At 63.9% G+C, this 52213-nt stretch carries 47 protein-coding genes (1 of these 47 only partly in view); 24 read left to right on the plus strand and 23 right to left on the minus strand.

The genetic code is table 11. The annotated features are described in order from the left end of the window. From FJ941_RS05985 to leuS, 4 genes are all read right to left on the minus strand, one after another. Window positions 1-1095, minus strand: the 5' end (the start) of a protein-coding gene (locus tag FJ941_RS05985; protein ID WP_140503882.1) for a DNA translocase FtsK. 1452 nt of this gene lie to the left of the window's left edge; the window shows 1095 of its 2547 coding nt (coding positions 1-1095); its start codon is at window positions 1093-1095; the stop codon falls past the left edge of the window. Between the two features lie 64 nt (window positions 1096-1159). Further along, window positions 1160-1291: a hypothetical protein gene (locus tag FJ941_RS29650; RefSeq protein WP_281405560.1), complete on the minus strand. Its 132-nt coding sequence runs from the start codon at window positions 1289-1291 to the stop codon at window positions 1160-1162. Between the two features lie 59 nt (window positions 1292-1350). Further along, on the minus strand, window positions 1351-1929 hold the full coding sequence (lptE, locus tag FJ941_RS05990) for an LPS assembly lipoprotein LptE (RefSeq protein ID WP_140503883.1): 579 nt from the start codon (window positions 1927-1929) through the stop codon (window positions 1351-1353). Then, on the minus strand, window positions 1916-4540 hold the full coding sequence (gene leuS, locus FJ941_RS05995; protein WP_140503885.1) for a leucine--tRNA ligase: 2625 nt from the start codon (window positions 4538-4540) through the stop codon (window positions 1916-1918). The genes lptE and leuS overlap by 14 nt, the downstream gene beginning before the upstream one ends. 152 nt (window positions 4541-4692) lie before the next feature. On the opposite strand from leuS, the gene FJ941_RS06000 reads away from it, so the two are divergent. Both FJ941_RS06000 and FJ941_RS06005 read left to right on the plus strand, forming a co-directional pair. Beyond that, window positions 4693-5355, plus strand: coding sequence for a YggS family pyridoxal phosphate-dependent enzyme (locus FJ941_RS06000; RefSeq protein WP_140503886.1), 663 nt, complete (start codon window positions 4693-4695; stop codon window positions 5353-5355). Window positions 5356-5457: 102 nt separating this feature from the next. Beyond that, on the plus strand, window positions 5458-6507 hold the full coding sequence (locus FJ941_RS06005; protein WP_140503888.1) for an aldo/keto reductase: 1050 nt from the start codon (window positions 5458-5460) through the stop codon (window positions 6505-6507). A gap of 60 nt (window positions 6508-6567) precedes the next feature. Here the strand turns inward: FJ941_RS06005 and FJ941_RS06010 are convergent, their stop codons facing one another. Beyond that, complete coding sequence (locus FJ941_RS06010) at window positions 6568-7473, minus strand: LysR family transcriptional regulator (protein ID WP_140503890.1); 906 nt, start codon at window positions 7471-7473, stop codon at window positions 6568-6570. A gap of 118 nt (window positions 7474-7591) precedes the next feature. Here FJ941_RS06010 and FJ941_RS06015 point away from each other — a divergent pair, with 118 nt between their 5' ends. After that, window positions 7592-8773, plus strand: coding sequence for an MFS transporter (locus FJ941_RS06015; protein ID WP_140503892.1), 1182 nt, complete (start codon window positions 7592-7594; stop codon window positions 8771-8773). 55 nt (window positions 8774-8828) lie between these two features. Continuing rightward, entirely contained in the window at window positions 8829-9863 is a 1035-nt protein-coding gene (locus FJ941_RS06020) for an aldo/keto reductase (RefSeq protein WP_140503893.1), read from the plus strand. Window positions 9864-10180: 317 nt separating this feature from the next. Here FJ941_RS06020 and FJ941_RS06025 read toward each other — a convergent pair whose 3' ends face one another. Beyond that, on the minus strand, window positions 10181-10453 hold the full coding sequence (locus tag FJ941_RS06025; protein ID WP_140503972.1) for an usg protein: 273 nt from the start codon (window positions 10451-10453) through the stop codon (window positions 10181-10183). 306 nt (window positions 10454-10759) lie between these two features. On the opposite strand from FJ941_RS06025, the gene acs reads away from it, so the two are divergent. After that, the gene (gene acs / locus FJ941_RS06030; protein ID WP_140503895.1) at window positions 10760-12715 is read left to right on the plus strand and encodes an acetate--CoA ligase; all 1956 of its coding nucleotides are present in this window, start codon (window positions 10760-10762) and stop codon (window positions 12713-12715) included. Beyond that, window positions 12715-13461, plus strand: coding sequence for an MOSC domain-containing protein (locus FJ941_RS06035; RefSeq protein WP_140503897.1), 747 nt, complete (start codon window positions 12715-12717; stop codon window positions 13459-13461). Before acs ends, FJ941_RS06035 begins: the two co-directional genes overlap by 1 nt. 14 nt (window positions 13462-13475) lie before the next feature. On the opposite strand, the gene FJ941_RS06040 is transcribed toward FJ941_RS06035, so the two are convergent. The 4 genes from FJ941_RS06040 to FJ941_RS06050 all read right to left on the minus strand — a co-directional run bounded on the left by FJ941_RS06040 (window position 13476) and on the right by FJ941_RS06050 (window position 17795). Further along, entirely contained in the window at window positions 13476-14744 is a 1269-nt protein-coding gene (locus FJ941_RS06040; protein WP_140503898.1) for a cyclopropane-fatty-acyl-phospholipid synthase family protein, read from the minus strand. Between the two features lie 363 nt (window positions 14745-15107). Next, window positions 15108-15509 (minus strand): VWA domain-containing protein, encoded by a 402-nt coding sequence (locus FJ941_RS29740; protein ID WP_348640737.1) that lies wholly within the window; start codon window positions 15507-15509, stop codon window positions 15108-15110. Further along, window positions 15416-16372 (minus strand): pilus assembly protein, encoded by a 957-nt coding sequence (locus FJ941_RS06045; RefSeq protein ID WP_348640738.1) that lies wholly within the window; start codon window positions 16370-16372, stop codon window positions 15416-15418. Before FJ941_RS06045 ends, FJ941_RS29740 begins: the two co-directional genes overlap by 94 nt. A gap of 553 nt (window positions 16373-16925) precedes the next feature. Next, window positions 16926-17795, minus strand: coding sequence for a transglutaminase family protein (locus tag FJ941_RS06050; protein WP_140503900.1), 870 nt, complete (start codon window positions 17793-17795; stop codon window positions 16926-16928). Window positions 17796-17966: 171 nt separating this feature from the next. On the opposite strand from FJ941_RS06050, the gene FJ941_RS06055 reads away from it, so the two are divergent. Further along, the gene (locus FJ941_RS06055) at window positions 17967-18632 is read left to right on the plus strand and encodes an HAD-IA family hydrolase (RefSeq protein ID WP_140503902.1); all 666 of its coding nucleotides are present in this window, start codon (window positions 17967-17969) and stop codon (window positions 18630-18632) included. Between the two features lie 156 nt (window positions 18633-18788). Here the strand turns inward: FJ941_RS06055 and FJ941_RS06060 are convergent, their stop codons facing one another. After that, a complete protein-coding gene (locus FJ941_RS06060) occupies window positions 18789-19010 on the minus strand; it encodes a DUF1674 domain-containing protein (protein ID WP_027145146.1) in 222 nt (73 codons plus the stop codon). A gap of 105 nt (window positions 19011-19115) precedes the next feature. Between FJ941_RS06060 and htpX the strand changes: the two genes are divergently transcribed. From htpX to FJ941_RS06075, 3 genes are all read left to right on the plus strand, one after another. Next, complete coding sequence (gene htpX / locus FJ941_RS06065) at window positions 19116-20135, plus strand: zinc metalloprotease HtpX (protein WP_140503903.1); 1020 nt, start codon at window positions 19116-19118, stop codon at window positions 20133-20135. Beyond that, a complete protein-coding gene (locus FJ941_RS06070) occupies window positions 20132-21523 on the plus strand; it encodes an RsmB/NOP family class I SAM-dependent RNA methyltransferase (protein WP_181169722.1) in 1392 nt (463 codons plus the stop codon). The genes htpX and FJ941_RS06070 overlap by 4 nt, the downstream gene beginning before the upstream one ends. 140 nt (window positions 21524-21663) lie before the next feature. Then, the gene (locus FJ941_RS06075) at window positions 21664-23388 is read left to right on the plus strand and encodes a heparinase II/III family protein (RefSeq protein ID WP_140503905.1); all 1725 of its coding nucleotides are present in this window, start codon (window positions 21664-21666) and stop codon (window positions 23386-23388) included. A 21-nt stretch (window positions 23389-23409) separates the two neighbouring features. Here the strand turns inward: FJ941_RS06075 and FJ941_RS06080 are convergent, their stop codons facing one another. Then, complete coding sequence (locus FJ941_RS06080; RefSeq protein WP_140503907.1) at window positions 23410-23718, minus strand: antibiotic biosynthesis monooxygenase; 309 nt, start codon at window positions 23716-23718, stop codon at window positions 23410-23412. A gap of 149 nt (window positions 23719-23867) precedes the next feature. On the opposite strand from FJ941_RS06080, the gene purH reads away from it, so the two are divergent. Then, window positions 23868-25484, plus strand: coding sequence for a bifunctional phosphoribosylaminoimidazolecarboxamide formyltransferase/IMP cyclohydrolase (gene purH, locus FJ941_RS06085; protein WP_140503909.1), 1617 nt, complete (start codon window positions 23868-23870; stop codon window positions 25482-25484). 48 nt (window positions 25485-25532) lie between these two features. Here purH and FJ941_RS06090 read toward each other — a convergent pair whose 3' ends face one another. Continuing rightward, window positions 25533-26909: an MFS transporter gene (locus FJ941_RS06090; protein WP_140503911.1), complete on the minus strand. Its 1377-nt coding sequence runs from the start codon at window positions 26907-26909 to the stop codon at window positions 25533-25535. A gap of 85 nt (window positions 26910-26994) precedes the next feature. Beyond that, window positions 26995-31782, minus strand: a complete 4788-nt coding sequence (locus tag FJ941_RS06095; RefSeq protein WP_140503913.1) for an NAD-glutamate dehydrogenase — start codon at window positions 31780-31782, stop codon at window positions 26995-26997. 137 nt (window positions 31783-31919) lie between these two features. Between FJ941_RS06095 and FJ941_RS06100 the strand changes: the two genes are divergently transcribed. The 3 genes from FJ941_RS06100 to FJ941_RS06110 all read left to right on the plus strand — a co-directional run bounded on the left by FJ941_RS06100 (window position 31920) and on the right by FJ941_RS06110 (window position 34964). Beyond that, a complete protein-coding gene (locus FJ941_RS06100) occupies window positions 31920-32483 on the plus strand; it encodes a peroxidase-related enzyme (protein WP_140503915.1) in 564 nt (187 codons plus the stop codon). A gap of 138 nt (window positions 32484-32621) precedes the next feature. Continuing rightward, entirely contained in the window at window positions 32622-34442 is a 1821-nt protein-coding gene (locus tag FJ941_RS06105) for an aromatic amino acid ammonia-lyase (RefSeq protein WP_140503917.1), read from the plus strand. A 195-nt stretch (window positions 34443-34637) separates the two neighbouring features. Next, window positions 34638-34964 (plus strand): hypothetical protein, encoded by a 327-nt coding sequence (locus tag FJ941_RS06110; protein WP_027145156.1) that lies wholly within the window; start codon window positions 34638-34640, stop codon window positions 34962-34964. Window positions 34965-35095: 131 nt separating this feature from the next. Here the strand turns inward: FJ941_RS06110 and FJ941_RS06115 are convergent, their stop codons facing one another. Next, entirely contained in the window at window positions 35096-35710 is a 615-nt protein-coding gene (locus FJ941_RS06115; protein ID WP_140503919.1) for a LysE family translocator, read from the minus strand. A gap of 433 nt (window positions 35711-36143) precedes the next feature. Between FJ941_RS06115 and FJ941_RS06125 the strand changes: the two genes are divergently transcribed. Continuing rightward, entirely contained in the window at window positions 36144-36770 is a 627-nt protein-coding gene (locus FJ941_RS06125; protein WP_140503922.1) for a DUF1062 domain-containing protein, read from the plus strand. Between the two features lie 57 nt (window positions 36771-36827). Here FJ941_RS06125 and typA read toward each other — a convergent pair whose 3' ends face one another. Further along, window positions 36828-38657, minus strand: a complete 1830-nt coding sequence (gene typA, locus FJ941_RS06130; protein ID WP_027145159.1) for a translational GTPase TypA — start codon at window positions 38655-38657, stop codon at window positions 36828-36830. A gap of 198 nt (window positions 38658-38855) precedes the next feature. Here typA and FJ941_RS06135 point away from each other — a divergent pair, with 198 nt between their 5' ends. Continuing rightward, the gene (locus FJ941_RS06135; RefSeq protein WP_140503924.1) at window positions 38856-39137 is read left to right on the plus strand and encodes a hypothetical protein; all 282 of its coding nucleotides are present in this window, start codon (window positions 38856-38858) and stop codon (window positions 39135-39137) included. A 169-nt stretch (window positions 39138-39306) separates the two neighbouring features. On the opposite strand, the gene FJ941_RS06140 is transcribed toward FJ941_RS06135, so the two are convergent. After that, window positions 39307-40590: an MFS transporter gene (locus FJ941_RS06140; protein WP_181169723.1), complete on the minus strand. Its 1284-nt coding sequence runs from the start codon at window positions 40588-40590 to the stop codon at window positions 39307-39309. Between the two features lie 73 nt (window positions 40591-40663). On the opposite strand from FJ941_RS06140, the gene FJ941_RS06145 reads away from it, so the two are divergent. Further along, window positions 40664-41281, plus strand: a complete 618-nt coding sequence (locus FJ941_RS06145; protein ID WP_140503928.1) for a TetR/AcrR family transcriptional regulator — start codon at window positions 40664-40666, stop codon at window positions 41279-41281. Window positions 41282-41325: 44 nt separating this feature from the next. Continuing rightward, window positions 41326-41919, plus strand: a complete 594-nt coding sequence (locus FJ941_RS06150; RefSeq protein WP_140503930.1) for a hypothetical protein — start codon at window positions 41326-41328, stop codon at window positions 41917-41919. Between the two features lie 59 nt (window positions 41920-41978). On the opposite strand, the gene ppa is transcribed toward FJ941_RS06150, so the two are convergent. The 6 genes from ppa to FJ941_RS06180 form a co-directional block, all read right to left on the minus strand. After that, a complete protein-coding gene (ppa, locus tag FJ941_RS06155) occupies window positions 41979-42512 on the minus strand; it encodes an inorganic diphosphatase (RefSeq protein WP_140503932.1) in 534 nt (177 codons plus the stop codon). A gap of 189 nt (window positions 42513-42701) precedes the next feature. After that, window positions 42702-43208, minus strand: a complete 507-nt coding sequence (locus tag FJ941_RS06160) for a GNAT family N-acetyltransferase (RefSeq protein WP_140503934.1) — start codon at window positions 43206-43208, stop codon at window positions 42702-42704. A gap of 144 nt (window positions 43209-43352) precedes the next feature. After that, the gene (locus tag FJ941_RS06165; protein WP_140503936.1) at window positions 43353-43991 is read right to left on the minus strand and encodes a TPM domain-containing protein; all 639 of its coding nucleotides are present in this window, start codon (window positions 43989-43991) and stop codon (window positions 43353-43355) included. A gap of 9 nt (window positions 43992-44000) precedes the next feature. Beyond that, on the minus strand, window positions 44001-44885 hold the full coding sequence (locus FJ941_RS06170; RefSeq protein ID WP_181169726.1) for a YgcG family protein: 885 nt from the start codon (window positions 44883-44885) through the stop codon (window positions 44001-44003). Between the two features lie 10 nt (window positions 44886-44895). After that, on the minus strand, window positions 44896-45699 hold the full coding sequence (locus FJ941_RS06175; protein WP_246673703.1) for a YgcG family protein: 804 nt from the start codon (window positions 45697-45699) through the stop codon (window positions 44896-44898). 309 nt (window positions 45700-46008) lie between these two features. Continuing rightward, window positions 46009-46647: a LemA family protein gene (locus FJ941_RS06180; RefSeq protein ID WP_140503942.1), complete on the minus strand. Its 639-nt coding sequence runs from the start codon at window positions 46645-46647 to the stop codon at window positions 46009-46011. A 162-nt stretch (window positions 46648-46809) separates the two neighbouring features. Here FJ941_RS06180 and FJ941_RS06185 point away from each other — a divergent pair, with 162 nt between their 5' ends. From FJ941_RS06185 to FJ941_RS06210, 6 genes are all read left to right on the plus strand, one after another. After that, window positions 46810-47061: a hypothetical protein gene (locus FJ941_RS06185; RefSeq protein ID WP_140503944.1), complete on the plus strand. Its 252-nt coding sequence runs from the start codon at window positions 46810-46812 to the stop codon at window positions 47059-47061. A gap of 12 nt (window positions 47062-47073) precedes the next feature. Further along, on the plus strand, window positions 47074-47958 hold the full coding sequence (gene pdxY / locus FJ941_RS06190; RefSeq protein ID WP_140503946.1) for a pyridoxal kinase PdxY: 885 nt from the start codon (window positions 47074-47076) through the stop codon (window positions 47956-47958). Further along, window positions 47955-48746 (plus strand): DUF429 domain-containing protein, encoded by a 792-nt coding sequence (locus FJ941_RS06195; protein WP_140503948.1) that lies wholly within the window; start codon window positions 47955-47957, stop codon window positions 48744-48746. The genes pdxY and FJ941_RS06195 overlap by 4 nt, the downstream gene beginning before the upstream one ends. 146 nt (window positions 48747-48892) lie before the next feature. Continuing rightward, window positions 48893-49537: a carbonic anhydrase gene (locus FJ941_RS06200; RefSeq protein WP_027144539.1), complete on the plus strand. Its 645-nt coding sequence runs from the start codon at window positions 48893-48895 to the stop codon at window positions 49535-49537. Further along, the gene (locus FJ941_RS06205; protein ID WP_027144540.1) at window positions 49534-49968 is read left to right on the plus strand and encodes a nuclear transport factor 2 family protein; all 435 of its coding nucleotides are present in this window, start codon (window positions 49534-49536) and stop codon (window positions 49966-49968) included. The genes FJ941_RS06200 and FJ941_RS06205 overlap by 4 nt, the downstream gene beginning before the upstream one ends. A gap of 90 nt (window positions 49969-50058) precedes the next feature. Further along, the gene (locus tag FJ941_RS06210) at window positions 50059-52113 is read left to right on the plus strand and encodes a M3 family metallopeptidase (RefSeq protein ID WP_140503949.1); all 2055 of its coding nucleotides are present in this window, start codon (window positions 50059-50061) and stop codon (window positions 52111-52113) included. Window positions 52114-52213 lie beyond the last annotated feature (100 nt).

The raw sequence follows: 52213 nt of genomic DNA on the forward strand, positions 1-52213 counted from the left end.
CAGGAGATCGGCATTCTGCTCGAGCCGCTCCTGCGACATGTAGAAGCCCTGCCCTTCCGGCGGCTGCTGCAGCAGTTCCTCCGAGGGAAGCTCGTAGCTTTCGCCCGTCACCGGCCGCGCAACCTTGCCAGCCATGGGCAGCGACGGCCCGCGCACGGTGGCAACGGTTTCCTCCATGCGCTGCACAAGTGGGGCGGCGCTGCTTGCGGCAGATGCCACCACTGCCGTCGTCCGGCCCTGCCGGACAGCCCTGCCCGCCGGAACGGGCGGCTCGACCAAGGCCTTGTTGGAGTTGGCCGGAAAGACGTCCGGCAGTGCGGACGAGGCCTGGCCCGGAAGGCATTCGATGACACGGAACAAGGTGGTGACATCGGCCACGGCGGACGCGGAGATGTCGGCCCGCGCCGCGGCGACCGGCGCTGCCGCGACCGGTACACGCGAAACCGGGCTGACTGAGCGGGGCGGCGACGTCACGTCAACCAGAAGCGGAGCCAAGCCCTCGAAGAAGGCGTGATTCGAAAGATAGGGCCGCCGGGCTTTTTCAGCGGTGGCTGTTCTGACCGGCGCGCCATTCACGACAACGGGCGCCGGGCGCGTGGCCGCTCGTGCCGTTGCGGGCATCTTCGGAGCCGTCGGCTGAACACCTTGCGACGTCTCGCCGCCGCGCGCCGGCTGAGCGTACGCGGCCGGTGACGGTTCGCGACGCATGACGGCGCCAGGCCCGACCTGCTGCGTCGGGGGCGCCTGCGGACCGCCCTGCGCGGCAACCACGTCATGAGGTTGGCGATGCTTGGGTTCATAGTCCGGCGTGCGTGTAAAACGCACATTGGGCGCAAGGAAAAAATACTCTTGCCAGGCGGGGCTTTCGGTGTCGCCCTGCGGGAAAGCATTGTCCGCCGCGGGTTTCCCATTCGGCTCGACGGAGGGTCTGCGGTCGTCGCCGGGATCGGCTACCCGTCCGGACTGGCCCGCATGGGAAGCACCGGATTGGCTGACATCCACCTTGCCGCGCGGGCCGCCGGAGCGCTCCCTTTCGGGGTCATCGGGCGAAGCTGTGTGCAATGAATTGACCCGAGAAAAACGCCTGGCTTCCATGCTCAAGACTCACTGTGGAACGTCTGCTGAGCAATAGGGAGCGAGTGGTTAACAGTTGCTTCCGTCAGTGCCGTTGGAGCGAGCGAAAAATATCTTTCGCGGCGATGCCGAACGATACGGATTCGAGCGCTGGATCGTATTCGACGATCATCCACATATGCGGGCCGAGCATGTGCAAGCGCCGGCCCTTGGCCATCGGGAAACAGCCGGGGGCACCAGGATCGAGAGGACGTCTTTTGTGAACGAAGAGTGGCGCTAGCTGGCTGCCTTGCCGTGTCGGGCCAGATCCTGCGCGATTGACAGTTGCAGGGCCTCGGCCAGTTCGCGCGCGGCACGGTTCTCGGCGTCGATCTGCGCCCGGTAGGAGGCAAATTCCTGACGCGGCCTGTCGAAGGACGAGGTGATCGCCCGTCTGCCGACCGCGATCACCGCGCCGGTTTTCGCATCGGTCAGCGTGTAGCCGGCGGTCAGCGTCACCGAACCGGCGGTCGGCTCGTCTTGATCGGTTCCAACCTGGACGAGTGCCGAGGATTCAACGGCTTCGGTCACGCCGAGATCGAGCGAATAAAGCGCCGAAGCCGGTTCGCCGGCACCGCGCCCGAACCCAAAGATCAGATTGTTGCGCACCTGCTGGGCATAACGCGTCCGGACCGGCTTGACGGCGATCGACGCCAGCTCGGCATTGGCTGTGGAGCCGGTCGACAGCGGCGCGCTCGAATAGAGCGGCCGCACCTGACAGGCCGAGACGAGCGCAAGCGAGCCGACAAGACCGGCAAGCGCGATGCGGCGCAGCAAACGGCTCAACTCTGTCTTTTCCCGATCAGGCAACGACATTGACGATCCTCTGCGGCACGATGATCACCTTGCGCGGAGCCTTGCCTTCAAGTGCCTTCTGCACGAAGTCGAGAGCCAAGACCGCTTTTTCGACCGCACCTTGGTCCGCGTCGCGGGCAATTGTCAAATCCCCCCGCTTCTTACCGTTGACCTGTACCGGATAGGTGACTTCATTGTCGACGACCAGCGCCGGATCGAAGACCGGCCACGGCCGTTCGGCCACCAGATCGCTGCCGCCCAGCGTCTCCCAGCACTCTTCGGCAAGGTGCGGCATGACAGGCGCGATCAGGTGCACCATGATCTCGACGGCCTCGCGGCAGGCGTTTTTCAGCGCCGGATCGGCCTTGGCTTCCGCCACCTCGTTGAGCGGGGTGGTCAGCGCGTTGGCCAGTTCATAGATGCGGGCGATGGCACGGTTGAAGGCGAGCTTCTCGATGTCTTCGCCGACCGCCTTCAGGATCTTGTGCGCGGCCTTGGAAACCGCTCCGGCCTCGCCGTCATTGACCGCCTTGGGTGTGACCCCTGCCAGCGTCTCGGCCGCCGTCGACACCAGGCGCCAGATGCGCTGCATGAAACGATGTGCGCCGGCGGCACCTTCGTCGGTCCACTCGACATCGCGTTCGGGCGGTGAATCCGACAGCATGAACCAGCGCGCCGTGTCGGCGCCGTAGCCATCGGTAATGTCTTCCGGGCTCACCGTGTTCTTTTTCGACTTCGACATCTTCTCGAGCGGGCCGATGGTGACCGCCTCGCCCGTGGCGATGTCGATGGCGCGGCGCTTGCCATCGACTTCCTCCAGACGCACTTCGGTCGGCGCCAGCCAGCGGCCATTCGATGCCGAGCCGACACGGTAGGTTTCGTGCACCACCATGCCTTGCGTGAACAGGCCCTTGAACGGCTCGGCCAGGTCGACATGGCCGGTCTCGCGCATGGCGCGGGTGAAGAAGCGCGAATAGAGCAGATGCAGGATCGCATGCTCGATACCGCCAATATACTGATCGACGGCCAGCCACTCGTTCGCTGCTCTGGGATCGGTCGGCTCATGGGCCCAGGGCGCCGTGAAGCGGGCGAAGTACCAGGACGAATCGACGAACGTGTCCATCGTGTCGGTTTCGCGCCGCGCGTCCTTGCCGCATTGCGGGCACTTCACATGCCGCCATGTCGGGTGACGGTCGAGCGGATTGCCTGGCCGGTCGAAATCGACGTCGTCCGGCAGCTTGACCGGTAGGTCGGCCTTCGGCACCGGCACCACGCCGCAATCCTCGCAATGGATCATCGGGATCGGGCAGCCCCAGTAGCGCTGGCGCGAAATGCCCCAGTCGCGCAGGCGGAAATTCACCTTGCGCTCGGCCATCGGCCGGTTGCCGATCGTCTTCTGTTCCAGCAGGTTCGCGACCTCGTCGAAAGCCCGGTCCGGCTTCATGCCGTCGAGGAAGCGCGAATTGATCATCGCGCCATCGTCGACATAGGCCTCGTCGATGATCTGGAAAGCCGACGGGTTCTCGCCGTCCGGCATCACCACCGGTACCACCGGCAGGCCGTATTTGTTGGCGAAGTCGAGGTCGCGCTGGTCATGCGCCGGGCAGCCGAAGATGGCGCCGGTGCCGTATTCCATCAGCACGAAATTGGCGACATAGACCGGCAGCGTCCAGGTATCGTCGAAGGGATGGACGACGCGGATACCGGTGTCGAAGCCCTTCTTCTCGGCCGTCTCGAGAGACGCCACCGAAGTGCCCATATGGCGCACTTCATCGATGAACTTCGCCAGCGCCGGATTGGTCTCCGCGGCCTTCTTGGCCAGCAGGTGATCAGCGGCGATCGCCATGAACGAGGCGCCGAAAATGGTGTCGGGCCGCGTCGTGTAGACCTCCAACTCATGCTCGCCGGCAATTTCCGAGGCCAGCGGCCAGCGGATCAGCAAGCCTTCCGAACGGCCGATCCAGTTCTGCTGCATCAGCTTCACTTTTTCGGGCCATTCGTCGAGGCCGTCCAATGAATCCAGCAGGTCCTGCGCGAAGTCGGTGATCTTGAAGAACCATTGCGTCAGCTCGCGCTGTTCGACCAGCGCGCCGGAGCGCCAGCCGCGCCCGTCGATGACCTGCTCGTTGGCGAGCACCGTCATGTCCTCCGGGTCCCAGTTGACCTTGGAAGATTTGCGCGTCACCAGCCCCTTCGCGACGAAGTCGAGGAACAGCATCTGCTGGCGGTGGTAATAATCGACGTCGCAGGTGGCGAATTCGCGCGCCCAGTCCAGCGACAGGCCCATCACCTTGAGCTGCTCGCGCATGGTGGCGATGTTCTGGTAGGTCCACTCCTTGGGATGGACCTTGTTCTGCATGGCCGCGTTCTCGGCCGGCATGCCGAAGGCGTCCCAGCCCATCGGATGCAGCACGTTGAAGCCCTTGGCCCGCTTGTAGCGCGCCACCACGTCGCCCATCGTATAATTGCGGGTATGGCCGATATGGATGCGCCCCGACGGATAGGGGAACATCTCCAGCACGTAGTATTTCGGGCGCGGATCGTCATTGTGCGCTTCGAAAAGCTTCTTTTCGGCCCAGACCTTCTGCCATTTGGGTTCTGACGCGCGCGGATTGTATCGTTCGGTTGCCATGGGACGTTTTTCACTTAAAAGCATGCGAACTGCGGGCAAGAGCCCGGCAGTTCACGAAATGTGGTCCGGGTGTTCACCATGGTTTGGCAAACCCGTCAACCATATGGGCGTCGCGGCTGACAAAAACGCGAGTCAAACAGCGGGATTTGCATATGGGCGACACCGTTCAGCAGTTTTTCGCGGTCAAGGCGAAGATCGCCGCCGCCGAGCAGGAGGCCGGTCGTGAAGCCGGCGCGGTGACGCTGGTGGCGGTCTCCAAGACCTTCGACGCCCTCGATATCCAGCCGGTGATCGAGGCCGGCCAACGCGTCTTCGGCGAGAACCGCGTCCAGGAAGCACAAGGCAAATGGCCAGCGCTGAAGAAGGCTTTCCCCGATATCGAACTACACCTGATCGGCCCGCTGCAGTCGAACAAGGCGAGGGAGGCGGTGGCGCTGTTCGACGTCATCGAGACCATCGACCGCGACAAGATCGCCGCCGAGCTCGCCAAGGAAATTGCCAGGCAAGGCCGTGCGCCAAAGCTCTATGTCCAGGTGAATACCGGTTCCGAACCGCAGAAAGCCGGCATCGAACCGCGCGAGGCGGTCGCCTTCGTCAAGCGCTGCCGGGAAGTTCATGGCCTCGCCATCGAAGGCCTTATGTGTATTCCGCCGGCGGACGAGAATCCCGGCCCGCATTTCGCACTGCTGGAAAAAATGGCGAGAGAGGCCGGCGCCGCCAAACTGTCGATGGGCATGTCCGGCGACTACGAGACCGCGATCGTCTTCGGTGCCACCAGCGTCCGCGTGGGTTCGGCGATCTTCGGCAACCGGTAGTCGCTTAGGCCAGCCCGGCTAGTTCATTGCCCCAGCGCTTGAAACGAAACGTACCGTTCCTATTTGTCCCGATGTCACCACACATCCTCTTGGAGCCTCACGATGCGTTATAATCAGCTTGGAAACACCGGGCTTTTCGTCTCCGAACTTTGCCTCGGCACCATGACCTTCGGCGCCGCCGGCCAGAACGCCCAATGGGGCCTGATCGCCAGCCTCGACCAGAAGGGCGTCAACGAAATCGTCGGCCGCTCGATCGCCGCCGGCGTCAACTTCTTCGACACGGCCGACGTCTATTCCGTCGGCGAGTCCGAACGCCTTCTCGGCCAGTCGCTTAGAGATCTCCGTGTTGCCAGGTCGAACGTGGTCATCGCCACCAAGGTCCATGCCGCCATGGGCGACGGGCCGAACCAGCGCGGCTCGTCGCGCGGCCACATCATGGATTCGGTCGATGCCAGCCTCGAACGGCTGCAGCTCGACCACATCGATCTATATCAGTTGCACGGCACCGACGCGGTGACGCCGATCGACGAGACGCTGCGGGCACTCGATGATCTCGTCACTAGTGGCAAGGTCCGCTATGTCGGCGTGTCCAACTGGCAGGCCTGGCGCATCGCCAAGGCGCTCGGCATCGCCGACCGCAAGGGTTTTGCCCGTTTCGAGACCATCCAGTCCTATTATTCGATCGCCGGCCGCGACCTCGAGCGCGAGATCGTGCCGCTGATCAACGAGGAGAAGCTCGGCCTGATGGTATGGTCGCCGATGGCCGGCGGGCTGCTGTCCGGCAAATATGGCCCCGGCGCGCCGGGCAACGGCGAGGGCCGCCGCGCGTCCTTCAACTTCCCGCCGGTCAACGAGGACCGCGCCTGGGCAGCGGTCGCCGTCATGCGCGAGGTCGCCAAGAAACATGATGTCAGCGTCGCCACCGTGGCGCTCGGCTATGTCCTGGCCAAGCCTTTCGTCATGAGTGTGCTCATCGGCGCCAGCCGCATGGAGCAACTCGAGCAGAACCTCGCCGCCACCAGCCTCAAGCTCGATGCCGACGACCTCGCCAGGCTGGACGAAGTGAGCGCCTTGCCGGCCGAATATCCCGGCTGGATGGTCGAACGCCAGGGCGCCGGCCGTCGTCCGGCGCCTTTCGTCCCGAAGGCATAGCCCTACCGCTGGCAAGCCAGTCTTTTCGACGCCGCGTGTCCCATGGACGCGCGGCTTCGACTACAGCCGGACGGTCTCTGCGAGAAAGTCGAGAAAGGCCCGCACACGTGCAGGCAGGTGTTTGCCCTGACCGACATAGACGGCATGCGTCGGCTCTTCGTCGCCGGGGTTGAAGTCTTCCAGCAGCGGCACCAGCCGGCCGGCGGCGATGTCGGGCTCGACATGCCAGCGCGCCAGCCGCGCAATGCCCGCCCCTGATAGGGCGGACAGCCGCATCGCCTCGCCGTCGCTCACCGTGGCAGAGCCTGCGATCGGGACCATGACCGGTGCGCCGGCCGCGTCGATGAACGGCCAGCCGTCGATGTATCGGACGAAACCGAAGGCAAGCATGTTGTGACGGCCGAGATCGCCGGGCGTCAGCGGCGTGCCGCGCGCTTCGAGATAGGCAGGCGCGGCAACCACCACCATCCGGCTCTGGCCGAGCTTGCGCGCCACCAGCCGTGACTCGCGAAGCGGCCCGGCGCGGATCGCGACATCGGCGCGCTCTTCCAACAGATCGATCACGCTGTCGGTCAGCACAGCCTCGACGAAAATCTCCGGATACCGTGCCAGAAATCGCGGCAGCAGTGCCATTAGCCGGTGTTGGCCAAACGGCACATAGGCATTGACCCTCAGCCGCCCGCGCGGCGCCGCACCCGCCGCCGCTTCCCGCTCGGCGGCATCGAGGTCAGCCAAGACGCGCACGCCGCTGTCGTAGAAGGACGTCCCTTCCGGCGTGAGCTGGAGCTTGCGCGTCGAGCGGCTGACAAGCCGCGCACCAAGCCGTGTTTCGAGCCGCGCGATCAGCTTGCTCACCGCCGACGGTGTCATGCGCAGCCGCCGCGCCGCGGCCGAGAAGCTCCCCGCTTCGACGACGCGTACGAAGACTTCGATCTCGCCGGAGCGGTTGATATCGGGCCTGGCCACCTGTGAATCTATTTCACAGGAAATATGCCTTTGGCAAGTCTGGTTCACAACATGGCGGATCACGATCTTCCGGGCCGGGGCGCGGACTGGGCGTCCTTTGCTGACAGATAGGACCGCCATGCCTCTTGCTCTCTATGCCCTCGCTGCCGGTGCCTTTGGCATCGGTGTCACCGAATTCGTCATCATGGGCCTGCTCATAGATGTCAGTAAGGATCTTGGTGTGTCGATCTCGGCCGCTGGCCAATTGATCTCGGGTTACGCGCTCGGTGTTGTCATCGGTGCACCCCTGTTGACCATCGCCACCGGCAACTGGCCGCGCAAAACCGTGCTGCTGGCGTTGATGGCAATCTTCACGATTGGCAACCTCGCCTGTGCGCTGGCGCCAGATTACTGGACCCTGATCGGTGCCCGTATCATCACCGCCTTTGCCCATGGCACTTTCTTCGGCGTCGGCTCGGTGGTCGCCACTGGCCTGGTCGCGCCCAGCAGGAAAGCTTCGGCGATCGCGCTGATGTTCACTGGGCTCACCATCGCCAACATCCTCGGCGTACCCTTCGGCACCTGGCTCGGCCAGGCCTTTGGCTGGCGCGCGACCTTTTGGGCGGTGACCGCCGTCGGCCTCGCCGCCTTCGCCGTCATCCTGACCCTGGTGCCGCGCGGCCACGCAGCGCTCGAGAAGAGCGATTTGCGCACCGATCTCGCCGTGCTGCGCCGCACGCCCGTCCTGCTCGGCCTCGCCACGACGGTGCTCGGCTATGCCGGCGTCTTCGGCGTCTTTACCTACATCGCCCCGTTGCTCACCGAGATCAGCGGCTTCAGGGAAGCGGCCGTGTCGCCGATCCTGCTCGTCTTCGGCGGCGGTCTCATCGCCGGCAATCTCGCCGGCGGCAAGGTCGCCGATCGCTGGCTGGTGCCGGCGGTGCTCGGCAGCCTCGTGGTGCTGGCGCTGGTGCTTGCCACGATGAGCTTCGCCATCCACAGCCAGGTCATGGCCGTGATCTATGTCGGCCTGCTCGGCGCGGCCGCCTTCGCCACCGTGGCGCCGCTGCAGATGTGGGTGCTGGAGAAGGCGCAAGGCGCCGGCCAAAGCCTGGCCTCATCGTTCAACATCGCCGCCTTCAATCTCGGCAATGCGGCCGGCGCCTGGCTTGGCGGCACGGTCATCGCCCATGGCCTTGGGCTGGGTTCGCTCACCTGGGTCGCCGCCCTGCTGCCGCTGGCGGCACTCGCCGTGGCCGGACTGGCGCTTCGCCTCGATCGTGGCACCACATCAGGCGCGCCTGCCACCGTCCGGTCGTGACATCAGCCGACACCCGAATCGCCTCTCCTCTTCACAAACCACCAGGAGCAAGAAAATGGACTATCGACGTCTCGGCGCATCGGGCCTGAATGTGCCGGCGCTCTCATTCGGCGCCGGAACTTTTGGCGGTTCCGGCCCGCTGTTCGGTGCCTGGGGCAACAGTGACGCCAGCGAAGCGCGGCGCCTCATCGACATCTGCCTCGAGGCCGGCGTCAATTTGTTCGACACCGCCGACGTCTATTCGAACGGCGCCTCGGAGGAGGTGCTCGGCGAAGCGATCAAGGGCCGGCGCGACGCGGTGCTGATCTCGACCAAGACCGCGCTGCCCATGGGCGACGGGCCGGCCGACTTTGGCTCATCGCGCTCGCGGCTGATCAAGTCGGTCGACGCCGCGCTGAAGCGCCTCGGCACCGACTACATCGACCTGCTGCAGCTGCACGCTTTCGATGCCGGCACGCCGATCGAGGAAGTTCTGTCGACGCTGGACGGCCTCGTTCGCTCCGGCAAGCTGCGCTATGTCGGCGTCTCCAACTTCTCCGGCTGGCAAGTGATGAAGTCGCTCGGCCTCGCGGAGATGCACGGCTACCCACGCTATGTCGCGCATCAGGTCTACTATTCGCTGCTCGGCCGCGACTATGAATGGGAGCTGATGCCGCTCGGCCTCGACCAGGGCCTCGGCGCACTGGTGTGGAGCCCGCTCGGCTGGGGCCGCCTGACCGGCAAGATCCGCCGCGGCCAGCCCTTGCCGGAAAAGAGCCGGCTGCACGAGACCGCGAGCTTCGGCCCGCCGGTCGAGGATGAGCATCTCTATCGGGTCATGGATGCGCTCGACGCCGTGGCTGAGGAAACCGGCAGGACGGTTCCGCAGATCGCGATCAACTGGCTGCTGCGGCGCCCGACCGTTTCCTCCGTCATTATCGGCGCCCGCAACGAGGAGCAACTGCGACAGAACCTCGGCGCCGTCGGCTGGACGCTGACGCCGGAGCAGATGAAAAAGCTCGACGCCGCAAGCGAGGTCACCGCGCCCTACCCCTATTTCCCCTATCGGCGTCAGGAAGGCTTTGCCCGGCTGAACCCGCCGGCGGTTTAAACTCGCGATCGTTCATTTGGGCGGCAACGTTCGGGATTGGCCGACGCCTCTCAGTTTCGTCATCCACGGGCGAAGCAGGAGCGAAGCTCCGTCGCGGAGACCCGAGGATCCATGCCGTGACGGCTGTTGAGCAATGCGGCGGATCAGAATTCTGGACCGCTGCAACGTCGAGAGGTCGCGGCATGGATCCTAGGGTCTGCTCTCGTCGCTCCGCTCCTCGCTGCGCCCTAGGATGACGAAGCGATAGGCGTTCCGTCAATCGCCATGCATATCGGCCCGTCAACGCAAGCGAGCCTCAAAGCTTCTGCGCCGGACCCTCAGTGCAGCACGAACTCGCCATCCACCTTGCGCCATTCGTTCGGCGCGATCAGCTTCTGGTGCGTGTAGCTCACCGAATGCAGGGGCCCGTCGAGCTTGGCCTTCCAGAATTCGATGAACCTGATCAGCACCGGAAATGTCGGAGCGATGTCGTAGTCCTGCCAGACGAAGCTCTGCAGGAGATGCGGGTGGTCGGGAAAATGATAAAGAATCTTGGCCGTGGTCAGGCCGTAGCCTTTGAGCATCAGGTCCATTTCCAGATGGTCGCGCATTGCGGTCGCCAAGGTTGATTCTCCTGTCCTCCCAAGCACCAATTGTGCGCGCCGTTACTTAACTGTCTATTGATTTTTCTTGATCGCAGAACGAACTTTTCCCACAAAAACATGCAGTTAGCAGCGAACCGCGTCGAGTGCTGACAGCCTCGGAAAGCGCTCCTGCGGCATCCCGCCACGCGAATCCAACGTCTAATGTTGCCGTCGCGGCGGAACTGGTAATAATGCCGCCGAATTCGCGGCTGCGTGGCCGCGATCCCGCGGGCGTGTCAAGCCCGCGGATTGGTTCGGGAGGAAAGCCAAGAAATGTCCGAGGTTCATGTCCATCGCGTCCAGCCGGCGTGGAAGAAGAACGCGCTGATCGACAATGACACTTACCTCAAATGGTATGCCGACAGCGTGAAGAACCCGGACAAGTTCTGGGGCAAGCACGGCAAGCGGATCGACTGGTTCAAGCCCTTCTCCAAGGTCAAGAACACCTCCTTCGACGGCAAGGTCTCGATCAAGTGGTTCGAGGATGGCCAGACCAACGTCTCGTATAATTGCATCGACCGCCACCTGAAGAAGCGCGGCGACCAGACCGCCATCATCTGGGAAGGCGACAACCCCTACGACGACAGGAAGGTCACCTACAACGAGCTCTACGAGCATGTCTGCCGGCTTGCCAATGTGATGAAGAAGCACGGCGTCAAGAAAGGGGACCGCGTCACCATCTACATGCCGATGATCCCGGAGGCGGCTTACGCGATGCTGGCCTGCACGCGTATCGGCGCCATTCATTCGGTCGTCTTCGGCGGCTTTTCGCCGGATGCCTTGGCCGGCCGCATCGTCGACTGCGAATCGACCTTCGTCATCACTGCCGACGAGGGTCTGCGTGGAGGAAAACCCATTCCTCTGAAGGAGAACACCGACAAGGCGATCGACGTTGCCGCCAAGCACCATGTCAAGGTCAAGACCGTCGTGGTCGTGCGCCGCACGGGCGGCAAGATCGGCTGGGCGCCGGGGCGCGATGTCTGGTATCATGACGAAGTCGCGACGGTGAAGCCTGAGTGCAAGCCGGAGAAGATGAAGGCCGAGGATCCGCTGTTCATCCTCTACACGTCGGGCTCGACCGGCAAGCCCAAAGGCGTGCTGCACACCACCGCCGGCTATCTCGTCTATGTGTCGATGACGCACCAATATGTTTTCGACTATCATGACGGCGACATCTACTGGTGCACCGCCGATGTCGGCTGGGTGACCGGCCACAGCTACATCGTCTATGGACCGCTCGCCAACGGCGCCACCACGCTGATGTTCGAGGGGGTGCCGAACTACCCCTCGCAGTCGCGCTTCTGGGAAGTCATCGACAAGCACAAGGTCAACATCTTCTACACCGCCCCGACAGCGCTGCGCGCGCTGATGGGCGCCGGCGACGCGCATGTCACCAAGACATCGCGAAAATCGCTGCGCGTGCTGGGCTCGGTCGGCGAGCCGATCAACCCGGAAGCCTGGGAGTGGTATTTCAACGTCGTCGGCGACGGCAAGGTGCCGATCGTCGACACATGGTGGCAGACCGAGACCGGCGGCATCCTGATTACGCCGCTGCCGGGCGCTACCGACCTCAAGGCAGGTTCGGCGACACGGCCCTTCTTCGGCGTCCAGCCGCAACTGGTCGACAGCGAGGGCAAGGTGGTGGACGGTGCGGCCGACGGCAACCTCTGCATCACCGATTCCTGGCCGGGCCAGATGCGCACCGTCTATGGCGATCACGACCGTTTCGTGCAGACCTATTTCTCCGCCTACAAGGGAAAATATTTCACGGGTGACGGCTGCCGCCGCGATGCGGACGGCTACTACTGGATCACCGGCCGCGTAGACGACGTCATCAATGTCTCCGGCCACCGCATGGGCACGGCCGAGGTCGAATCGGCTCTGGTCAGTCATGACAAGGTTTCCGAGGCCGCCGTGGTCGGCTATCCCCATGACATCAAGGGCCAGGGCATCTATTGCTATGTCACGCTGATGGCCGGCGAGCAGCCGAGCGAAGAGTTGCGCAAGGAACTCGTCGCCCATGTCCGCAAGGAGATCGGCGCCATCGCGACGCCCGACAAGATCCAGTTCGCGCCCGGCCTGCCCAAGACGCGTTCGGGCAAGATCATGCGCCGCATCCTGCGCAAGATCGCCGAGGACGATTTTTCCGCACTCGGCGATACCTCGACGCTTGCCGATCCGGCCGTGGTCGACGATCTCATCGCCAACCGGCAGAACAAGAAGGGCTGATGCGGGAAGACGCGGCATTGGGCACCGTCACCCAGTTGTGGCGCTATCCGGCGAGTTCGCTCGCCGGCGAGCGCCAGGACGCCATCCTGGTCGGCACCCACAGCATCGAGGGCGACCGTATGTTCGGCCTCGTCGATATCTCGGACAACGAGATCGCCCGGCCCGATCGTGACGCCAAATGGCACAAGGTGCCGAGCATCCGCACCCGGCTGAGCCACGGCGGCGAATTGGAAATCGCCATCCCCGATGGCGACTGGCTCGCCGCACCCAGCGCCGAATGCAACCGCGCCGTGTCGGCCTATCTCGGCTTCGGCGCCTCGATCCGGCCGTTCCGCAGGGAGAATGCGGCAGGCTATGCCGGTCCGCTGACCGCGGAACGCTACCGCAAGGCGCCGATCCATCTCCTGACCACGGCATCGCTGGCGCGGCTGAAGGCACTGCATCCGGAAGGGGCCGCCGATCCGCGCCGCTTCCGCCCCAACATCGTCGTCGACATCGCTCCGGTCGAGGGCTCGTTTCCCGAAACCGAATGGATCGGTCGAAAGCTCGCCATCGGCGACCTGGTCTTGACCATCTCCGAGCCGTGCCGCCGCTGCGGCTTCACCATCATCGCCCAGGACGGTTTCGACAATGATCCAGGGATCCTGCGCAATCTGGCCCGCCACAACGGCCACAATCTCGGCGTCTATTGCACCGTCGACCAGCCTGGCCGTGTCGAGATCGGTGCGCCGATGCGGTTTGTCTGACCTGCCGACCCAGCCTATCGATAAAGGTCCGCCCGGGTCGGTGGCAGGCCGCTCGGGCCTCGCGCGCGTTTGGTGGCGACGGTCTGGAATATCTGCGCCGAGGCGCGTTCGAAGGTGATGGAGCAGCCGCTCAGGTAAAGCAGCCACAGCCGCGCCTTGGCTTCGCCGACCTCGGCGATTGCCTCGCCAAACCGCGCCTGCAGACGCTCGGCCCACAGCCTGCAGGTGCGGGCATAGTGCTCGCGCAAATTCTCGACATCGTAGACGAGGAAGCCGTGCGCTTCGAGATTGCCTAGCGTCATGCCGACCGTATCGAGCTCGCCACCCGGGAAGATGTATTTGATCAGCGCCCTGTATTCCGGCCCCTTGCGCAGGGTCTTCTTGATGTCGCCCTTGCTGCGCCTTGTGATGGCGTGATGCAGATAGATTCCGCCCGGTTTCAGCAGCCGGTGGACAGCGGAGAAGTAGGCCGCATGGTTTGCCAGGCCCAGATGCTCGAACATACCGATGGACGATATCTTGTCGAAGGTGCCGGTGAGCTCTGCGTAGGACTTTATCTCGATGGTGATCTTGTCCTCCAGACCCTCGGCGCGAATGCGCTCGCGGGCTAGTGAGGTCTGGGCTTGCGACAGCGATACGCCGTGTCCGACGACACCATAATTTTTCGCGGCGTGGATCAGCATCGCGCCCCAGCCGCAGCCGATGTCGAGCAATCTTTCACCCGGTTTCAGCCGAAGCTTGCGGCAGATATGGTCGAGCTTGTCGACCTGCGCCTCGTCGATGCCGTTTGCGAAATCCTGGAAATACCCGCAGCTATAGACCATGCGCTCGTCGAGAAAGAGCCCGTAGAAGGCATTCGAGATATCATAGTGATGCTGGATCGCCTCCTTGCTGGAGCCGCTGACGAACGGGTTGCGACCAGCGAGATCAACCCGCGACGTCATCTGCTTTCTCGAAAACAGCACCGCCGGCAAGTCACGCAGAAGCGCCCGTTTCGGCAATGTCTTCAGCTTCGACCGCAGCTTGCCCGTCGAAGGCAGGGCGTAGAAATCGAACAGCGATCCATCCTCGATGTCGACTGCCTTGGAAATCCACATCTCGATAAGGGTCGACAGGGACGGTCGGCGAACGATCTGCCAGACGATGTCGTGGTCGTTGATGACGAGCACGGGGCCGGTGGCGGGGCCGATCCGCTCGCCGGTCCACAGCCTGACCGCGAAGGCGGGCTTCACCGCCTCGACTACCGTTCGAACGATGCGCGCAGCTCTTTCGGTGGCGTCCATACCCTTCCCCGCTGTCGATGGCTCAATCTTGTCCGTTCGGGACCTGGATCGCAAGCCAAAGCATACGGCGCCATCTTCCGGCAAGGATGCCTTTTTCAGCATGGCACTTGTCATTTGCTGCAACGCACCCCATCATGAGGGTGTGTTCAACAAATCGAAAGGAGGTGATCCGATGTCGAGTGATTTCGTTTTCCAGAACGTGGCCTCAGCGGATTGCACTTTCGGGAAGCAGTCTTCCCGTTAAGGCGCGAGATGCGCGGCGGGTGACGTGAACGTCATCGCCATTGAGCCGCGCCATGGACGGAAACACGGAAGGCCGCCGGCTTCGAAAGAAGCGGCGGCCTTTTCCGTTTGGGCTGGGTTCTACTTGGTCAAAGCAAGGGTTTCGATGTTGCGGGCGATTGTCTGAAAGGCCGAATCCAATTCGGCGCCGTCGGCGGCCTGATAGAAGTGCTTGACTGAACCGGTATCGGGGCTGGCACAGTTCTGGAGCGTCGAAGCGGCATTCGTCTTATCGAGTTTGAAGCCGATCGTGAATATCTCTATGCCTTTGTCGCGCATGGCGGCGCAGAGTTTTGTCGCGGCCGTGCGGGTCGTTTCCTTGCCGGCATCGTTATAGACTCCGCCAACGCTGGTCGCGTCGAAATAGGACAGGTTGAATTCGCCGTCTGTCATAAGGATCGCGTACTTGCCAACTTTCTTGGGATCGAATTTGGCTGGCCGCTGAGAGGCATTGAGCACGCCGCCCCAGCTTTCCGACAGCATATACCAGGTCCATTGAACGCCGATGTGGCCGGCAGTACCCCCGAGGCGCCAAGATTCTTGATGACATTCTTGAGCGTGGCGACGTCAGCCGTCAAAGGGACGAGTGCGGCGGCCGGGCAAGCCGCAGTGTTTGTGTTAGCGGCAAAGCTAGACAACAGATAGTCGCGGTTGACCATGCTGGAGCCAGGACCCGCCTCCGAATATTGATCGGTCCCCTTGCGTTCGGTGGCGCAATTGTCCGGGCGCGGGGATGCCGAAGCAGGTTGAGCGCTCGCATTGCCGGGTGCCTGCTTGCGCTGACTGGCATTGGCTTCCACATAGACGCTGCTGGCCGCAAGTTGGCCGGTATTGACCGAATTGGCGTAGGGCACGATGGAGAGGCGAACGCGCGGCTTGTTCGGGTCCTGAGTACCCAGGAAGCTGTCCACCGCATTGGCGGCGGCGGTCCTCAGGTCCTTGATTTTCTGACCGGCCATCGATCCGGTTACATCGAGCATCATCGCCACTTCGATGGTCTTGTCCGAATAAAGCGATGTTGTCGAAGCAGTGACCTGCCTCGCATCGTCCGTGCCGAAAATCGGGAAGAACAGGGCAACATCGACGTGGGCGTCCACCTGGACCGTTTTTGCGATCTTGTCGACGATCAGCCGGTCAAGAACGACTTGGCCGGCCTGCAGAATTCCGGCGGTAGCGTTGGCGTCGAGAAAGGCCTGCACGGATTTGTTTGCGTCGGCCTCCTTGATGGCACCCGTGGTCAGGTCACGTGCCGTCGATGTCACCGCCGCGTCGACGACGCCCTGCAGGCTCGATTTGGCATTGTAGAGCTGCGTGACATTGACCGAGAAGCCCGCGACCAGCGCCAAGACCGAGGCAGCAAAGCCGAACAGGACCGCGAAATTTCCACCGCGATCTCTGGCGAACGCGTGAACAAGACCCCCGTAATTCCGCATCCAACAGCCTCCGCTTGCCTCGGCCTCGTCGCCGCGGACAGGGCAATGCAGGATTCCAGCCGGATGACTCCGCCTCACGCCGGGACACCTTCGGCCAGATATCAAGCTGTTGTTTTTGCTTGCTTTAGACCTTCGTGAAAGTGAACGACTGGTAAACGAAAAACCACGATCCTCGCCGCGTTTACCAGACGCTTACCATGCTCGAGGCGAGGCAATCGCCGAAGTCTTGGCGACGTCTTGTTGCGGCACAGGCCTTCTGTGCCGAAGCGGACCAACTGTCCCAGGGTTGCGAGGCATGGCACAAACCTACAGCATGTCGCGGCGAATGGGATTCGCCCGACCTGCTGTAGGCTTCTGATTTAATGCATGTCGTTGTCCCGGAACCGAGGACACTTCCGGGCGACATGCATTAGCCAACGCGTTGAGATTCAGGTCAGGCCGAACCGAAAATGGCTGACGCCGAGAGCTAGGCCAGCATCTGCGCGCTGGCCGTCCTGTCGATACCGCGGTGGGGTGGATTGAACAGCCTGCCTTGCTGTTCGTAGGTCCATACCTTGAACAAGGTGAGCCGGTGCGGGCCGAAACTGTGCAGCAAGGGAACGTCGGTGGCGTCGCGGCCGCGCGCGATGACGACGCGACCAACCCTGGGCCGGTTATGGCGCGGATCGAACGTGTACCACTTGCCGTCGAGGAACGCTTCCATCCAGGCCGAGAAATCCATCGGCGCCGGATCGGCCGGCACGCCGATGTCGCCGAGATAGCCGTTCACGTAGCGCGCCGGAATGTTCATGCAACGGCAAAGCGTGATGGCCAGATGGGCGAAGTCGCGGCACACCCCGACGCGTTCCTCGTGCGCCTGCGCGGCAGTGCGGGTCGAACGCGCATAGCCATAGCCGAAGGACAGGCGGTTGTGGACATAGTCGACAATCGCCTGCACCCGCGCCCAACCGGACGGAAGATGGCCGAAAAGCTGCCAGGCGAGATTGCTCAGATGATCTGTCTCGCAATAGCGGCTGCCCAGGAGATAGAAGAGCACCTCGTCGGGTAACTCGGCGACCGGCATTTCCCGGGCCAGCGTGTTGACCTCGTCCGTCTCGCCACTGTCCTCGACAACCGCGTCGTAGAGGATGCGAAAGCCGCCGGCGGGCGCGGTGAAACGGCGGCAGGCATTGCCATGCAGGTCGTGATAGAGCCTGGTCGGCACCGATGGCGAGATGAGCACACGTGTCTGCCGCTTGATGTCGGCCCGCCTGTCCTTGTGGATTTCGAGCAGAGAAATCACCGGGGTTGCCTCGGCGCATTCAATCGCGATCTCGTAGCCGAGGCGTATCAGCATGGGCGTGGTCCCTGGTTCGCGTGATGGGAATTGTACGATTTCAAACGTTGCGAGGTGACGGTGGTTCCCTGGATCGCGACCCAAAAGCGCTCTCGCGCCTTTTCATGTCGGCACCTTGGCGTTACGGTTGCGTCCTCCCTCGACACCCTCCCCCGGACTTCAAGGAAAATCATGTTTGCTGGCAAAAAATTCGCCGCCTTCCTCTTCGATATGGACGGCACGCTCATCAATTCCATCGCCTCGGCGGAGCGGGTCTGGGGCGACTGGGCGCTGCGCCACGGCCTCGACGTCGCGGCCTTCCTGCCGACAATTCATGGCGTGCGGGCGATCGAGACCATCACCGCCCTTGCACTCCCGGGCGTCGACCCGACACACGAAGCCGATTTACTGCTGAAGGCCGAGGCCGACGATCTCGAGGGCATCCTCCAGATCTCCGGTGCCGTGGCGTTTCTCAACGCGCTGCCGCCGGAGCGCTGGGCGATCGTAACCTCGGCGCCACGCTCGTTGGCGCTTGCACGCATGAAGGTCGCCGGCATTCCTGTCCCTGGGGTCCTCGTCGCGGCGGAGGATGTTTCCCGTGGCAAGCCGGCGCCCGACTGTTTCCAGCTCGGCGCAAGACGGCTTGGCTTCGACGCGCGTGACTGCCTGGTGTTCGAGGATGCCCCGGCTGGCATCGCGGCGGCGGAGGCGGCGGGAGCGTCGGTCATGGTGATCAACGCCACGCACCAGCATCCCCTGGCAACACAGCATGCCACGATCGCCGGTTACGATGACATCGACATCACCGTCGACGAACGCGGCTGGGTTGCGCTCGAGCCCCAGCGCAACGCAGCTTAGAGTGCAGCGCGGCCTGGAGTGTGCCGAGATTCAGGTCAGGCCGAGTCGAAAACGGAAGCTGCCGAGAACCGGAACGGAGCGTACTGAGGTATGTGAGCAACGGAAGCGCAGGCAGCTTCCGTTTGCAGGCCGGTCTCATCTGAATATCAACACACTCTAGAAGTCGCTGGTCAGGCCTTTGACCTCCCAGTCGCCATAGCGGCCGGGTTCCTTGCCGCCGCGGCCGCCGATTTCCCGGGGCAGTGCTGCTTCCTTGCGGCGGTAGTCTTGCCGCCTTGCCTCGGCTTCCTGCAGCGCGCGGCGGGCGGCGGGCGTCAGCTCTTTTGGCGGCTCGCCGTCATCCGTGCCGGCTGGCGTTTTACTGGTTTCATCGTTCATGCGATATCTCGAGCGGATTGAAACAGGAACAGGCGTTTCCCATCATATAGCGATGACGTCACGAGGATCGACCCTTTTTCACCACCATCCGGACAGGAGCAGACGATGAACACCATTCGCACCGCCATGCTTCTCGCCGCCATGACTGCGCTGTTCATGGGCGTCGGCTTCCTGATCGGCGGTTCGGGCGGCATGATGATCGCCCTGCTGGTCGCTGCCGGCACCAATTTGTTCAGCTACTGGAACGCCGACAAGATGGTGCTGTCGATGAACCGCGCCGTCGAGGTCGACGAGAAGAACGCGCCGGAATATTACGCCATCGTCCAGGCACTGGCCAAACAGGCCGGGCTGCCGATGCCGAAAACCTATCTGATCGACAATCCGCAGCCGAATGCCTTTGCCACCGGCCGCAATCCGCAGAACGCGGCCGTCGCCGCCTCCACCGGCCTGCTGCAGCGGCTGACCCATGAAGAGGTCGCCGCCGTGATGGCGCATGAGCTCGCCCACGTCCAGCACCGCGACACGCTGACCATGACCATCGTCGCCACCTTTGCCGGTGCCATCTCGATGCTCGGCAATTTCGCCTTTTTCCTTGGCGGCAACCGCGACAACAACCCGTTCGGCTTTGTCGGCGTGCTGGCGGCGATGATCGTCGCGCCCTTCGCGGCCATGATCGTGCAGATGGCGGTCAGCCGCACCCGTGAATACGAGGCCGACCGGCGCGGCGCCGAAATCTGTGGACACCCGCTATGGCTGGCCTCCGCGCTTGACAAGATCGCCCGCGGGGCCGAACGCATTCCCAACCCCGATGCCGAGCGCAATCCCGCGATGGCGCATCTCTTCATCATCAACCCCCTGCATGGCGAGCGCATGGACAGTCTGTTCTCCACCCATCCGAGCACCGACAACCGCATCGCCGCCCTGCAGGCAATGGCGCAGCAGATGGGCGATGGCGCTCCGCGAACCGCGCAGCGCCAGGCACCGACGCCACCGCAAATGGACGAGCCGCAAGCAGCTGGACCGTGGGGCAAGCCGGCCGAACCGGAACAGCCGGCCGAACCGGCCAGCCCGAAATCCAATCCGTGGGGTCGCAACCCGACCGGGCCCAAGGGCCGGTGGTCGTGAGCGTGGCGGGCAGAGCACCTCGACGCACGGTTGCAGGCGATCAGGAACACAATGCCGGCGGCGAGTTCGTTGCCGGCCTCGCCGCGCGGAAGGCTGCGGCGCGGCTGCTGGCCGCAGTCATCGATGCCCGCACGCCGCTTGATGGCCTGACCGACCACGAGAACGGCCATCCGCAATACAGGGTCCTCGATTTGCGCGACCGTGGCCTGGTGCGCGCCATACTGGTAACCGCGCTGCGCTACCGCATGACCATCTCGGGACTGCTGGCGCGGCGCCTGGAAAAGCCGCTGCCGCCCAACGCGACCGCCTTGTCGCACATATTGCATGTGGCGGCAGCGCAGATCCTGTTCCTCGACATTCCCGACAGCGCCGCCGTCGACCTAGCCGTGACCCACGCCAAGTCCGACCCCCGCACGCAGCGTTTTTCCGGCCTGGTCAACGGCGTGCTGCGCACGCTGGCGCGAGCCAAGGAAGCCGAGCTTCCGGCCGCGCTTGCCGCCACAGACGAAGCGCCAAAATGGTTTTCCGACCGGCTGAAGGCCGCCTATGGCATCGAGAAGGCCCGGCAGATCCTGGCTGCCCATCGCCACGAGGCGCCGGTCGATTTCTCGGTCAAGGCCGATGCCGAACTCTGGGCCGAAAAGCTCGGCGGCATTGTCCTGCCCACCGGAACGGTTCGGGTGGAGAAGCTAGCCTGCGCCGTCACGGAATTGCCGGGCTTCGCGGAGGGGGCATGGTGGGTCCAGGATGCTGCGGCCAGCCTTCCCGCCCGGTTGTTCGGCGATGTCGCCGGCCTGCGCGTCGCCGACCTTTGCGCAGCGCCCGGCGGCAAGACCGCGCAGCTCATTCTCGCTGGCGCCAGGGTCACAGCGGTAGACACCTCGAAGAACCGCCTGGCGCGGCTGGCGCAGAATCTCGGCCGCCTCGGCCTCTCCGCCGACATCGTCCAGGCCGATCTGCTCAAATACGAGCCCAGCGAATTGTTCGACGCCGTGCTGCTCGATGCGCCATGTTCCTCGACGGGCACGGTGCGGCGGCATCCGGACGTGCCGTGGACCAAGACGGCGGCGGACGTCGAAAAACTCGCCGACTTGCAACGCAGGCTGCTCGCGCGCGCCGTTACACTGGTCAGGCCCGGCGGTAGGATCGTCTTTTCGAATTGTTCCCTCGATCCGCTCGAGGGCGAAGAACTGCATCGTTCCTTTCTCAAGGACACGGCTGCGGTCATTGACGATCCGCTGCGGCAAGGCGAGATCGCCGGCATCGATTCGTTCCTGACGCCGCAAGGCACACTGCGCACCACGCCCGCCGATCTTGACCTCGGCGCGCCGGAGCGCTCCGGTCTGGACGGCTTCTTCGCCGCGCGCATGCGTCGAACCTCGGCCTAAGCACTGGGATTTGCAGATTTTTTTAGGAAGGAACCGGTCCAAAAGCAGGGGACCCGGCGCCGTCCTATGGAATTCGCCTTCGCATAAGTTCTTGAATCATATAAGCTTGTGCTTGGGGTAGAGGACGATCAGGAGGGGTTTTGGCACTGGCTGCCAGCAACACGACGCGTCTATGGACGCTGGTCGCGAAGGAGTTCTGGCGCAAGACGCGCCGGCGCCTGCGTGCCAGCCCGGTCTATCGCTGGCGCTATTCCGGCCGCACGCCCGAACGTGTCCTGATCGCGCCGCCGGACCTGCGCCTCGCCGACCCGCAGATCGCACTCGAGATCTATTACGGCCGCTATCCCCTGTCTGGCCATCTGGTTGAGACCGGCGGCAAATCCCCTTTCCAGATCAATGTCCCCAATCACGGGTGGCAGAAGACGCTGCATGGCTTCCGCTGGCTGCGCCACATGCGTGCCGCCGGCACGGAGCTCGCCGCGGCAAACGCCCGCGCGCTCGTCTCCGACTGGATCGCCATGCATGGCAACCATATTTCAGGCATCGCCTGGGAGCCAGGCACGACGGCCAAACGCATCATCGCCTGGCTGCAGCATTCCTCCGTCGTGCTGCAGGGCGCCGAGTTCCCCTTTTACCGCGCGTTCCTGAAATCGCTGGCCATGCAGATCCGCTATCTCAGGTCGATGGCGCGCGAAATGCCCGACGGCAAGGACCGGCTGCGCGCCCGCATCGCGCTGGCCTTCGCGGCACTGTCCCTGCCGGCGCCGGCTTCCGCGCTGCGCGGCGCCACCCGCAACCTTGCCGGGGAACTCAATCGCCAGATCCTTGCCGACGGCGGCCATATCTCGCGCAATCCAATGGCTGTGCTGGAAATCCTCGCCGACCTCCTGCCGCTACGCCAGACCTACGCCAACCAGGCCGAAGCGCCGCCGCAGGCGCTGATCGGCGCCATCGACCGCATGCTGCCGGCGCTGCGCTTCTTCCGTCATCAGGATGGCAGCCTCGCCCGCTTCAACGGTATGGGCGCCACAATCCATGACCGCATCGCCACCATCCTGCGCCATGACGACACCGCCGGCTCCCCGCTGCTGCATGCACCGCATTCGGGCTATGAACGGCTGGCGATCGGCGGCGCCACCGTGATCGCCGATACCGGCCTGCCGCCGCCGGTCGACGTGTCCAATGCAGCCCATGCCGGCTGCCTCGCCTTCGAACTGTCGTCGGGCCGCCAGCACTATATCGTCAATGCCGGCATCGACACCTACGGCGCCGCGGAGTTCCGGCCACTGGCCCGCGCCACCGCAGCGCATTCGACAGCCACCATCAACGACACGTCTTCGGCGCGTTTCACCCACGCGCTGCGGGTCAACGACCAGTTGGGATCACCATTGATCGGCGGCCCGCAGCAAGTGCAGTGTAAGCGCATCGACCAGAAGGGCGTCCACGGCTTCATCGCCCGTCATGACGGATATCTGCAGCGTTTCGGCTTCCTGCACGAACGTGAGCTGAAACTCTCCTCGGACGGCAATGTGCTGGCGGGCCGGGACCGGTTCCAGCGGCCCGGCAACGCCGCGATCCGCAACAGCGGCCGCGATTTCATCACAGTGCGCTTTCACGTCCATCCGGACATCAATCTGCTGCAAGACGAACAGGAGCGGCTGGTGCTGACCGCCGATCTGGCCGACACCTGGGTGTTCACCTCGGACGAGGTGGTGCCCGAAGTTGAGGAATCGATCTATTTCGCCGGTCTGGGCGGGCCGCGCCGCAGCCGCCAGATCGTGCTCGCCTTCAAGGCGTCCGACATTGCCGAAGTCCATTGGCAGCTGACGCGGACAAAGATCGCCGGTTATCCGGAAAACAACTGAAGCGCCGCCAAACCAGTCGGCTCAAGCCTGCTGCGGGATACCGAAGGCGTCATAGGTGCTGAGCGATGGCGGGCCGGCGAAGGCGAAGCGGATCTTGTCGACCATCGCCGCCGCCTCGCCGCTTCGGTCATAGCGCTCGGCATCCTCTGCCGTGCTCCAAACGGTGATTGCCATGAACGTGTCGCGCGCCTGGTGCTGCTGCAGCAGAACGGCGCTGATATTGCCCTTGGCAGCGCGGATGGCGGGGACCGCCTCGGCTTCGTAGACGGCCCGCAACCGCTCCGTCGTGTCCGGCAACGCCCTGAACTGGCCAATACGCACGAATGCCATAGGTTTTCCTCCATCGCGAGCACATGAGCCTATACTGGATGCCCTCAATTTCATATGAAACCGTCGAATGACGCGCGACGCTTGATTTCCGGGCCTCATATGCTACGGCGCGGGCATCCATCACACCAGCCGTGAAAGGCCGCCAGCCAATGGCCGTCGCCGCCAAGAACATTCCCGCCCCGGACCTCGTTCCCGTCCGCCGTGCCTTGCTCTCCGTCTTCGACAAGACCGGCCTGATCGATTTCGCCAGGGCACTGGGCGCGGCCGGCGTCGAGCTCGTCTCCACCGGCGGCACGGCAAAAGCGATCGCCGAAGCCGGCATGGCGGTGCGCGATGTCTCCGAGCTCACCGGTTTTCCCGAGATCATGGACGGCCGCGTCAAGACGTTGCACCCGTCCGTGCACGGCGCGCTGCTTGGCGTGCGCGACGATCCCGAGCATGCATTGGCGATGCGCAAATACGGCATCGAGCCGATCGATCTCGTCGTCTCCAATCTTTATCCGTTCGAGGAGGTCCGCCGCTCCGGCGCCGACTACGCGGCGATCGTCGAGAATATCGACATTGGCGGCCCGGCGATGATCCGCGCCTCGGCCAAGAACCATGCCTATGTCGCCATTGTCACCGATCCCGGCGACTACGCCGCGGTGCTCAACGCGCTGGAGATGAACATCGGCTCGCTGTCGCTGGATTTCCGCAAGAAGCTGGCGGCCAAGGCCTTCGCCCGCACCGCCACTTATGACGCGGCGATCTCGGGCTGGTTCGCCGAGGCGCTGGAGATCGAGCATCCGACCTGGCGCGCCTTCGGCGGCAGGCTTGCCGAGGTCATGCGCTACGGCGAAAACCCGCATCAGGATGCCGGCTTCTACGTCAATGGCGACAAACGGCCGGGCGTCGCCACGGCGCGGCAGCTGCAGGGCAAGCAGCTATCCTACAACAACATCAACGACACCGATGCCGCCTTCGAACTGGCCGGCGAGTTCGATCCGAACCGCTCGGCCGCCGTCGCCATCATCAAGCACGCCAATCCGTGTGGCGTGGCCGAAGGTACGTCGCTGAAAGCGGCCTACGCCAAGGCGCTCGCCTGCGACCCGGTCTCGGCCTTCGGCGGCATCGTCGCTTTGAACCGCGCCCTTGACGCCGAGGCGGCCGAGGAAATCGTGAAAACCTTCACCGAGGTGATCATCGCCCCCGACGCCACCGACGAGGCCGCGGCAATCATAGCTGCCAAGAAGAATTTGCGCCTGCTGGTCACCAGCGGCCTGCCCGACCCGCGCACGGCAGGCACGACGGTCAAGTCGGTTTCCGGTGGCCTGCTCGTCCAGGGCCGCGACAACGCCGTGGTCGACGACCTCGATCTGAAGGTGGTGACGAAGCGCGCGCCGACGCCCAGCGAAATGGCCGATCTGAAATTCGCCTTCCGCGTCGCCAAGCACGTCAAGTCGAACGCCATCGTCTATGCCAAGGACGGTGCCACCGTCGGCATCGGCGCCGGCCAGATGAGCCGGGTCGATTCCTCACGCATCGCCGCGCGCAAGGCGGTCGACGCGGCGGAGACGGCAGGCATGGCGGAGCCGTTGACCAAGGGCTCGGTGGTCGCTTCGGACGCCTTCTTTCCCTTCGCCGACGGCCTGCTGTCGGCCATCGAAGCCGGTGCCACCGCCGTGATCCAGCCGGGCGGTTCGATGCGCGACGACGACGTCATCGCCGCCGCCGACGAACACGGCATCGCCATGGTGTTCACAGGCGTGCGGCATTTCCGGCATTGAGGAGCTTCTTCCCTTCTCCCCTTGTTGTGGGAGAAGGAAGAGGCGCTGCTATTCAACTGGCCGATCCGCGGGATACGGCGTGCGAACCAGGATCGCCATGCCGATGGCCAGGAACAGGATAATCGCCGCCATGCCGAGCCGCGCCGAGCCGCTGGTTGCGGTAATCGTCGCCACCATGAACGGCGCCAGGAAACTGGTTGCCCGGCCGGCTAGCGCATAGATGCCGAAATAGCGGCCGGATTCGGCTGCGGTCACGCTGCGCGCCATGTAGGAGCGCGACGACGCCTGCACCGGCCCGAAAGCCAGGCCGATCAGCAGGCCGTACATGATGTAGGCCTTTTCGGCCGCCGTGCCGAACAGGCCTCCCGAGTCGGCGGTCGAAAGCTGGATCAGGCCAAGCAGCGTGAAGCCCGGGCCGGTCGAGACGACGCCGATGGTGGCGATGGACAGCATGACCAACGAAATCATCACCACCGCCTTGGAACCCAGGCCGGTGTCGAGCCGCGCCGCGATCCAGCAACCGAAGATGGCGACGACGTTGAGGATGATGCCGAACATGCCGATTTCGGTGATAGACCATTGGAACATGCCCGCCGCGAAGGTGCCGCCCAGCGCCAGCAGCGCATTGACGCCATCCTGGTAGATCATGCGGGCGACGAGGAAGCGGAAGATGCCGCCACGCTTGCGCACCTCGGCCAGCGTCGATTTCAGCTCCGACAGGCCTTCGCGCACCGCCGGCCCGATCGGGATGCCCTTGATGGCGTCGGGCGTGAAGAAGAACATCGGCAGGATGAACAGGAAATACCATCCGGCCGACAGCGGCCCGGTGGCGCGGGCATCCTCGCCCAGCTGCGGGTCAAGACCGAACAATGGGGTGATGCCGATGATCGTCTTGCCGGTTTCCGGCGAGCCGGCCAGGCAGGTGACGACGAAGATCAGTGCGATCATGCCACCGAGATAACCGAGGCCCCAGGCCACGTTGGAGATGCGGCCGATCTCGCTCTTCGGCACCAGGCGCGGCATCATGGAATCGTTGAAGACGGTGGAAAACTCCGCCGCCACCGACGCCAGCGAGAACAGCGCCACGATCAGGAACAGGTTCGAGCCGGGCGCGGCGAACCAGAGCAAGGTGAGACTGGTGACCTTGATCGCGGCGAAGAAGGCGATCCATGGCTTGCGCGGTCCGGTCTGGTCGGCGATCGAACCGAGGACCGGCGACAGCACCGCGATGACCAGCCCGGCAGCGGCGATGCCATAGCCCCAGACGGCTTGGCCGGTGGTGGGATCGCCCGCCATGCGCGAAACGAAATAGGGGCCGAAAATGAAGGTGGTGACGACCGTGAAGAACGGCTGCGCCGCCCAGTCGAAGAACATCCACCCCCAAATGCCGCGCCCGGACGCCCGCTGGATTGTCTCTACCGCCATAGTGATTCCCCCGGCACCCGCTCCGCCCATTTCGGGCGCCATGTCTGCATGTTTCGAATGTTCATGCAAATGGACAAGCGCTGGCTCACATTCCCGTCAAATCGCTCATCAGGCCCGACGCAACCGACAGCCGCGACACGGTGATGTCGCCGCCTTCCGTCAGCGCCTGTAGCCGATCGCGGATGCGCGCCACCCGCTCGCCGCCGGCTTCGAGCCAGGCCGCCACCGGATCGGCCGCCTTGGACTGGCCGGTGAGCGCGGCGACCGCGATACCGCGCCGTGCCGCGCCGATCGTGTCGGTGGCGCGGGACAGAGCGAGTTGATCATAATAGTCCGAAGGCGTGATCGAGCGCGCCGCATCCTCGACGCGCGGGATGCGGAAGGCGTCGCTGACGGCGAAGAACGCCCTGGCGGCCGCGACAATATCGGCACCGGCGGTGCGCGCCGTCAGCGTGATATCGGGGATGAGCTCCGCCGCCTCGCTCATCGCCAGCTGCTCGGCCAGCTTCTCCGGGGCGCCAGCCTTGAACAGCCCGTGCCGCTTCTCCTCGATCCGCTCGCGGGAAAAAGCCGGCAGCAGCGATACCAGTTTGGGCTCCAGCGCCTTGCGCGCCTCCTGCAGTTCGGCGATGCGCTGGCCGAGCGGTGCCGTGCCGGCATCGTTCTTCAGATACCAGCCGCTGCTCATATAGATGAGCCGGCTCACCATCTGGTAGAGATCGAGCTGCACCTGGCCGTCGATCTGGTTGTCGAGCGCGTCGATCTCGCGATAGAGCGCCGGCAGCGCAAAGCCATCGCGCACCACGGCGAAGGTGCGCACCACATCGGCGGCAGTGCGCCCCGTCGCTTCCTGCAGCCGGTTGACGAAGGACGGCCCTCCGCGATTGACCAGGTCGTTGGCCACGACACGGGCGATGATCTCGCGGCGCAGCCGATGACCGTGGATCTCGGAAGCGTATTTCTTCGCCATCCGGTCCGGGAAATAGCCCATCAGATCGCGGTCGAAATGCGCATCGTCCGGCACGTCGCTGGCGACGATGTCGGAAAACAGCACGATCTTGGCATAGGCGAGCAGAACGCCAAGCTCGGCCCGGGTCAGCGGCTCGCCGCGTGCCTCGCGCTCGGCAAGGGCTACCGGCGACGGCAACGTCTCGACCACACGATCGAGCAGGCCGCGCGCCTCCAGCGCCGTCATGAAGCGGCTTTGATGCGCGATGTCGGCGAGACCGCGCTTGCGGGCGATCGAAAGCGCCAGCGTCTGCTGGTAGTTGTTGGACAGCACCAGGCCGCCAACCTCGTCGGTCATCTCGGCCAGCAGCTTGTTGCGCGCCGGACGTGTCAGCGATCCCTTGCGCATGGCGGACGCCAGCGCGATCTTGATGTTGACCTCGACGTCGGAGCAGTTGACGCCGCCCGAATTGTCGATGGCGTCGGAATTGCAGCGGCCGCCATTCATGCCGAACTCGATGCGTGCGCGCTGCGTCACACCGAGATTGGCGCCCTCGCCGATCACCTTGGCGCGCGCGTCGAGCGCGGTGATGCGGACGGCATCGTTGGCGCGGTCGCCGACCTCGGCATTCGTTTCGGTCGACGCCCTGAGATACGTGCCGATGCCGCCGAACCACAACAGGTCGACCGGCGCCTTGAGGATGGCGGTCATGATCTCGACCGGCGTGGCGGTCGTCTTGGCGAGGCCGATCGCGACCGCCGCGGCCACCGGCAAGGAGATCGACTTCTGGTTGCGCGAGACGATGACGCCGCCTTCCGACAGCTTGGTCTTGTCATAGTCCTGCCAGCTCGAACGCGGCAACGCGAACATGCGCTCGCGCTCGGCCATCGAGGCCGCCATGTCAGGATCCGGATCGATGAAGATGTCGCGATGGTCGAAGGCGGCGATCAGCCGCGTTTTCGGCGACAACAGCATGCCGTTGCCGAACACGTCGCCCGACATGTCACCGACACCGACAACAGAGAACGGCGAGGTTTGGACATCGCGGTTCATCTCGCGGAAATGCCGCTTGACCGCTTCCCAGGCGCCCTTGGCGGTGATGCCCATCTTCTTGTGGTCGTAGCCGGCCGAACCGCCGCTGGCGAAGGCATCGTCGAGCCAGAAGCCGTGCTTCTCCGAGATGGCGTTGGCGGTGTCGGAGAAGGTCGCCGTGCCCTTGTCGGCGGCGACGACGAAATAAGGATCGTCCTGGTCGCGGCGCACTACGCCGGCCGGCGGAATGACGCCGTCCAGGCCGATATTGTCGGTGATCGACAGCAGGCTGGAGACAAAGTTCTTGTAAGCCGAGGTGCCGGCCTCGAAAATGGCGTCGCGGCCGGCGCTCATCGGCAGCTTCTTGGGATAGAAGCCGCCTTTGGCGCCGACAGGCACGATGACGGCATTCTTGACCTGTTGCGCCTTGACCAGGCCGAGCACTTCGGTGCGGTAGTCCTGGGCGCGGTCCGACCAGCGCAAGCCGCCACGCGCCACCGGGCCGAAGCGCAGATGCAGGCCTTCGACCTCGGAGCCGTAGACGAAGATTTCCCGCCATGGCCGCGGCGCCGGCAATCCCTCGACCGCCTGCGATTCGAGCTTGATCGCCAGCGACTGGCCTTTCTCTTTCGTATCGGCAACGAAATGATTGGTGCGCAGCGAGGCTTCGATCAGATTTAAATAGCGGCGGATGATGGTGTCGTCGTCGATGTTGGGCACATCTTCCAGCGCATCCCTGATCTTGGCCTTGAGGTGCTTGGCCGCCACCACGCCTTCCGTTTCCGCCGTCGGGCCGAGCCGCGCGATGAACAGGTCATGCAGGCCGCGCGCGATCTCGGGATAGCGGTTGAGCGCCGCGGCAATGAAATCCTGGCTCTGCGGAATGCCGACCTGCTGCAAATAGCGGCCATAGGCGCGCAGGATCGTGATCTCGCCCGACCACAGGCCGGCGGTCTGGGCAAGGCCATTATAGCCATCATTGTCGACATCGCCGCGCCATACCGACAGGAAAGCGTCCTCGAACAGCGCGCCGCCGTCGGCGAGGTCGATCGGCTTGCCGTAGCTGTTCTCCAGCTCCATGTCGTGGATGAAGACCAAGCCCGACTGGTCGTCGCCGACCTCGAAGGTGCGCTCACTGATGACACGGAAGCCGATGTTCTCCAGCACCGGAACGCGCCGCGACAACGCCACCGGGCTGCCATGGTGATAGATCTTCAGCGCCGCCTGGTGTGGCTTCTGCTCGGCATGGCGGTAATAGTCGATGGCGATCGGATTGCCGGCGCTGATCTTGGCGATACGCCCGGCGTCGGCCAGCGCCACCGCCGCGCTGAACGTATCCCGGTAGCTCTCCGGCAGCCGCGCGGCGATCGCTTTCAACGCCGGATCGCTGCCGCTGGCTTCCGCTGCGTCGGCAAGCGCATCTTCCCAGGTGCGCACGATGTCGCGGATCGCCGCCTCTATCGTCGCCTGCTCGACCTTCGGCGTCTTGCCGCCGGAGCGGCCGATGATGAAGTGAACGCGCGCCAGCCCGCCTTCGGGGAAGGCCGGGTAGTAGGCCGACAGCCGGCCCTCGAACACGGTTTTCAGATAGGCGCCGATCTTCTCGCGCACGACGCTGTCGTAGCGGTCGCGCGGCACGAAGACGAGGATCGAGACGAAACGGTCGAACTGGTCGGCGCGCACCAGCGCTCGCACGCGCGGCCGTTCGACCAGGCCGAGAATGGCAGCGGCATGCTTGCGCAGGATCGGAACCGGCACCTGGAACAGCTCGTCGCGCGGGTAGCTTTCCAGCACGTTGATCAGCGCCTTGCCGGAGTGGTCATGGCGGTCGAACCCGGACTTGGCGATGATGGTTTCGGCCTTGGACCTCAGATACGGGATCTTCATCACCGACCGCGTATAGGCGGTCGAGGTGAACAGGCCGACGATGCGCAGTTCGCCCGCCAGCGCACCCTTGGCGGTATAGGTCTTGACGCCGATGTAGTCGAGATAGATGCGCCGATGCACCAGCGACTTTGCATTCGCCTTGGTGACGATCAGCGGCTCCGGTCCGTGCAGGAAAGCACGGATTTCCGGCGTCGTCGTCACCGCCTCGGTCCCGCGCCTCAGCACCAGCACGTCCGGGTCGGTCAGGATGCCGAGGCCGGGCTTTTCGGCGCGTTCCAGATTGCCGCTTTCCTCGCCGCCGGTGTATTTGAATTCACGCATGCCGAGGAAGGTGAAGTTGTCGTCGCGCAGCCACTCCAGGAAGGCGATGGCCTCGGCGACGCTCTTCTTGTCGAGCGGCACCGCCGAATAGCGGAATTCGGAGATTGCCTGATCGAGCCGGGCCAGCATCGGCCGCCAGTCGTTGACCGCGGCGTGGACCTGTCCAAGCATCTTGCGCAGCCGCTCGGTCAAGCCATTTGCCTGTTCCGGCGTCAGCCGGGGAATGTGGACATGGATCACGCTCAGCCGGTCATGGCTTCCGTCATCCCTGGCGAAATTGCCGTCGCCGAGGATTTCGTCCACACCCGTCTTGCCATGGCGAACCGTGATCACCGGATGGGTGACCAGGGTCGGTTCACCTGATGTCTCTGTGACCTCGCCGAGGATGGAATCGAACAGGAACGGCATGTTGTCGTTGACGACCGTGATGACGGTCACCGGGCGGCCTTCGCGAACGACGCCCGAATCGGCTTCGACGGCGACGACGCACTCACCCTTTTTGTGAACGGCGACCGCCTGGCCGGCGAGATCGGCGGCACGTTCGAGGTCCGTCACGTCGTAGGCGGCGATATCCTCCGCCGGCGCGCGGGCGAGCAGGTAATCGGTGAGCCTGGCCGGTCTGTCCTCGATCTTCGCCGCAGGTGCCTTCTTCTTCGACTTGGCTGCGGACTTCACACTGGCCATGACGCTTCTTCCCTCCCGTCGCATGCTTTTGCGACTATGGTAGCAGATGACCGCTGTTTGGCGACAAAGGTTTGACGGCTTGCTAAGAATTATCGGAATTCGGCGGCAAGGCATCGCCTGACGAGGAGAAATGATCCATGACCGGCAAAATCACCGCGCTTGACCTGGCCTCGGGAGAGCTGAGCGAGCCGACAAAAGCCTATTTCGCCAAATGCGAGGAAAAGCTCGGGCTCGTCCCCAACGTGCTCAGGGCCTATGCCTTCGACGACAAGAAGCTGCGCGCCTTCACCGACATGTATAACGACCTGATGCTGGGCGAATCCGGCCTGTCGAAGCTGGAACGCGAGATGATCGCTGTCGCCGTCTCCTCCATCAACCACTGCTACTATTGCCTGACCGCCCATGGCGCTGCGGTGCGTCAGCTCTCGGGCGATCCCTTGCTCGGCGAGATGATGGTGATGAATTTCCGCGCGGCCGACCTTTCCCCGAAGCAAACGGCGATGCTCGAATTCGCCGTCAAGTTGACGCAAGAGCCGGCCAGGATCGTCGAGGCCGACCGCGCTGCATTGCGCCAGGCCGGCTTCAGTGATCGCGACATCTGGGACATCGCCTCGACCGCGGCCTTCTTCAACATGTCGAATCGTGTCGCGGCCGCGATCGACATGCGGCCGAACGACGAATATCACGCCATGGCGCGATAGGGCCACGCGCGCTCCACCATCGGTCCTCGTTCTCATCAAGCGTTGACAGGCAGACACTGCCGGCTAGGTTTCCGGGAAACAAAATTTCCGAGGGGTGACTTCGTGCCCGAGGCTAACGCTTCGAGAATGGGAGCCCTTATGCTTGACCGAATTGCCAAACCCAGGATTGTTCTTTGCGCCCTGACCATGACGCTGGCGCTCGCATTCCCACCCGCCCATGCATTCGAGGCGGCGACAGCCTACCAGCCCATTTTCGAGACGGCGGCGGCCAAGACGGTAACGTTGACCGGCCACGACCTGACCATCGACCAAGTCATCGACATCGCCCGCAACGGCGCCAAGGTCGAACTCAGCCCGGAAGCGCTGCAGCGCTCGGCGGATGCCTACGGCCTGCTGCTCGAGGGTGCCGCCGAAGGTATCACGATCTACTGGTTCAACCGTGGCGCCGGCGACCAGCGCGAAACGGTGATCTTCTCCGGCGACCCGACGACGCCGGAAAACAGCAAGCTCCTCAAGGATCAGCAGCTCGCCCGCTTCAAGGGCGGGGTCAACAGAGGCTACGGGCCGGAGCTGCAGGAGGAGGCGCTCGTGCGCGCGATCATGGCGATCCGCGCCAACACCATGTCCTACGAAGCCGCCAGCCCGCAGTTGACGCATATGCTCCTCGAAATGCTGAACAAGCGGGTGACGCCGGTCGTGCAATCGCGCGGCACGCTCGGCGAAGGTGACCTCGCGACACTCGGCAATATCGGCGCGGCCATGGTCGGCGAAGGCGAGGCCTACCTCAACGGCGTTCGCATGCCGGCCGCGCAGGCCCTCTCGCAGGCCGGCCTGAAGCCGCTCGAACCGTTCGCCGCCGACCAGGCCGCGCTGATCAGCAGCAATGCCTACGCGCAGGCACAGGCGGTGCTTTTGCTGGAGGACGCGCGAAAACTGCTGGAATGGACCGACCTAAGCTACGCCATGGGGCTGAACGGCATGAATTCCAGCGTGACGCCGATATCGGTGCCGGTGCAATCCATGCGGCCTTACCCCTGGCTGACATGGGATGCGGCGAGGATCATGGACATGATCAAGGGCAGCTATCTCTTCGATGAGGATGCGGCCCGCATCATCCAGGACCCGGAAAGCATGCGCGCCTCCAGCCAGCGTCAGGGCTCGGTCTGGCAGGCCTGGGCGGATCTGCGCCAATCCGTGCTGCTCTCCATCAACTCGTCGGATCACAATCCAGCCGTGCTGCCGGGCCTGACGCCGCAGAGCTCGCCCGAGCTGAGCACACCGCAATTCCTGAAATATTACATCAAGGGCGGACCGCTGAGTAACGGCAAGTCCGGCTATATCTTCTCCAACGCCAACTGGGATCCCTATCCCATGGCCAATCAGGTCGAGGCTTTCACCATCTCTCTCACCAATCTTGGCGTCGCGGTGGCGCAGCGCATCGAGCGCTTCCGCAATCCCTTCTTCACCGTGGTCAAGCCGGTCGATGTGCTGAAGCCCGAAGAGCGCAAGGATATCCCGACCTTCGACGGCTATCTGCCGACCGATCTTTGGCAGGAACTGGCCGACCTCGGCACGCCGGTGACACCGAATGGCCAGGCCATCGTCGCCACCGTCGAGGACCTCGAAGCGCAGACCCGCATCAAAACGCAACGCGCCCGCGAAGCGGTCGATCTGTCGTTTCACCTGCTGGCTCAGGACCTGTTGACGGCAAGCTATTGGATGGAAATCCGCAAGGCGCAGAACCCGCAGCGGAAATTCGGTGAGGCGCCAACCGCGGCACTCGAGGCGCTGCGCCAGGTGATCCCCTGGCATCAGGCGGCATCGGAACGGCAAAAGCGGCCGCTCGGCATGGTCGCCTATGATTTCATGCAGGAGAACCCGGCCTCGAAATTCTATCCCGGCGGACCGCAGGCGCCGAAGAGTGCCGCATTTCCGACGGCCGGCGTTCTGCCCAAGTGATGAAGGCCGCCGCAAGGCGGGTATCCAGGATACCGATGCCCACCTTCAGGACGGTCGAGTAGCATATGGCGATCACCTCGCGGAGACGAATATTAGCGCTGGCGAATTTTCATTGCCTGCTGGTCATTTTGGCCCGATGATCGGCAGGCGGCATGACCGCATGTCGGTTCGATGCCGCTGATCAGGGAGGAGAGCATGGCAAAGTTTCTCTACATCTATCATGGCTCGGGCAAGATGCCGGCGAACGAAGCGGACCGCAAAGCAATGACCGACGCCTGGACAGGCTGGTTCGGAAAACTCGGCTCGGCCGTGGTCGAGCGCGGCAATCCTGTCGGCATGTCGAAGACGGTGCTGCCCGGCGGCAAGGTCGAGAACAATGGCGGCAGCAACCCGACCGGCGGCTATTCGATCATCGAGGCGAAGGACATCGATGATGCGGCCAGCAAGGCCAGGGAGTGTCCGATCCTGATGGAGCCGAACTGCAACGTCGAGATCGCGCCGATCATCAACATGATGGGCTGACGCCTGCTTAGAGCAATTCCAGGAAAAGTGCGAAGCGGTTTTCCCCGGAGAAGCGCGTAGCGCTTTCCCTAAGGAATTGCGTTAAAAAAGAGCTAGAGTGGTTCGACGTTTCCATAAAACGGCGAACTGCCCTAGGACCGCGCCGCGATGGCCGCCGCGGCACCGGCCATTGTCGTGGCGCTGACGCGGTTGGCGATCTTCATGGCGCGCTTGCTCCTGAGCAGCTTGCGCGCCTGCGAGGCGGCAAGCACCCAGGCGAAATCGATTGCGATCAGCACCACCGCCATGGTCGCCGTCAGCTCGACCCAGCCGACGAGGCCGACCGAAGCGAGGTCTATGATGGTCGGCAACAGCGCCAGATAGAACATCATGATCTTGGGATTGCCGAGCGTGACGGCCATGCCGGCGAAGAACAGCTTGCCGGCCGAATCCTCGCGCGGCATCTCGCCTTCCTTGGCGTCGACGGGCGCCGTCCACATCTTCCAGGCGAGGTAGGCGAGATAGGCGACGCCAACCCATTTCACCACGACGAAAGCGAGATGGAAGGTCTGCGCCACCACCGCCAGCCCGAACACAGCCAGCGACAGCCAGATGCCTTCGCCGATCCACATGGCAAGCAGGAACGGAAACACATCGCGAAACCCTTTCGAGATGACGCGCGCGACGAGCGCCGCGATCGACGGACCGGGCGAACCGGCGGCCACGAACAAGGCGGCGGCGAAGATCAGCAGTGAGGCGAGGTGCATGGCGAAGGTCTCTGCGTTGGGGCTCGATCAGCCACAATAACCCGACAGCTGCGGCTCTGGCAAAGGCAAGACAATATGGGCCGTGGGCGCTGACCTGCCGCGTGCTCGCGGAGCCCTTGCAGACCCGGCGTCACGCCGCTAGAAGGGCCGCCGCGAAACAATTTCGAGCCTCACTTTGCCTCAGTAACCGCCGGTCTCGTCAAACTCCCCCGACACACCTGCATGGCGCCGCATCAGCAGTGCCTGTTTCGTTTTCATGTGTTCTTCTGGGCGGCGGTTCGAGACCGGTTTGGCACTGCTGAACCGCTGTCGCACGCTTTTTGCAAGCGACACCTGTATTCACATTCTCCGCAGCCACCCGCCACGCCGCGCCCGCATGGGCATCTCGACATCGCCGACCGGATGAACTTCCCGACGGGAAGGACTTACCGGCATGTCTTCGGCCCTGCGCATCCACTGGACGATCGCGCCTGAAATCGCACCACGCCCCCTGATCAACTGCAATCGCTGCGGCTGCGTGAAAGCCTATCGCTGCAGCGGGAAATTCCGCGTCAACGCCAACGGCAAGCGCATCGACGTGTGGCTGATCTATCGTTGCGTCGATTGCGACAATTCCTGGAATTTCGGTATTTTCGAGCGCTGCAACCGCCGCGACATCGCGCCGGCGCTGCTCGCGGCACTCGAAAGCAATGATCCGGCACTGGTCCGGAGCCATGCCTTCGACATCGTTGCCCTGCGCAAACAGGTGGGACGCGTCGAGGAGTTCCCTGACGCCGCCGTGCGCAAGCAGGTGATCGGCGAGATGAAGGAAGACGCGACGGCGCTGGAACTCCGGCTCGGTCTGGAAATGCCGGTATCGCTGAGGCTCGACCGGCTGCTTGCCAACGAACTTCGCATCTCGCGGTCGCGGCTTCAGGCGCTGGACGAACGGAGGTTGCTGACCGTCGGGCCGGATGGAGCAAAGGCCCTGCGCAAACCGGCCCGAGAGGGAGCGACAATCCGCATCCATCTCGCCGGCGAGCCCGACCGTCGGACCATCATCTCGGCTGCTGGTGGATGAACGAAAAAGGGCGGAGCACAGGTGCTCCGCCCTCTCAGTTGTCGAAAAAGGAAAACCTTACGCCGCGCCGACCGCCTTGGACGACTTCTCGAAACGCTTACGCTCGTTCGGGTCGAGATAGAGCTTGCGCAGGCGGATGGTCTTCGGCGTCACCTCGACCAGCTCGTCGTCCTGGATCCAGGCCAATGCGCGCTCCAGCGTCATGCGGATCGGCGGGGTGAGCTTGACCGCTTCATCCTTGCCGGCGGCGCGGATGTTGGTCAGTTTCTTGCCCTTCAGCACGTTCACTTCGAGATCGTTGTCCCGGCTGTGGATGCCGATGATCATGCCCTGATAGACCTTGACGCCCGGATCGATGACCATCGGGCCACGGTCTTCCAGGTTCCACATGGCATAGGCGACCGACTCGCCCTGCTCGTTGGAGATCAGCACGCCGTTGGTGCGGCCGGGCAATTCGCCCTTGTAGGGTTCATAGGCATGGAACAGCCGGTTCATCACGGCGGTGCCACGCGTATCGGTCAAAAGTTCCGACTGGTAGCCGATCAGGCCGCGCGTCGGCGCGTGGAAGACGATACGCTGGCGGTTGCCGCCCGACGGGCGCAGTTCGACCATTTCGGCCTTGCGTTCCGACATCTTCTGCACGACGACGCCGGCATGCTCCTCGTCGACGTCGATCACGACTTCCTCGACCGGCTCCAGCAATTCGCCATTCTCGCCCTTCTGCATGACGACGCGCGGACGCGAGACGGCGATTTCAAAGCCTTCGCGGCGCATCGTCTCTATCAGCACGGCGAGCTGCAATTCGCCACGTCCGGAGACGAAGAACGAATCCTTGTCGGGCGATTCCTCGATCTTGAGCGCGACATTGCCTTCGGCTTCCCGAAGCAACCGGTCGCGAATGACGCGGCTGGTCACCTTGTCGCCTTCGGTGCCGGCCAGCGGGCTGTCGTTGACGAGGAAGGACATGGTCACGGTCGGTGGATCGATCGGCTGTGCATGCAGCGCCTCGGTCACCGCCAGGTCGCAGAACGTGTCGGCGACGGTCCCCTTGGACAGGCCGGCAATGGCGACGATGTCACCCGCCTGCGCTTCTTCAATCGGCTGGCGCTCGAGGCCACGGAAAGCGAGGATCTTGGAGATGCGGCCGGTTTCGATCTGGGTGCCGTCATTGTGCAGCACCTTGACGGCCTGGTTGGACTTCAGCGTGCCGCTCTCGATGCGGCCGGTGATGATGCGTCCGAGGAACGGATTGGCTTCCAGGATGGTGCCGATCATGCGGAATGGACCGGGATGGACGGTCGGCGCCGGCACATGCTTGATGACGAGGTCGAACAACGGCGCGAGCTGCTGGTCCTTGGGCCCTTCCGGGTTTTCCGACACCCAGCCGTCGCGGCCCGAACCATAGAGGATCGGGAAGTCGAGCTGCTCGTCGGTGGCGTCGAGCGCGGCGAACAGGTCGAACACCTCGTTGACCACCTCGACATGGCGCGCGTCGGGACGGTCGATCTTGTTGATGACGACGATCGGCTTCAAGCCGACCTTGAGCGCCTTGCCGACGACGAACTTGGTCTGCGGCATCGGCCCTTCGGCGGCGTCAACCAGCACGATGGCCGAATCCACCATCGACAGGATGCGCTCGACCTCGCCGCCGAAATCGGCGTGGCCGGGGGTATCGACGATGTTGATGCGGGTGTCCTTCCAGTCGACCGAGGTCGCCTTGGCCAGGATGGTGATGCCGCGTTCCTTTTCGAGATCGTTGGAATCCATGGCGCGCTCGGCGACGCGCTGGTTGTCGCGGAAGGAGCCGGACTGTTTCAAAAGCTGATCGACCAGGGTGGTCTTTCCATGGTCGACGTGCGCGATGATCGCGATATTACGGAGGTTCATGATTCTGATCTCGGAAGCGTTGCAGGCAGCAGGCCAAGGGCGCTGCCTCTTTCGGTTGCGCGGCTCATACAGGGTTTTTCGCAGTTGCGAAAGGGGACGCGCGACACCAAATACTCATCAAATCTTAAGCATCTGCGTGTGAAATGATTTTGTTAACCAAGGCGGGAACCTTTTAAGGCCCCGGGCAGTTCGAACGTCATGACCGATAAACTCAACCGATTTTGGCCGCTGATCGCGTCCGCTGCCTTTGCCGTCCTGCTGGCGGCCAACGCCGCGCAGTCGGCCGCGACGCTGAAGGAAGCGCGGTCTGTCCTGCCTGATAATACGCCTTCCGCGCAGCAGGCCTTTGCCGACGCGCCCGACGGCGTCGACCCGGTGGTCACCGGCCCGGTCAGCGCCGCCTTCAAGCAGAGACAGGCCAGCGCCAACTGCGATGCGGCGGTTTGGCCCAACATTCCAATGGTCTGCTACCCCGACTGAGACGCCTCTCGCGCCAGTTCTTACACGCTGAGGCGTGTTGAGATTCAGGTCAGGCCGAGTCGAAAATGGTGGATCCGAGAACCGGAGCGGAGCGTACTTTTGTACGTGGGCACCGGAAGCGCAGGAAGCCGCCGTTTGCAGGCCGGCCTCACCTGAATATCGACGCGCCTCAAGCCGCCTGCGGTTCCGGATCGAAGGCCGGTCGGCTGGTGTTGATCAGGAGCGAAATACAGGCCGCCGCGATTGCCGTCATGCCGGCAATCAGGAACGCCAGTTCGTAATTGCCTTGCAGTTCACGCATAGTGCCGCCGAAGGCGGCGGCAGTGGCGGCACCCACCTGGTGGCCGGCGACGATCCAGCCGAACACGATCGGCCCGCTGCGGTCGCCGAAGGCTTCGTTGGCCAGCCGCAGCGTCGGCGGCACTGTGGCGATCCAGTCGAGGCCGTAGAGCACGGCGAAGATGATCAGGCTGGTCGCCGAAAACCCGGAATAGGGCAGGTAAATCAGCGACAGGCCACGGATGCCATAGTAGACGCCGAGCAGCTTGCGCGGGTCGAAACGGTCGGTGAGCCAGCCTGACAGCGTGGTGCCGATCAGGTCGAAAATGCCCATCATCGACAGCAGGCCGGCGGCCTGCACCTCGCCAATGCCCATGTCGCCGCAGAACGCGATCAGATGCGTGCCAACCAGCCCGTTGGTGGTGAAGCCGCAGACGAAGAAGGTGGCGAACAGGTACCAGAACACCCGCGTGCCGGCGGCGCGGCGCAACGTGTTGAGCGTATGCGCCAGGAAATTGCCTTGTGACGCGAGCGAAGTCGGCGGCACATCATCCGCCTCGGCGCCATAACGCACCATGCCGATCGAAGCCGGGCGCTCCGGCACCAGCAGCCAGACCAGGGGGATCAGCGCAGCAGTGGCGATCGCGACGGCGACGACAACGGGCTGCCAGCCGCCGGCTTGCGCCAGCGAGGCGATCAGCGGCAGGAAGACCAGCATGCCGGTGGCGCTGGAGGCCGACATCAGCCCCATCACAAGGCCGCGATTGGTCTTGAACCAGCGGTTGACGATGGTGGCGCCAAGGACGCTGGCGACAGCGCCGGATCCGATGCCGGAAAAAACGCCCCAGGTGATGAACAGATGCCATGGCTTGGTCATCAGCAGGCTGAGCGTGGTCGAAGCCGACATCACCACCAGCGACGCCAGCAGCGTGCGGCGCAGCCCGATGCGTTCCATGAGCGCCGCGGCGAACGGACCGGTCAGCCCATAGAGCAGGATGCCCACGCCCGCGGCCAGCGAAATGACGTCGCGCCGCCAGCCGAAACTGTTTTCCAGCGGCAGCATCATGACGGAAGGCGCCGAGCGCAGGCCGGCGGCGATCAGCAGGCAAAGGAAGATGACCCCAACCACGACGAAAGCGTAGCGCTGGCCAAATGGACGGGATTGAGCTATCATGTTACTGACCGGTACGTTGCAAGGTGGGAGTATGTATCGTACCGATCGGTAACATTGTCAATCGAGTCCCATGATGCCAAGCGACAAAAATATTGAACTGACCATCAGAGACGGTCATGCTTCCGCGCCACCCAAGGCCGCCAAGAAGATCCTAGACGTGGCCTATGACCTGTTCTACCGGCGAGGTATCAGGGCGATCGGCGTCGACGAAATCGTCAAGCGCGCCGGCGTCACCAAGCCCAGCCTCTATCGCAGCTTTCCCTCCAAGGACGAGCTGGCCGCCTCCTACCTCAGGCAATACGATCTTGAATACTGGGAGCGTTTCGATGAGGCCGTTGCCGCCTATCCCGGCGACCCGCGCGCGCAGATCAAGGCTTTCCTGACCCGCATCGGCAAGCAAACGCAAGTGGCGGACTATCGCGGCTGCGGCATGACGAATGCGGCGGTCGAATATCCCGACCACAGCCATCCGGCCCGCGTCGTCAGTGAGGCCAACAAGCAGGAATTGCGCCGCCGCCTGCGCGCCATGGCGGCTGCGATGGGCGCGCAAGACCCTGACACGCTGGGCGACGGGCTGCTGCTGCTGATCGAAGGCGCCTATATCAGCGGCCAGCTGTTCGGCCTTGGCGGACCGGCGCAGTCGGTTGCCCGCAACGCCGACCTGCTGATCGAAGCGAGCTTGAAGAAATAGCGATTGGCGATACGCTGGGACGACCTCCAACGGAGATCTCCGCGATGCGCAGCCTGTTGATCCCGCTTACCTTCGCCGGCCTCTGCCAGGCGACACAAGCCGGCGAGATATCCAGCGCCTACACCGACCTCGACTGGAAGAAGGACTGCGTGACCTATGCGCAGGCCGAGCAGGGCGACGGCGACTGGGCCGACCTCGCCTGCTCCGGTTATCGCGGCTATTCCGTGCTGATCGGATATGACGACGCCCGCGAATCGCTGTTCTACGGCTTTCCGCCCGGCGGCGACATGACGTCCGCCTGGGAAAGTTTTTCGGCCTTGAATTCGTCTGGGGCCAAGGTCGAGTGGCGCATCGAAACCAATGGCGACAAAGCCGTGCCATTCGCGGTCATCCACCGCCGCTCGATCAGCGATCCCGAGGACGAGACCAAGAAGACCGAGGTGCTGCTCGTCGCCAAGGTCGCCCAGATGGACGCCCGTGACGGCTGCACCGTCGGCCTGGTGCTGGCCACCGGCAACCTCACCGCCAACGACCAGGCGCGCAAGATCGCCGACGAGAAGGCGAAAGGCTTCGCCTGTGGCAAGGACAAGCGCGTGGTGGTCGGCAACGTGCCGGCTTTCGGCCGGGTCGATAACTGAGGACATCACCGAAGCGCCATTTCGCGGCTGCTCCGCCCCGGCATGACGAAGTCGGGTACCTACTTGCTCGCCTTCGCCCGGTCGATCGCGTCCATGATCATCTTCTTGGCATATTTGGAATCGTGCCAGCCCTCGATCTTGACCCATTTGCCGGGCTCGAGATCCTTGTAGTGCTCGAAAAAGTGCTGCACCTGCTGGCGCGTGATGTCGGGCAGCTGCGTGTATTCGGTGACGTTCTCGTATCGCAGTGTCAGCTTCGGCGACGGCACCGCGATGATCTTCTCGTCCTGGCCGGCATTGTCTTCCATGATCAGCACGCCGATAGGCCGCACGTTGATGACGCAGCCCGGCACCAAAGCGCGCGTGTTGCAGACCAGCACGTCGATCGGGTCGCCGTCGCCTGACAGCGTGTGCGGCACGAAGCCGTAATTGCCAGGATAGCGCATCGAGGTGTGCAGGAAGCGGTCGACGAACAGCGTGCCGGCCTCCTTGTCCATCTCGTACTTGATCGGCTCGCCGCCGATCGGCACCTCGATGATGACGTTGACGTCGTCAGGCGGATTCTTTCCAGTGGCTATGGCTTCGATGCGCATGGCTTTTGTCCCTCTCTCGATTGGCAGGAGATAGCGGGCGGCGCAAAATGGTGCAATGCGGCGAATGGTGCTTAGATGCATCCGGAGAGACGCGATGGCGCTCCACGCGTTCAATCATCGGCACAAGATGTTTCAGCGCCGTGATTTTGCGTGAGTCGGGGGCTTCGCCTTCCGATTATTCCCCGGCGGTCACTCCCAGACGAAGGCGACCTTCTTGAGCGCCTTCTGCTCGAAAATCTCGACGCCTTCGGCGATGTCGCGGCCGCCGGCCCCGGCATAGAAGGCAAGCGCGTTCTGGTTGTCTTCCAGCGCCCACACCACCATGCCTTTCAGCCCGTGGTCGGCGAGACGTGCCTTGGCCGCCGAAAACAGCCGCCTGCCAAGCCCGATGCCCTGATACTCCGGGCGCAGGTACAATTCGTAGATCTCGCCCTGCTGCTTGAGTTCCTTGGCGCGGTTCTTGCCGATCGTCGCATAGCCGGCGATCTTGCCGCCGATTTCGACGACCAGCACGGTGGCCGCGCGGCGGATGGCATTCGCCCACCAGTCGGCGCCACGGCGGTTGATCATCGATGTCAGCGTACGGTGCGGAATGATGCCGGAATAGGCGCCCCGCCAGGCTTCCAGATGCACCTCGGCAATGGCGCCGGCATCGCGCGGGTCTGCCTTCCGAATGTCGATCGTCAGCGTATTCATGATTTGTTAACCATAAACCCGCATTGCCCGATTGCAAGAGTCCTGGCGGCCGATGGTGCGCTTTCGCACAGACGATCCATGACGCTGGTGACATCCAGCAAAGCCTGTCAGGAATTCGGCTGAGGAGCGTTTGCGGGCGAGCTTTCAGATCTCGACCAGATGGTCGTCCAGCTCGTTGGTATCGCCTAGCGTGACCGGGAAGTGCTCGGCCAGCACCGCCCCCACCTGCTCGATTGCCGTGACGAAGCCGTCGGCGAGCCGGTCGTCGCCGGCATGCGCGGTGAGATCGCGCACCACTCTGTCCCAGACATGCTGGCCGACCTTGGCGTCGACGCCTGAATCGGCGACCACCTCGGCATAGCGTTCGGCGATCGAGACGAAGATCAGCACGCCGGTGCGCGCTGTGGTGCGGTGGACGTTGCGAGCGAGGAACTGCTTGACCGCATTGGCATGCGCGGCCAGATAGCGCAGCCGACGCGGCACCATATGGATGCGCAGGCCGGGCAGCGTCCACAGCAGGGCAAGCACGCAGGCCAGCGCCAGCAACTCAGTGATGACGAAATGAGGCAGGCGGATGGCGAGCCACCAGGCCTCCAGCCCATAGGCGACCACCAGGCTGACGACCAGCATGCCGAGCGTCGCCATCAAGGCCGCAGGGGCGAAATAGCCATCGCTGGCATGCGCCACGACGCAATAGATTTCGCCGTCGGTCCTGGATTCCGCCGAGCGGATCGCAGCGGCGATCCGCTCATGATCCTGTGGGCTGATTGGTCGTGTTGCCATGATCTTGTCTCACCAGCTTCCTGAAGAACCGCCACCGCCGGACGAGCCGCCGCCACCCGAAAACCCGCCGCCGCCGCTGCTTGACCCCGAAGACCACCCGCCGCCAGAACTGCCCGAGGACCAGCCGCCGCCCGACCCCGTCGTCCAACCGCTGCTGCGCGTGGATGCGCCCGCTCCCTGGCCATAACGAAACGTCATGCCCAGCCATCTATACACGCCCGGCGACAGCTTCGTGCCGAACATCGGCGGCAGGAATGCCATTGCCAGGCCGCCGAAGAACATCGTCGCCCACAGGATCAGGAACACGGCGACGACCGGGTCCATGGGAGTGCTGCTGTCGGCGGGATTGCGCTTGCCGCGCGCCTCCAGCTCCTCCGGATTGCCTTCCAGCACCATGACCATGTCGTCAACGGCCTTCGAGATGCCGCCGGAGAAATCGCCAGCGCGGAAGGCCGGCACCATGTCTTTCTCGATGATCAGCTTGGTGTGCAGATCGGTCAGCGTGCCTTCCAGCCCATAGCCGACCTCGATGCGCATCTTGCGGTCGTTTGGCGCGACCAGAAGCAGAACGCCGTTGTTCTCCTTGGCCTGCCCCAGTTTCCAGAAGCGGAACAGCCGGTTGGCGTAAGGTTCGATCTCCTCGCCGTCGAGGCTGGGGATGGTGGCGACGACGATCTGGTCCGAGCCCTTGGTTTCGAAGTCCGCCAGCTTCTGCGTCAGCGCCGTCTTGGTCGCGGCATCGATGATGTCGGCATTGTCGACGACGCGGCCGCTCAGAACAGGCAGCTCGGCGGCGAAACCCGCGAAGCTGGACAGCAGTAGCGCCAACAGCATCAGGACAGCATGGATAGCCGGGATAAGGCGGCCGGACCTCAACAGGCTGATGCTGCGCATCGTCATGCCCTTACCAGCTTCCCGAGGAGCCGCCGCCACCGGACGAACCGCCGCCGCCCGAAAAACCGCCACCGCCGCCGCCCGAAGACCAGCCGCCGCCGGAACTTCCGGACGACCAGCCGCCCCCGGATGAGGACCGCCGGTGCGGCTCGAAGGTCATGCCGAGCCAGCGATAGCGTCCGGGCCCAAGCTTCTGGCCGAAGATCGGCGGCAGGACCGAAGCCGCGATGCCGCCGAAGAAAATGATCGCCCAGATGCTGATGAAAATGGCGAAGAACAGGTCGTCGGAATTGAACGGGGCCTGCTCGTTGCGCTTGCCGCGCGCCTCCAGCTCCTCCGGATTGCCCTCCAGCACCATGATCATGTCGTCGACGGCCTTCGAGATGCCGCCGGAGAAATCGCCGGCGCGGAAGGCCGGCACCATGTCGTTCTCGATGATCAGCTTGGTGTGCAGGTCGGTCAGCGTGCCTTCCAGCCCATAGCCGACCTCGATGCGCATCCTGCGGTCGTTGGGCGCGACCAGAAGCAGGACGCCGTTGTTTTCCTTGGCCTGGCCGAGCTTCCAGAAGCGGAACAGCCGGTTGGCGTAGGGTTCGATCTCCTCGCCGTCGAGGCTGGGGATGGTGGCGACGACGATCTGGTCCGAGCCCTTGGTTTCGAAGTCCGCCAGCGTCTGCGTCAGCGCCGCCTTGGTCGCGGCATCGATGATGCCGGCATTGTCGACCACGCGGCCCGTGAGCGCCGGCAGATCGGCAGCGAAGGCGGTTAGGGGCAAGAGGAGGAAAAGGCAGAATAACGCGCCAAGAAAAGCCAGGTTGGCGCTCTGTCGCGCCCCCCTCTGTCCGGCAGGACACCTCTCCCTCACGGGGGGAGATTGGATGTCATACAGGGTTTCGCCAATCGCCAGGGATTGAGAGTGGAAGCCGGCCGCAAAGCGGCCAATCTCCCCCCTTGCGGGGGGTGAGGAGTGGTCCGCGAAGCGGACGGAAAGCCAATTGCTTGGCTTTCCGAATGACGAACGCCCGGAGCGACAGCGAAGGGCCGGGTCCGGCAGGACAGAGGGGGGTGTTTGCACGCCAGCGATCCGTCTTTTCGCGGAATTTATTTCGATGACAGTCGCCGTTCACCCGCCCTGCTTCGTGCCGAAATCGACCTTCGGCGGCTGCATCTTGTCTTCCTCTACGGTGAAGTTGGCGAAGGGCTCGCTGCCGCGGAACCAGAAGGTCGCCCACAGCACCGACGGGAACGTCTTCAGCGTCAGATTGTAGTCCCTGACGGCCTGGATGTAGTCGCGCCGCGCCACCGCGATGCGGTTCTCCGTGCCTTCGAGCTGCGCCTGCAGCGCCAGGAAATTCTGGTTGGCCTTGAGGTCGGGATAGGCCTCCGATACCGCGATCAGCCGCGAAAGTGCGCTGGTCAGCCCTGCCTGGGCATCCTGGAACTTCTTGAGCACTTCCGGATCCTTCAGCGTTTCCGGCGTTACCGTGATCTGCGTCGCCTTGGCCCGCGCCTGGACAACAGCGTCGAGCGTGTCCTTTTCATGCGAGGCATAGCCTTTGACCGTCTCGACCAGATTGGGGATGAGGTCGGCGCGGCGCTGATACTGGTTCAACACCTCGCTCCATGCCGCCCTGGCGTTTTCTTCCGCCGTCGGGATCGTGTTGTAGCCGCAGCCGGCAAGCAGCGGCAGCACGATTGCCATCATCAGGAAGGTGGGCAGCGTGCGTAATGTCGATGGTCGAGCAAGGCGCTGGGCAAGCATGATGGGGTCCCTCGATAGAAGTTGCATCCGAAGCATTACCACAATCGGCCCGCAAGAAAACGGCCCCGACCTCTGCATCAGGCTCGGCATGGATCACCCCGCGCAAGGCCCTGTGATTGGCCGCGCGAACGCGATAAGGTTCCACCAAAACGGGACATCATCATGCCGGAAGGCCAGGACAGCGACAGGGAATCGCGCCGTATCCTCCAGCGCGTCGCGCAGGAGACCGATCCGGCCGGCAATTCTTTCGTGGCACGGACGGCAAAAGGCATGCACGACCACGTCTCCGCGGCCGATGCCGACCGCTCGGACCCGATCGAAGTCTGGGGTACGCGCGTTGGCAGGATACTCGGCCTGCTTCTGGCGCTGGGCTTGATGGTCTGGCTCGTGCTTTTCCTCACCCGGGGCAGCTAGGAATCAAAAACAATGAGCGCCGAAAGAACCGACGCGCCGCGCGCGGTCATCGTCATTTCCAGCCATGTCGCGCGTGGCTCGGTCGGCAACCGTGCCGCCGTGTTCGCGCTGGAGACACTGGGCTTTCCGGTCTGGGCGGTGCCGACAATCATCCTGCCATGGCATCCCGGCCATGGCCGCGCGACCCGCATCGTGCCGCCGCTCGACCAGTTCAAGGCGCTGATGGCCGATCTGGAGCGCGCGCCGTGGCTCGGTGAGGTCGGTGCCGTGCTGTCGGGCTATCTCGGCGAGGCCGGCCAGGCAGAGGCGGTCGCCTCTCTGGTCGCCGCTGTCAAGACGAGGACGCCCGGCGCCGTCTATATCTGCGATCCGGTGATGGGTGATTCCGGTGGTCTCTATGTGCCCGAGCCCACCGCCGCCGTCATGCGCGACCGGCTGATGCCGATCGCCGACATCGCCACTCCCAACCGCTATGAGCTGGAATGGATGGCCGGCGCGCCGCTGCCCGACCTGAAATCGGTGATCTCGGCGGCACTCCATGCCGGACCGTCGACCATGCTGGTCACCTCGGCACCGTCGATGATTTCAGGCGGCACCGGCAATCTGCTGCTCGACGGCACCCAGGCGCTGCTCGCTGAACACCGCCTGATCGACAAGCCGCCGAACGGCCTGGGCGACCTGACCGCGGCGGTCTACCTGGCGCGCATCCTGTCCGGCCAGCCGGCGATCAAGGCGCTGCAGTCGACCACGGCGGCGGTCTACGAAATCCTGGCGCGCACGGCAAAACGCGGCGGCGACGAGTTGCAGCTCGAGACCGATGCGCAGAGCCTGTCGCACCCGATGGCCATGGTCCAGCTGCGCCACCTCACGCATCCGGGGCGGGACCGCCGGGCGTGACCCCGGCCAAAGTTCTGCTCGTCGGCACCGATGGCTGTAAGGCCGGCTGGATCGCCGTGCTGCGCGAGCCCGGTTCGACACCTCGTAACCCCGACGCCGCGCCTTCGGTCGATGTCTTCCCCACCTTCGCCGCCTTGCTGGCGGCGATCCCCCACGACGCGATCGTCGCCGTCGACATGCCGATCGGCCTGCCCGAATTTTCCAGCAAAGGCGGGCGCGGACCGGAGGCGCAGGTGCGGCCGCTGCTCGGTGCGCGCCAGTCCAGCGTCTTTTCGATCCCGTCGCGCGCCGCGCTCTATGCCGACACCAGCGGCTTCACCACGACCGAAGCCTGGTACGCAGCACATCTCAGGGCAAGCGACGTGGCCAGGACGACATCGGACCCTCCGCGCGGCGTTTCCATCCAGGCCTTCGGCATCTTCTCGAAAATCCGCGAGATCGACGCGTTGCTGATCGCGCGGCCCGAGCTGCGCGGCCGTGTCTTCGAATCGCACCCGGAAGTCGCCTTCTGCCGCCTGAACGGCGATCGGGCCATGCTGTTGCCGAAGAAGATCAAGGGCAGCGTCAATCCAGCCGGCATGGCGGAACGCAAGGCGCTGCTTTGCCGGCACGGCTATGACATGGATTTCCTCGAGCAGCCGCCGCCACGTGGTGCGGCCGCCGATGATTTCCTCGACGCGGCGGCCATGATGCTGATCGCCGGCCGCATCGCCAGTGGCGAAGCAAAGCCGTTTCCCAATCCGCCGCTCGCTGACGGCTTTGGCATACCGGTCGCCATCTGGGCGTGACAAAGTCGGCGGGCGTCCCGCTTTGGCGCATGGCATTTATGGCCAGCTCCCGCAATTCTGCATTGCTCGCAGCGGGCTTTTGCCGTTAGAGCCTTTCCTCGACCGCAACGAGCTGCCGCCTCCAACCGGAAAGGCCTTAGCCGCCCATGCCTCATCTTCCCGACCACCTCCTCGCCGGCTACCGCAATTTCATGAACGGCCGCTACCTCACCGAGAGCGGCCGCTATCGCGAGCTCGCCCGCGAAGGCCAGGCGCCCGAGACCATGATCGTCGCCTGTTGCGATTCGCGCTCCGCGCCCGAGGCGATCTTCGACGCCGGCCCCGGCGAGCTTTTCGTGTTGCGCAATGTCGGCAATCTGGTGCCGCCTTACGAGCCGGACGGCGAGTTCCATTCGACCTCGGCGGCGCTCGAATTCGCCGTGCAGAGCCTCAAGGTCAAGAACATCGTCGTCATGGGCCACGGCCGCTGCGGCGGCATTCGCGCCGCGCTCGACCCCAATTCCGCGCCGCTGTCTCCTGGCGACTTCATCGGCAAATGGATGAGCCTGATCGCGCCGGCTGCCGAGACGGTGTCGGCCAGCACCTTCATGACGGCGACAGAGCGCCAGACGGCCCTCGAGCGCATCTCGGTCCGCTATTCCATCGCCAATCTCAGGACCTTTCCCTGCGTCTCGATCCTCGAGGGCAAGGGGCGGCTGTCGCTGCACGGAGCGTGGTTCGACATTTCGACCGGCGAGCTCTGGGTGATGAACAAGGAGACCGGCGATTTCGAGCGGCCGGTGCTGGAATGAACGGGGCCGCGCGACAGCTGACGGACGTCCGGCCGGTCGTCTTCACGGCAGCCGTATTGCTGTTGGCGATCATGGCCGCTCGCGCCGATGACCGCGCCATCATCAGCCGCTGGTATTCGGCGCTGCTGGTCGCCGATCGCACCGAACTGGCGGACCTGCTCGCCGACGACGTCCGCATCAAGCTCGACGACCTCGGCGTCGTCCAGAGCAAACAGGAATTCATCGCTTCGCTCGACGAATGGAAAGGTGCGGTTGCCGGTGCTGCTATCCGCCACCGCATCGAGAAGAGCGAAGGCGGGGTCACCACCGTGATCGCCTGCTACGATTTCCCCAACAATGACATGCTGATGCAGGAAACCTTCGCGGTGAGCGACAACCGCATCACCGCCAGCTCGCAAGCAGCGATCGCCGAAACCTGCGAGGGCTACTGAGGCGGAGCGGCCAACTGGTATATTGCGGGTCAGCAGGCAGCGTCCTACATCGGTGATACCCTCCTTCCTGACGCCAGCGAAAGACCCTCCATGCCCTCCACGAAAGTCGTCGATCTTGCCGCCCATCCGTTGACCGTGTGGCGAGGCCCGCTCGGTCTGCCCGATTTTGCCCATATTGGCGATGGTGATTTTTCCCCCGTCTTCGACGCCGCGCTGAAGGCGCATGAGGCGGAGATAGACGCGATCGCCACCAACAAGGAAGTGCCGACCATCGAGAACACGCTTGCCGCGCTGGAACTTGGCGGCGAGCCGCTCGATCATGTCTCGTCAATCTTCTGGTGCCGCGCCGGCGCTTATACCAACGAGACGATCCAGGCGCTGGAGCGCGACATTTCGCCGAAGATGTCGAGGCACTTCTCAGCGATCTCGATGAACGAGAAGCTGTTTGCCCGCATCGACGACCTCTACCAGCGCCGCGAAGCTCTGAAGCTCGATCCCGAGACGCTGCGCGTCCTGGAGAAGACCTGGAAAGGCTTCGTGCGTTCCGGCGCCAAACTCGACGCCGACGGCAAGATACGATTGGCCAAGATCAACGAGGAGCTGTCGTCGCTCGGCACGACTTTCGGTCAGAACGTGCTGGCCGACGAGCGCGACTGGGCGCTGTTCCTCGACGAGGCCGACCTCGCCGGCCTGCCGGATTTCGTGAAAAGTTCGATGGCCGAGGCCGCCGAGATGCGCGGCCGGAAGGGCCGATATGCCGTCACCCTGTCGCGCTCGATCTACGAGCCGTTCACGACCTTCTCGGAACGCCGCGACCTGCGCGAGATCGCCTATCGCGCCTTCACCATGCGCGGCCAGAATGGCGGCGCGTCCGACAACACGACCGTGGTGCGCGACATGCTGAAGCTGCGCGCCGAAAAGGCGAAGCTGCTCGGCTACGCCTCCTTCGCCGCGCTCAAGCTCGACGACACCATGGCCAAGACGCCGACGGCGGTGCATGCGCTGCTCGACCCGGTCTGGGAAAAGGCGCTGGAAAAAGCCGCCGCCGACCAGAAGGAGCTGGAGCGGCTGGCGGCCGAGGCCGGCAGCAACGAAAAATTCGCTGCCTGGGACTGGCGTTTCTACCAGGAGAAGCTGCGCGCGGAAAAGTTCGCTTTCGACGAGGCCGAACTGAAACCCTTTCTGCAGCTCGACCGCATCATCGATGCCTGTTTCGACGTCGCGACGCGGTTGTTCGGCATCACCTTCCAGGAGAAGAAGGGCATCGCCGCCTGGCATCCGGACGCGCGTGTCTTCGCCGTGAAGAACGCCGACGGCAGCGAGCGCGGCCTGTTCCTGGCCGACTATTTCGCGCGGCCTTCAAAACGTTCCGGCGCCTGGATGAGCGCGCTGAAGTCCGGCTACAAGCTCGGGCATGGCTCGCAGCCGGTGATCTACAACATCATGAACTTCGCCAAGCCGCCGGCGGGCGAACCGGCCCTGCTGTCGGTCGACGAGGCGAAGACCTTGTTCCACGAGTTTGGCCATGCGCTGCACGGCATGCTGACCGACGTTACCTGGCCGTCGGTGTCCGGCACCTCGGTCAGCCGCGACTTCGTTGAATTGCCCTCGCAGCTCTACGAGCACTGGCTGACGGTGCCGGCGGTGCTGGAAAAGCACGCGCTGCATGTCAAGACCGGCAAGCCGATGCCGCAGGCGCTGCTCGACAAGATGCTGGCCACGCGCACTTTCGGCGCCGGCTTCGCCACCGTCGAGTTCACCGCTTCTGCCTTGATCGACAATGCCTACCATGCACTGCCCGATGCACCGGAAGAGCCGCTTCGTTTCGAAGCCGAAACATTGGAAAAGCTCGACATGCCCGACACGATCGCGATGCGCCATCGCACCCCGCATTTCGGCCATGTCTTTGCGGGCGAAGGCTATTCGGCCGGCTATTATTCCTACATGTGGTCCGAGGTGCTCGACGCCGATGCCTTCGCCGCCTTCGAGGAAACAGGCGATCCCTTCAACCCGGCGCTGGCCGAGCGGCTGAGGAAGAACATCTACGCCGCCGGCGGCTCGAAGGACCCTGAGGAGCTTTACACGGCGTTTCGCGGCAAGATGCCTTCGCCGGAAGCAATGATGGTCAAGCGCGGATTGGTGTAGCGCCCTTTTCCTTCTCCCCTTGTGGGCCTGTTGCGCAATTCTGGCATTGTGATTCACTTCGATTATTGCTCGGAGGGATTTGCGATGGCGGTGAAGCGGA

Origin of the sequence: Mesorhizobium sp. B2-3-13 (assembly GCF_006442195.1) — a bacterium.
In the GTDB taxonomy this organism is placed as follows: domain Bacteria; phylum Pseudomonadota; class Alphaproteobacteria; order Rhizobiales; family Rhizobiaceae; genus Mesorhizobium; species Mesorhizobium salmacidum.

Coding starts and splice junctions, on each gene's coding strand:
- FJ941_RS06005 (WP_140503888.1), top strand. CDS start 5,458: ATGCGTTATAATCAGCTTGGAAACACCGGGCTTTTCGTCTCCGAACTT.
- ppa (WP_140503932.1), bottom strand. CDS start 42,512: ATGCGCATCGAAGCCATAGCCACTGGAAAGAATCCGCCTGACGACGTC.
- purH (WP_140503909.1), top strand. CDS start 23,868: ATGGCCGTCGCCGCCAAGAACATTCCCGCCCCGGACCTCGTTCCCGTC.
- FJ941_RS06185 (WP_140503944.1), top strand. CDS start 46,810: ATGCCGGAAGGCCAGGACAGCGACAGGGAATCGCGCCGTATCCTCCAG.
- FJ941_RS06135 (WP_140503924.1), top strand. CDS start 38,856: ATGACCGATAAACTCAACCGATTTTGGCCGCTGATCGCGTCCGCTGCC.
- acs (WP_140503895.1), top strand. CDS start 10,760: ATGTCCGAGGTTCATGTCCATCGCGTCCAGCCGGCGTGGAAGAAGAAC.
- FJ941_RS06125 (WP_140503922.1), top strand. CDS start 36,144: ATGTCTTCGGCCCTGCGCATCCACTGGACGATCGCGCCTGAAATCGCA.
- FJ941_RS06200 (WP_027144539.1), top strand. CDS start 48,893: ATGCCTCATCTTCCCGACCACCTCCTCGCCGGCTACCGCAATTTCATG.
- FJ941_RS06050 (WP_140503900.1), bottom strand. CDS start 17,795: ATGCTGATACGCCTCGGCTACGAGATCGCGATTGAATGCGCCGAGGCA.
- FJ941_RS06040 (WP_140503898.1), bottom strand. CDS start 14,744: ATGGACGCCACCGAAAGAGCTGCGCGCATCGTTCGAACGGTAGTCGAG.
- FJ941_RS06000 (WP_140503886.1), top strand. CDS start 4,693: ATGGGCGACACCGTTCAGCAGTTTTTCGCGGTCAAGGCGAAGATCGCC.
- FJ941_RS06025 (WP_140503972.1), bottom strand. CDS start 10,453: ATGCGCGACCATCTGGAAATGGACCTGATGCTCAAAGGCTACGGCCTG.
- FJ941_RS29650 (WP_281405560.1), bottom strand. CDS start 1,291: ATGGCCAAGGGCCGGCGCTTGCACATGCTCGGCCCGCATATGTGGATG.
- FJ941_RS06160 (WP_140503934.1), bottom strand. CDS start 43,208: ATGAATACGCTGACGATCGACATTCGGAAGGCAGACCCGCGCGATGCC.
- FJ941_RS06170 (WP_181169726.1), bottom strand. CDS start 44,885: ATGCGCAGCATCAGCCTGTTGAGGTCCGGCCGCCTTATCCCGGCTATC.
- FJ941_RS06015 (WP_140503892.1), top strand. CDS start 7,592: ATGCCTCTTGCTCTCTATGCCCTCGCTGCCGGTGCCTTTGGCATCGGT.
- FJ941_RS06090 (WP_140503911.1), bottom strand. CDS start 26,909: ATGGCGGTAGAGACAATCCAGCGGGCGTCCGGGCGCGGCATTTGGGGG.
- FJ941_RS06110 (WP_027145156.1), top strand. CDS start 34,638: ATGGCAAAGTTTCTCTACATCTATCATGGCTCGGGCAAGATGCCGGCG.
- lptE (WP_140503883.1), bottom strand. CDS start 1,929: ATGTCGTTGCCTGATCGGGAAAAGACAGAGTTGAGCCGTTTGCTGCGC.
- FJ941_RS29740 (WP_348640737.1), bottom strand. CDS start 15,509: ATGCTGTCGGAAAGCTGGGGCGGCGTGCTCAATGCCTCTCAGCGGCCA.
- FJ941_RS06080 (WP_140503907.1), bottom strand. CDS start 23,718: ATGGCATTCGTGCGTATTGGCCAGTTCAGGGCGTTGCCGGACACGACG.
- FJ941_RS06095 (WP_140503913.1), bottom strand. CDS start 31,782: ATGGCCAGTGTGAAGTCCGCAGCCAAGTCGAAGAAGAAGGCACCTGCG.
- leuS (WP_140503885.1), bottom strand. CDS start 4,540: ATGGCAACCGAACGATACAATCCGCGCGCGTCAGAACCCAAATGGCAG.
- typA (WP_027145159.1), bottom strand. CDS start 38,657: ATGAACCTCCGTAATATCGCGATCATCGCGCACGTCGACCATGGAAAG.
- FJ941_RS06150 (WP_140503930.1), top strand. CDS start 41,326: ATGCGCAGCCTGTTGATCCCGCTTACCTTCGCCGGCCTCTGCCAGGCG.
- FJ941_RS06060 (WP_027145146.1), bottom strand. CDS start 19,010: ATGAACGATGAAACCAGTAAAACGCCAGCCGGCACGGATGACGGCGAG.
- htpX (WP_140503903.1), top strand. CDS start 19,116: ATGAACACCATTCGCACCGCCATGCTTCTCGCCGCCATGACTGCGCTG.
- pdxY (WP_140503946.1), top strand. CDS start 47,074: ATGAGCGCCGAAAGAACCGACGCGCCGCGCGCGGTCATCGTCATTTCC.
- FJ941_RS06035 (WP_140503897.1), top strand. CDS start 12,715: ATGCGGGAAGACGCGGCATTGGGCACCGTCACCCAGTTGTGGCGCTAT.
- FJ941_RS06020 (WP_140503893.1), top strand. CDS start 8,829: ATGGACTATCGACGTCTCGGCGCATCGGGCCTGAATGTGCCGGCGCTC.
- FJ941_RS06100 (WP_140503915.1), top strand. CDS start 31,920: ATGACCGGCAAAATCACCGCGCTTGACCTGGCCTCGGGAGAGCTGAGC.
- FJ941_RS06115 (WP_140503919.1), bottom strand. CDS start 35,710: ATGCACCTCGCCTCACTGCTGATCTTCGCCGCCGCCTTGTTCGTGGCC.
- FJ941_RS06210 (WP_140503949.1), top strand. CDS start 50,059: ATGCCCTCCACGAAAGTCGTCGATCTTGCCGCCCATCCGTTGACCGTG.
- FJ941_RS06205 (WP_027144540.1), top strand. CDS start 49,534: ATGAACGGGGCCGCGCGACAGCTGACGGACGTCCGGCCGGTCGTCTTC.
- FJ941_RS06055 (WP_140503902.1), top strand. CDS start 17,967: ATGTTTGCTGGCAAAAAATTCGCCGCCTTCCTCTTCGATATGGACGGC.
- FJ941_RS06180 (WP_140503942.1), bottom strand. CDS start 46,647: ATGCTTGCCCAGCGCCTTGCTCGACCATCGACATTACGCACGCTGCCC.
- FJ941_RS06140 (WP_181169723.1), bottom strand. CDS start 40,590: ATGATAGCTCAATCCCGTCCATTTGGCCAGCGCTACGCTTTCGTCGTG.
- FJ941_RS06105 (WP_140503917.1), top strand. CDS start 32,622: ATGCTTGACCGAATTGCCAAACCCAGGATTGTTCTTTGCGCCCTGACC.
- FJ941_RS06165 (WP_140503936.1), bottom strand. CDS start 43,991: ATGGCAACACGACCAATCAGCCCACAGGATCATGAGCGGATCGCCGCT.
- FJ941_RS06145 (WP_140503928.1), top strand. CDS start 40,664: ATGCCAAGCGACAAAAATATTGAACTGACCATCAGAGACGGTCATGCT.